The sequence below is a fragment of the Ornithinibacillus xuwenensis genome, assembly GCF_039614845.1.
Classification (GTDB): Bacteria; Bacillota; Bacilli; order Bacillales; family Amphibacillaceae; genus Ornithinibacillus; species Ornithinibacillus xuwenensis.
Genome location: NZ_JBDIML010000007.1, coordinates 1 through 56520, shown reverse-complemented (window position 1 = coordinate 56520; position 56520 = coordinate 1). Strand labels below are relative to the sequence as shown.

Here is a 56520-nt window from a genome sequence, read left to right as displayed (position 1 = left end):
GTTACTAAAACAAGGACGTGCGGATGTTACGGTAAATGATAAGTTAGCTGTATTAGAATACATGAAGCAGCAAGGTGAAGAGCAGGTTAAAATTGTTGCCCAATCTGACGAAGTATCTGAAATGGCATTTGCACTCAATAAAGGAAATAAGGAATTAATTGATGCGATTAACGAACAATTGACAGCAATGAAGGAAGACGGTACCTTAGCAGAGATTTCCGATGAGTGGTTTGGTGAAGATGTATCATCTAAATAGTATGATATATGCTACAATTTCTTATCAAAATATGGGAGCATGGGAATTGTTTTTAAATTCTCTCCTCCCAATGCTATTAGGTGCAATTCAATACACTATTCCTTTAACTATTATTTCATTCATTCTTGGACTAATCGTTGCTTTGCTTACTGCTATGATGCGGATATCCAAGTCTAAGCTAATACGAATTCCTGCTGTGGTCTACGTCTCGGCAATCCGGGGTACACCTCTGTTAGTTCAACTCTTTATTATATTTTTTGGGCTCCCATCAATTGGTATTACAATAGATCCTTTTCCGAGTGCAATTATTGCTTTCACTCTAAACGTGGGTGCCTATGCATCAGAGATTGTTCGAGCAGCTATTCTATCAATAGCAAAGGGTCAATGGGAGGCAGCTTATACGATAGGGATGACGAAAACGTTAGCTTTACGAAGAATTATTCTTCCACAAGCAACAAGAGTGTCTATTCCGCCACTTTCGAATAGCTTTATTAGCTTGGTGAAAGATACTTCGTTGGCCTCTTTAATACTCGTTGCAGAGTTATTCCGACAAGCACAGGAAATTGCAGCTAGAACCTTTGACTTTCTATTGTTATATACCGAGGCTGGGCTAATTTATTGGGCTATTTGTTTTATTCTATCTATTTTTCAAAATTCCTTAGAAAAACGCTATGATCGTTTTATTGCCAAATAGAAAGGGGAATGGCAAATGTTTTTATCTGTAAAAGGATTAGCAAAATCCTTTGGAGAAAATGAAGTGCTTAAAGATATAAATGTTGATATGGAAAAGGGGAGTGTTCTTTCCGTAATCGGACCTTCTGGTTCAGGTAAAACCACTTTTTTGAGGTGTTTAAATGCTCTGGAGCAGCCTAACAAGGGGTTGTTTGCATTTCATGATGGACTAACGCTAGACTTTGCCAATTCTATCTCCAAGAAGGAGCTATTAGAATTAAGGAAAAAATCCGGAATGGTATTTCAATCTTATAATTTATTTCCCCATAAAACAGCACTAGAAAATGTGACCGAAGGACCTACAATTGTCCAAAAACGAGATAAGGCGGTCGTACTAGATCTGGCGAAGGAACTATTAATAAAGGTTGGTTTAGCGGATAGAATGAATCTTTATCCACATCAGCTATCAGGGGGGCAACAGCAACGAGTAGGAATTGCAAGAGCGTTAGCGATGGAGCCAGAGCTTATGCTATTTGATGAGCCAACATCTGCACTGGATCCAGAACTGATTGGTGAAGTATTACGTGTAATCAAGGATTTAGCAAAAGAAAATTGGACAATGGTTATTGTGACACATGAGATTCAATTTGCAAGTGAGGTATCGGACTACGTTCTTTTTATGGATGGAGGCTATATTGTAGAGCAAGGCTCACCTGAAGAGGTACTAAAACACCCAAAAGAAATGAGAACGAAGCAATTCTTAGATAGAATCTTAAATCCAGCATAAAAAAAAGAGCCAGATTAAAAGCTTCTGGCTCTGTTGCTATTGTGTAATTCTTTCATCTAAATACTCTTCTAAAGTAATCCCTCGGTCCATTATTTCCTTTGCTGCAGTAACGCCAACATAGCGTAAGTGCCAAGGCTCATATTGGTAGCCAGTAATATCCTCTTTACCTTTTGGATAGCGGATAATAAACCCGTACTCCGCAGCATGCTCTGCAAGCCAAATCCCTTCCTCTGTTTCACCAAATTCAACTACTAAAGAATAGTTAACATGAGAGCTGGTTACATCCATTGTTAGTCCAGACTGATGCTCACTTTCGCCAGGCTTCGCACTAAATGTATTAGCTTGTTCTTCCCCATAGGTACTTGCATACTGAGCAAATAGTCCATTTTGTCTTTCGTAGGAGCGGTAGCCAGATTGAGCGAATAAATCAAGGCTTTCTAGATCTGATGCCGCAAACATTTCCTCTAGTGCAATTGCTGCAACCTCGCGCATTTGCTTTTTGGGTTTATCATCTACGAATGGAAAACGGACATCTGGAACTACGAGATCACTAGGTACATAGTCTTCGGGTAAGGCGTGGCTCTTATTAATTAATGCAAGCACCTCATATGGATTACCGATTTCGACGGTTTCCTCATCAAGTGATTGGTTCTCTTGATAGGTCAATCCCTCACCAGGGCTAATCGTAATTGTCTCTGCTAGAGCCTTCTCCAGGAAACCCCTTGTAGCTTCATCATAAATTCCCGTTACATAGAGCTCCTCATTTTGCAGTTGAACATCTGTGATGGCCCATACGAGCTCTTGATTATAGCTATCGGATTCCGTGATAGGATATCCAATTTGAACTAGAGCCTTTTGGAGAAGCTTTACTTCTTCACCGGAGTCACCTTTTTGTAATGCTATGGTAGGTAGAGCTAGCTCCTCCGCTTCATCAACTTCGGGCTGTTCTTCCTCTGTATTTATATCTTCATCAGGCTGTGAATTCCCTTCCGTCTGAGAGTCTGTATCAGTAGGATTGGACTGATTAATAGCATCATCATCCTGATTGGTTATATTACAAGCTGTTAGAAACATTAACATACTACCGATTAAAATGCTGTATATCGTCTTGTTGTTAAACATAGTAGCTTCTCTCCCTTTCGGAAATCTAACACGAACAATTCTATTATACTACGAACTGCTGACAATTTCTTGGAAACTATGAAAAATAGGTAATTTGTGCGATTCTCTCAATAGAATAGTTAGAAGTATGAAAATAGTTAATTAACTTATGCTACAATAATAGACGCAGGGATTAATTGTGCTTTTTTCAAGAAGGGAAGAAGCAATGATGAAAGAAATACTAGAACAACACATAACACAGGTTGTAGATCAGGTCGGTTTTTCTGGAGCTGTTCACATTCAATCTAATGGAGAACCTATTTTAGAATGTGCATTTGGCTACTCCAATCGTTCAGAGCAGTTAAAAAATACCCCGGATACGAGATTTGGAATTGCCTCTGGCTGTAAGCTCTTTACAGCTGTTGGGATTGGGATGCTTGTCGATGAAGGAAAGCTTACATTTCAAACCAAGCTGAACGATTGTTTAGAAATTTCCTTTCCGAATTTTTCAGAGGAGATTACCATTCATCATTTATTAACACATAGTTCGGGTATTCCGGATTATTTTGATGAATCTGTAATGGGTGATTTTGAAGAGCTTTGGGAAGAACTGCCGATGTATCGGATACAGAATTTGCATGATTTTCTTCCGATGTTCCAGAACCGAGAAATGCTATTTCAACCAGGTGAAAAATTTCATTATAATAACGCTGGTTATATTGTATTAGGGTTAATCATCGAAAATATTACTGGAATGAATTTTACAGACTTTATTGAAACAAAGGTATTCGCGAAGGTCGGGATGGAAGGCTCCGGATATTTTTCGTTAGATCAATTGCCGACAAATACAGCGTTTGGCTACTTGGATGATGAGCAGACAGGAAGCTGGAGAACCAATATGTATTCGATTCCGATAAAGGGTGGCGCAGATGGCGGTGCTTTCGTAACGGTAAAGGATATGACAAACTTCTGGAATGCGCTATTTGGAAATCAGATAGTAACAAAGGAAACATTGGAATTACTACGAACACCACATATGCAAAGTAGTCCTGGGAAGTATTATGGTTACGGTGTTTGGATAGACAAACCAGAAGAGACAATTTCGAAATATCATGTGATGGGCTATGATCCAGGTGTTAGCTTCCATGGAGCGGTATATCCAAATGGTACAACGATCGTAATTGCTTCGAATAAAAGCGATGGTGCATATAGCATAATCAAAGCAATGGAAGAAGTAATTTTGGCGTAGGCACAACTTCACCAAAATCCTCATATCTTTATAGAAGATGTTCTTGAGGGAGTGGGGGAAGATGATGGAAACAGTAGCAGTACCAAATGCAACGAAACGATTCCGTTACGGTGTTATCACGTTTATGTTGTTTTGGTGTGCGTTAATTGTTGTTTCGGGTGCATATGTTACAACACCGCTCTTTGGTGTGTTTGAGGATACATTTCAAGTATCGAAAACGATGTCTGCTTGGACTAGCAGCTCGTTTTCTTTTTTTTATGCAGTAGGATTTTTGCTTTTTGGTCCGCTAGCTGATCGGATTGGAAGAAAACAAATTATTCTCTTAGGTTTATTCTCCCTAACACTTGTAACGATATGGATTGGGATGGTAAGTAGCTTTGGCAGTCTCATAGCCCTTCGTGGGTTACAAGGGTTTGTCGCGGCTACCTTTGCTCCTTCTGCCTTGGCGTATGCATTTGAAATATTTCCAAAACAAAAGCTAGTTACAACAATAGGATTTATTAGCTTTGGATATGTGACGTCGGGGATTTTCGGGCAGGTAATTGCTGATTTAATCTATCAGTGGGCCAATTGGGAAATGGTATTTCTATTTTTGGGGGGGATGTATTGTATCACGTTCGTTGCGGTCATCTTTCTATTACCTAATACGGCAAGGGAACAGGGTAAGAAAGGGGTGCGGTTTTATCTCTATCATAGTAAGTTAATCCTTAAACAGCGGAATTTCTTGTTAACCTACTCCATAACCATCATGCTTCTATTAACCTTTATGGGAATGTATACATTGCTAGGTAGCTATCTTAGTGGGGAACCCTATAATTTGTCTGGTGAAGCTATTTTAGGAATTAGAGCGCTTGGTATAATTGGAATGGTTATTTCGCCTTTAACAGGTCGAATTGTTCAAAGGATTGGCCTACTTCTTACACTTAGAATTGGATTAGGAATGGCAGTCCTCGGCCTATTTCTACTTGGAATTGGTAGCCATATTGTGTTTCTTGTATTGATGAGTATTATTTATGTGATGGGAATATCGATGATATTTCCAGCGATAATGATGGTAATTGGTGAGCTCGGTGGAGAACGAAGGGCACTTGCGAATGCTTTCTATGCGTTCATATTATTTATTGGGGCTATGCTTGGTCCCATCATTGCAATTTGGCTATTAAGTATCGGCAGCTATAGGAGTACATTTTTTATTTTATCCCTATTATTAGTAATTGGATTTGTGCTTTCGATGTTCATTCAAGTAAAGAGTCAGGTTCAAGGAACCTGACTCTTTCTTGTTATTTTGTTGCAAATAATTTACTGATTTCAATAATAACATTTGTAGCTTTTTCCATGTTATCAACAGAAATATATTCGAATTTCCCATGGAAGTTCTCTCCACCAGTAAAGATGTTTGGTGTTGGTAAGCCCATATAAGATAATTGGGAACCGTCTGTTCCACCACGAACTGGTTCGATGACTGGTTCAATGTTTAGGTTTCGCATTGCTTGCTTCGCTACATCAACAATTTCCATAACAGGTTCAATCTTTTCGCGCATGTTATAGTATTGATCCTTCATTTCTAATACAACACTAGCTTCACCAAATTGATCCTTCATTTCTTGAACGTATTTTTCAATGGTAGCTTTACGGTTTTCAAAGCTATCGCGGTCAAAGTCACGAATGATATAGTAAACACGAGTTTTCTCTACATCGCCAGTAATGGAAATAAGATGGTAGAAGCCCTCGTACCCTTCTGTATGCTCAGGAGATTCTTGATCTGGGAATTTATTTACAAACGCTGCGGCCATTTTTCCTGAGTTGACCATTTTGTTTTTAGCGGTTCCAGGATGAACACTGTTTCCTTTAAAAGTTACTTTTGCAGCTGCTGCATTAAAGCTTTCGTACTGTAGTTCTCCTAATGGTCCACCATCGATCGTATAGGCAAAATCAGCATCAAAACGTTCTACATCAAATTTATGTGGTCCACGACCGATTTCTTCATCCGGTGTAAAAGCTACACGGATTTTCCCATGCTTGATTTCAGGATGCTTGATTAAGTAGTCCATCGCTGTCATAATTTCTGCAACTCCAGCTTTGTTATCAGCACCAAGTAAAGTGGTTCCATCTGTTGTAATTAATGTATGTCCTTTATAGCTTGGTAGCTCAGGAAATTCCTTTGCTGATAACACGACATTTAGTTCTTCATGTAAAACAAGGTCTTTTCCATCAAAGTTCTCTACGATTTGTGGGTTTACATTTTTACCTGTAAAGTCTGTAGCTGTGTCGACATGCGCAAGAAACCCAATGGTTGGAACATCTTTATCTGTATTGGAAGGTAAAGTTGCCATAACATAGCCATTTTCATCAATTGTGACATCTTCCATACCGATATCGTTTAATTCGTCAACAAGTATATTCGCTAGCTCAAGCTGTCCAGGTGTAGAAGGTGTTGAGTCACTTTCCTCATTGGATTGTGTATCTACCTTTACATACGTCGTAAATCGTTTAATGATATCTTCTTTCAACTTTACCTCTCTCCTTACAAGTAATTATTTATTCTGAACTTAATTATATCGTAACTCGAAATAAATGAAAACTTCAATGGTGTGTTCTCCCGCAAGATTTTTTGTGGTTTCTAACAGGATTTAATACAAGTGTAAAAAGGGATTCTATTCTCTTTGGCGAATTATTAATATAAAGTATTTAGTAGGAGGATTTGTTATGTCCTATTTAATAAGTGTAGAGAAAGCAAACGAAATAATCACACACAGTTCGGACAATGTTGTCGTGGTTGACGTCCGATATCAATTACAGGATAAGGAAGCAGGAAAGAGAGCATATGAAAAAGCACATATCCCTGGTGCAGTATATTTTGACCTAGAAAAGGATCTATCTAATGATGATGTAGGCAAGCATGGTGGAAATCATCCATTACCAGATATGACTATTCTCGCAAATAAACTCGGTGATGCAGGGATCGATCAGACTACTACTGTAGTCGTTTATGATCAGGCAAATGATATGTTTAGTTCAAGGTTTTGGTGGCTGCTTCATTATATGGGGCATGACAATGTGTATATTCTTGATGGTGGATATGAGGCTTGGGGCAAAGCGGGCAATTCAGTTACGGCAGCTATGCCAAATTATAAACCGAAAACGTTTAAGCCAAACCAACGTTATCAAGAAGTTGTTGATATGCAAAGAATACGAGATAATATAAAGGATAAAACGGCAATATTAATCGATTCTAGAAGTCCTGAAAGGTATCTTGGAAAAACAGAGCCTCTGTATAAAAAGGCCGGACATATCCCAGGTGCGAAAAACTATTTTTGGATGGATGTATTACATGAGGATGGAAGCTGGAAAACAAGCGAAGAACTAGAGCAGCATTTCGGCAAGCTAGATAAAAATGCTGAAATAATTGTATCCTGTGGTTCAGGTGTATCGGCCTGTCCAAATATTATCGGTTTAAAAATGGCTGGCTATCAACAGATAAAGCTTTACCCAGGTAGCTTCAGTGATTGGATATCCTATGATGACAATAAAGTAGAAACAAAGGATGAAAATGAATGACCAAAAGAAGATGTGGTTGGGTACCAGAAAATGATCAGCTTTATATCGATTATCATGATTATGAATGGGGCAAACCAGTTTATGACGATGGTAAGCTCTTTGAAATGCTAATTTTGGAAGGAGCCCAAGCGGGGCTAAGCTGGATTACAATTCTACGAAGACGGGAAGGCTACCGGAAGGCTTTTGATAATTTTGATCCAACTATTATCCAACATTATGATGAAGAAAAAATACAATCGCTAGTTAAAAATGAGGGGATTATCCGAAATGAAAGAAAAATCCGCTCGGTAGTTGCTAATGCAAAATCCTTTTTGAAAATACAAGAGGAATTCGGTAGCTTTCAGGAATATATTTGGCGTTTCGTTGGTGCTAGGCCAATGATGAATAGCTGGAATTCTATCGATGAAGTGCCTGCTGTGACGAAAGAATCACAAGCAATGAGCAAGGATTTAAAAAAACGAGGATTTAATTTTGTTGGACCAACAATATGCTATGCGTTTATGCAGGCTACTGGTATGGTAATGGATCATACGGTCGATTGCTTCCGCTATCATGAAAAATAAGAAAGAGCTACTTTCACCATTTGGAAAGTAGCTCTTTCTATTATCTTATTTATAATTTAAATACCTTTAGTTCCGTGTTTAGTTGTTCTGCTAGTTTTTCTAACTCTTCAGCACTACTAGATACTTCCTCCATGGAGCTAGAGGTTTGCTGTGCGGAAGCAGAAGCCTGCTCAACTCCTGCGGCTGATTCCTCAGATACAGCTGCAATATCTTCAATTAAGTTATTCATGTCATTACTACTATTTGCAATTTCTCTTAATTTAGAAGAAATCGTCGTGATTTTAGATGCCATGTCTGTTACAGAACCATGAATGGAAGCAAAGTTTTTACCAGTTTCCTCGATTTGTGCTGTTCCTTCCTTAACTTCTGTGTAACCACTATGTAATGATTTGACTACATGGCCAGTTTCACTTTGAATATTGGTAACAATTGTTGTAATTTCACCGACAGATGAAGCAACCTGTTCCGATAGCTTTCTAACTTCGTCTGCTACTACTGCAAATCCTTTTCCATGCTCACCAGCTCTTGCTGCCTCAATTGCTGCATTTAATGAGAGTAGATTTGTTTGGTCTGCAATATCCTTAATAACGAGAACAAGTTTTGAAATTTGAGTCGATTGTTTATCTAAACCTTGGACTTTCTCAACAGCTTCTGAGACGATGCTATCAATTTGCTTCATTTGTACAACAGATGTTTTCATGAGTTCTCTTCCTTCGTTTGTTAAGGAAAGAACATTTTCAGAAGTTCCTGCTATCTCAACGCCATTTTCTTCAGAAGTACGAACAATTTTGATAAAATCATTCATTCTTTCTGCTAAGTTCGAAGCACTATGTGCTTGGTTCTCTGAACCTGAAGACAACTCTTCCATTGTGGAGGCAATTTGTTCATTCCCTTCACGAACCTCAACAGCTGATTGCGTTAATTCTTCACTTCGGGTGGTCAGTGTATTTGCTGCAGATGCAACCTTGTATAGAATAGATTGAATATTATCCTTCATGAGATTAACTGCGCTCGCAAGCTGCCCAATTTCATCTTTTCCATTATAATCAACTGAATCTGCAAGTAAGTTTCCATTTGCTACTTCGTTTGTCATGTTGACAACTTTTTGTAGGTTTCCTGCAATACGTTTACTTACTAGAAGTAGTAGCGCAATACCAAGCGTAATGGCAACAACCGTAGCAATTACAAGCGTTATGATACCGGCTTGCATACTTGATTTTGAACTAGAAACAACTCCTTGTTGATCTTGTTTTACAATATCCATCAGTTGACTTACAAGATCGACAGTTTGTCCACGAAGCTCGGATGAACGGTTACGAATAGACGCAGCCATGTATGTTTGCTGATTCTTAACAGCATCACTTATTTCTCCGTAGAACATATCATTAATTTTTGTATCGTTCTCCATAATCTTGCTGAAAATCTCTTTTTGTTCTTCTGTTTCCATGGAAGGTTCAACTTTAGCAATAAGCCCATCTAATTCAGCTTTATGCTCTTCAAATGCATCTACATACCGGCTTTTTCCTGATAGCAGGTAATCAGCAATTTGAACGTCTTTTACTTGGATAATGGAAGCCATTTCTGACATATCATTAACACGAGCACTATATTGATCCATAGCTTCAACATCTTTTTGTCCCTTACTCATCTGTAAGAAGACAATGGTTCCTGCGAGTAAAAAGAGAACAGCAGTCACTAAGAACACATATAGATATTTACGACTTAGCTTTACATTTTGGAAGTCTAATAATGATTGTAAGTTCTTGGATTTCTTGGTTGTTTTAACGGGTTTAGACTTTGCTACCTTCTGTTTTTTCTCTTTTTTAACTTTCGGTACTTTTATCTTTTTCTTTTTCATATGTATCCCCCAATTGTCTGAAAAAAACGTTTTCTTTTATATATCGGCAGTTTTTTCAAATTTTAAAGTATTATTTGAAATTATTTGAAACCGAATTTTCTAACACTTGAAAGAGAAGCTAGTTTTCTAGTAAAATAGCAAACTGTATGCTTCTTTTCAGAAATGTATGGAGGTGGAACAATGACCAAATCAGTATTCTTACAGGAAGAAAAGAATAAAGAGGAGTTAAAACAAGAGCTAGATACATTAGAAATTCAACTTTACCGGATGCAAAATAATATAAAAGAAATTGCAAAAAAATCAGAGGTTATTAGTATTGATCAAACCCCAAATGAAGAGTGGGTTGTGGTATATGCAGATCGTGAAGAAGAGAGCTGGCAGATTATGCTGCATAGCTGTAAACGAACATTTCGCGGGAATTGGAATTCTGCTCTTCAAGCCGAAATGAAGGATGATAATACCATTCACATTTCTGCGATTAAGGGTGAAGAAAATAAGGGCTATGGTACGGTATTAATGCAGCATTTAAAGGAAATTGCAAGAGAAGAAAATGTACAGTATATTACTGGAGACCTTGTTAAGCGAGACTTTGATCATGTTGATCGCTTACAGCATTTTTATGAAAAACATAATTTCGATGTAACGGTTGATCATGAAGAAAAATGCGGTGAAATTGTTTGGAATGATGAATAAGCTGAGGCTGCTTTTAAATAGAAAAGCAGTCTTTTTTTTATACAGATTGCTGCGTAGTAGTTTACTTTTGAAAAGAATAGTCGTATGCTAGTAATTGAACAGTGGTTAATAAAGAGGGATGTCTGATGTCGGCTAGAAAAGCAGTGGATAAGGAATTATCACGTGAAATTATTATGAGCGCAGCACGAGACTTGTTTGTTGAAAAAGGTTATCAGCATGTTTCGATGAGGCAAATAGCAGCTAAGCTAGGTTATAGTCATGGCGCAATCTACTACCATTTTACAAATAAGGCTGAATTATTTTTTGCTTTAGTGGAGTCTCATTTCTCCATGCTAGACCAAAAGCTAGAAGAAATGATGGATGCAGATTTACCGAATACAACAAAGCTAAAACATATCTTTATTGGATATATAGAGTTTGGGCTAACCCATCAAAGTCACTATGAAATTATGTTTCTCGTCAAGGATAAAGAGGTCCGTAATTTTATGAACGAAGGCCCTATGAAAACCTATCAAACATTTGCCTCACATATCAGTGAATTAAGTGAAAAAAGGCTTTCGATTCGTGATATCTGGTCCATATTTATGGCACTACATGGGTTTGTAACGCATTATATTGGTCATGTTGTAGGGTTTGAAGAAGTTAGGCAAGCTGCTGAGCATCACGCTGAACTGCTGCTATTATGGACAAAAAAATAAAGAAATGTCTATTCTTTATTTTTTTGGTTATAATTGACCACTGGTTAATAAGGGAGGGATGGAAATGAAACGTGCATTGGTATTAGGAGCATCAGGAGGCATGGGATACGCTATTGTAAAGGAATTATCCAGTCGTAACATTCACGTGGTTGCATTTGCTAGAAACCTAGAAAGACTTCATAAAATGTTTGGGGGAGATGAGTTTGTTGAGGTGCGTTCAGGGGATGTCTTTCAAAAAAAGGATGTTTATGAGGCAGCGCAGCATGTAGATGTGATTTTTCATGCTATTAATCTTCCGTATCACGAATGGTCGGAGAAGTTATTGCACATGAATGAACAAATATTGAATGTTGCAAAAGAGACATCTGCTAAACTAGCGATTGTCGAGAATATCTATTCTTATGGAAGAGGAAATGGTGAAAAAATCAGGGAAGGATATCCGAAGGCACCACATACGAAGAAAGGAAAGATTAGGCTGGAGGTGGAACAGCTAGTAAAAAATTCAGAAGTTCCTTTTCTTATTGCACATTTCCCTGATTTTTATGGACCATATGCGGAAAATACTTATATGAACTATACCTTACGTCAATTAGTCACAAAGAAGAGAGCAAGCTTTGTTGGAAATCAACAGATAAAAAGAGAGTATATATATACCCCTGATGGTGCTAAAGCAATCGTGGAGCTTTCGATGCGCGAGGATGCATACTTTCAATCTTGGAATATTCCTGGATATGATTTGATTTCTGGTGAAGAAATTAATGACTTAGTAGACGAAATAGTTGGTACAAAGAAGTCTTTTATAACTGTTACGAAAGCGATGCTTTGGTTTATTGGGCTATTTCAAAAGCAGATGAAGGAAGCGCTAGAAATGTACTACTTAAATGAAGATCCTGTTGTGTTGGATGGAAATAAGTATGAAACGATAATTGGAGAACTACCGAAAACAAGTTATCGAAGAGGGATTGAGGAAACCTTAAATTCATATCAACATTAAATGGATAGAGCCTGGAACATTGTGTCCCAGGCTCATTTATATTAATTAATCTAACACCGGTGCTTTGCGATGCTTTGTAGCTTGTTCATAAGCAAAAGCTAGCTCAATCAGTTCAGGTTCTGAATAAGCTAATCCAGTGAGGGTAATCCCAACTGGCTTTCCTTCCTCTGTGTATCCAGCAGGAATGGTAATGGAGGGATAGCCTGCTTTTGCAGCTATCCCTGCACCATAATTATTAACGAATAACAGTGCATCTAATTGATGGGTGCTAAATGCTTTATCAATGCCTTCGGTTTGAGAGATTCTGATATCTTGTAGGCGATCCAGTAGATATTCGGTTTCCGTTAGGGTTCCGCTTTTGGATTCAGATTCTAACAGCAGTTTCTGACCATATTTTAAAGCAGTTGCTGCATGCATTTGATTAAACTGGATCACTTCTAGTAATGTGTGAACCGGTAAGCTCGGATTTGCATTCTTTAGATAGGCATTAACACCGTTTTTAAATTCATGAAACAAGACAGTCGGATTTGGAAGTTTTGTAGGTAATTCTACAGGATCAATGATTACTGCCCCCAATCTTTCCATATCCTCTAAAGCTTGTTCAACTAAACGAAGTTCATTGTCGGGTAAGCCTTCCAAATATTCGCGTGAGATACCAATTCGTTTGTTATTCAGGCCATTTATTGTAAGAAATGGTGTGTAATCCTGAATCCGTTTTGGATTAGTTTCCGTTGCCGGATCTTCTGGGTCTTTCGCTGTAAGTGCTCCGAGTAGTATTGCAGCATCTGAAACACTCCTTGTCATGGGACCAGCTGTATCTTGGCTACTTGAAATTGGAATAATACCAGTACGACTAATTAAGCCGACGGTAGGCTTAATTCCAACTAGAGAATTACTGCTTGCAGGACTAAGTATAGAGCCACTAGTCTCAGTGCCAATACCAAGCGTAGCGAAGTTAGCCGCAATAGCAGAACCTGGCCCAGAGCTAGAGCCTCCTACATCGAAGTTTCCGGGACCATATGGATTAAGAACCTGTCCGCCTCTTGAGCTATAGCCATTGGGCATTCCGGCAGTCATGAAGTTAGCCCATTCAGTTAAATTTGCCTTCCCGAGAATGATAGCTCCGGCATTCCTTAACTGCTTCACTATAAAAGCATCTTCATGAGCAATGTTATTAGCAAGTGCAATGGAACCAGCTGAAGTATGCATTTTATCATTTGTATCGATATTATCTTTTATGAGAACAGGGATACCATGTAAGGGACCTCGAGAGCCTATTTCTTTTCGTTCTAAATCTAATGCTTCTGCGATGAATAAGGCATCTGGGTTAACTTCAATCACTGCGTTAAGCATCGGACCGTCATGATTGTATTTTGCTATTTGCTCTAAGAAAAGCATGGTAAGTTTCTTAGCTGAGACCTTTCCTCGATCCATTGCTTCCTGTAATTCAACTACAGATGCTTCTATTAATTGCTTGGTCATGGATATCCCCCTAATATTCTAAATTCTAATAGTAGGATAACGATATAATGAATATTCAATAAAATCAAGAAATAAGGGTTCGATAGGATGGAGGCATAGTAGCCGCTAAGCTTTCTCAAATAGATGAAAGTTCAAACCATACGGGTCTTGTATCATCATGCTCTTTTCACTGAATTGTTTCGTAATTGTACAGCCGTTATCTAACAATTCCAGCCTCGATTTCTCGACGTCTTTGGTAGCAAACTCAAAGAACACATTAAGGTCATTGCCTTCTTCCACATAAAAATGATGACCACCAAATAGTAGCTTGGTTTCTTGTGTATTTTCCTGTACTTGTTTCATGCCTAGGATATTGGTATAGAAGTGAACCGCTTCTTGTTTGTTTTTGACTTGTACGGCAATGTTGTTGGTTAACTGATATTCGGAGTTCTTTGTCATCTCTCTTTTTGGATGAAATCCCTTTGAACCCGATGGAAGAAGATCAAACAGGTACCAGACGGAACAGAAATCATCACCTGGACCAAAAGGTGCATTCGCAACATGATACATTCTTCCTTCTTCATCACGTTGGAATGTCGAGACACCGGGATGTTGATTACCATTCCTCTCAAAGCCTAAATCTTCTTTAAAGGTTGTTCCATTGGTAGATATCATTGGGAATTGCCATCTTCGTTCTGCTGCAAATGCATCCTGTATAGCTGGACTATCAGGAGTCGCAACCACAAATGCTGCTTTTTCAATAATGTGATGGTACACACCATTGAAGCCATCAGCCCACATCGTACAATAAGAACACGACATTCCCATGTTTTGTATAACGATGAGTTCATTTTTATCCCCGAACAATTCTTGTAAACTTACTTCGTTATTGGAAGCGTCTCTAAATACGTAGTTGTTCACCTCATTTCTAGGGACTGATTTGCGTAACGTCATTAATCTATTCTTCTTTTCTGCTAATTCTTGCTCTAACGCGTCAATTTCAGATAATAGCTCGCTAGCTTTCATTATTATTCCTCCATTTCTTGGTCAACGTATTCAACAATTTCAAGTTGATTCCCAGAATAATCTTCAATTACGAAGTAAAACCCTGGCGGACATGGCAAAGGCTTGCTGGATAGAATAGATACACCTTTTTCTTGAAGCCTTTGAAAATCCCCCTGAATATTTTGTGATTGAATCCCAAGTAATACCTTAGTAGAAGTAGTAGTATCTTGTTTAGCTGTTTTTTCAAGAATGAGAGGTACACCATTATGCTCTAAGCGAATAATGGTGTCTCCATATCTTTGTGCAACCTTAAAGTCTAATATATTCGTGTAGAAATCGACTCCTTCCTCCATATCCTTTACTTTAATCGTTAGCACACATACTTGATTTAACATGATATTCCCTCCTAGCAATGAATAAATATACTGTAGCAAATAATATCGCCTTAATTTTCTTCTTGTTTGCGTTTTTCCGTATCGAATAGTAGTTTTGGTAAATTGATTAGGATTGGTGGGTCATAGGGCAATGGATCTCTTAATATCACGTCCATATAAGCGGTTGTATCTTGTTTTACATGGATTGGGTAATCTGCTTTTCCTCTTAATGAGCTTGATAAGTCAACATAACTTTTCGGGTTTAGGCTTCTTGGCAAGGCACAAGCGAGCACATAATACGTGCCAAGCGGAACATTGGAAAAGGTACAGCTTGTCTTTTGATGCGTTAGTGCATGACCAATAATAGGGTTTTGGTCAGGTATAGGCCTTGGAAATAACCCAATAAAAATGATTCCTTTAAATGCTTTAGGAGCTATAACCTGGCAAGTAATAGAAGGTGCGATAATCTCTAACGGCTGTAACTCTCTTGTGAAGTCATACGCATTTACATATTGGTGTAAAGAATCGATGCTTTTTTGAAATTGCCTTGGTGATAGACCAACAAACTGTTTAAATTTAGAGCTAAATGTACCAATGCTTCTAAAACCTATTCCTAGTAATGTTTTTAGGATGGAATTAGTTGGATTGACCAAGGTTTGTTTACCAGCCTCAATTCGTAATGCAGATAAATAATGGCGAGGAGAGACCCCTGTTACATCTTTAAATACTCTACTAAAATGATGAGGGTTGTATCCTACATGTTTTGCCAGAGCTTCTGAGGTTATCTCTTCATCTAAGTGTTCTTTCATGTAATTAATGGCTTGAATAATACTTTTCATTTTTTCGTTGGTCATCACAGTCACCTACATTAAATTTGAAAGCTACTACAGTATCAATTCGACATTCTTTGAAAAAAACCTACTAGCTTTCTCATTTAAGTCTTGGGAATTGGGCAGGATATTTTTTCTCTCGAAATGAATATGGTAAAATGTAGAATATTCTACATAGAAGGAGTGAAAATATGGAATACGTTACGTTAAATAATGGCTTAGAAATGCCAAAGCTTGGTTTTGGTGTTTGGAAGGTACCAGATGATGAAGCGGAAAAGGCTGTAAAGGAAGCACTTGAGGTGGGATATCGTTCCATTGATACTGCTATGATTTATGGTAATGAAGAAGGTGTCGGTCGAGCAATTGCTGCTTCTGGTTTGCCGAGAGAAGAACTATTTATTACAACGAAAGTGTGGAATAGTGATCAAGGCTATGAAAACACGTTAAAAGCATTTGATACGAGCCTTGAAAAGCTAGGTCTTGATTATGTAGATTTGTATCTAGTTCACTGGCCAACTCCTGAATTTGACCAATATGTGGAAACATATAAAGCGCTTGAGAAGCTTTATCATGATGGAAAAGTAAAGGCAATTGGTGTTTGTAATTTCCATATTGAACATTTGCAACGATTAATTGACGAATGTGAAATTGTGCCGGTATTAAACCAAGTAGAATGTCATCCACTTTTACAACAAGTAGAATTAAAGGCTTTCTGTAATCAGCATAATATTTATCTGGAAGCATGGAGCCCATTAATGAATGGTGGAGAAGTATTAAATAACGAAGTGATTCAAGAGATTGCTGCAGCTCACGATAAAACACCAGCACAAGTTATTCTTCGCTGGCATTTACAATACGACAATATTGTGATACCGAAATCGGTAACACCATCTCGTATCGAAGAAAACTTTAATCTGTTTGATTTTAAATTGAGTGCAGAAGATATAAAGAAAATTGAAGCATTAAATCAAAATAAACGAAATGGTCCAGATCCAAATGATATGAATGTAAGGTAAGGTAGTTAAAGATGCGCAGTGTCTACACACTCGCATCTTTTTTTGTACAATAAATGCGTGTTAGCGTAAAAGTTCCTTCATTTCTTGTTACTTTTATTAAAAAATGGAGAAAATTACAAATAACATAGTAGCTTTTTGTGAAAAATGTAGTAGACTAGAAAAGAAATATAATATGGTTCATCCATTTTAAAGGAGTGATGTATGATGACTGAAATGAAAAAAAGAGCAGGAAATCAAAATACAAGGATTAAAATGGAGGAACGTTCGGCATAAGATACGTTTCCTCCACAAAAAATAGGAGGAAATTAATTGAATAACTTAGAAAGTCTTGGATGGAAAACAGATAGCACTATTAATGAAGAATCAGTAGCACGTGTTCTTACGGTACAAAAAGGTATCTATCGCATATCGGATGGAGAGTTAGAATATCTGGCAACCTTGAGTGGGAAATTTATCAATAACGCTCAGAGTTCTTTGGATTTCCCCGCGGTTGGCGACTGGGTAGAAGTTCAGAAGCTAGTTGATGAAAAGAAAGCGATTATTAACGGTATACTACCTAGAAAAAGTCAATTTACAAGACAAGCAGCAGGTAATAAAACAGAGGCACAAATTGTAGCCGCAAATATTGATATTGTTTTCATTGTCAATTCGCTAAATCATGATTTGAATCTGCGAAGAATTGAACGGTATGTTCTGCTTGCTTATGAAAGTGGTGCGACCCCTGTTGTCGTTCTAACCAAAAAAGATGAGGCTTCAACTGAAGTCATAGAAGAGGCAATTGCTAGTGTTCATGAGGTTGCCATTGGGATTCCGGTGGTTGCAATTAGTAGTATTACGAGAGAAGGCATAGATGAACTACTTACCTATTTACCTGCATTTAAAACAGGTGCCTTACTAGGCTCTTCTGGTGTTGGCAAGTCAACACTTATCAATGCTTTATTTGAACGAGAGGTTCAAGAAACAAAGTCAATTCGTGAAGATGACAGTAAAGGACGTCATACGACAACTCATCGAGAAATGTTTTTATTACCAACCGGTGCGATGTTAATTGATACACCAGGTATGCGGGAATTACAGCTTTGGGAAGGCGAGTCTGCAATGGAAGCGACTTTTCAGGATATTGAGCAGCTAGAGGATGGATGCCGATTTTCTGATTGTAAGCATTCCACTGAGCCCGGCTGTCGCGTGCAAGAAGCACTAGCTGAAGGAGAACTATCAGAAGAAAGATTCCAAAGCTATCGTAAACTACAAAGAGAGCTAGCATTTGAAAGGCGAAAGCAAGATATGAAGGCCAAGCTAGAAGAAAAAAGTAAGTGGAAAAAAATAAGTAAACATCAAAAGAAACATTATAAGTATAAATAGGAAGAGCAGCACACCGTTCATGAACGGTGTGCTGCTTTCGTTTCCCCTTATAAAATCATTAATAACAATCTGTATACAAAATAGAAGCCAGCAACAAAAATAAATGCTGTTTTCATGTTGTTCCGTGAAACATATAAATACGAAGTCATAAACACGCCAATATATAAGAAAGTAGTTGCAAGTGAGCTGAACCAAGAACTAACAGTTATTCCAAGTGCTTCTAACGGCAGGGATACGAGCAGTAAAATACTAGGTAGGATAAAGAAAGCTCCAAATTTTTCTAAAAAGTAGTTCATATGAAATTTGCTGCCATTAGATGCAGCTACCTTCACAAAAACTGGGATTACGATTACAATAGCGATTGCAAAGGAAAGTGTACGACCAAGATAGTTAAAGTAATCGCCAAAGCCAAACCATTCTAGTGCATCTAAATAATCAAGTAAACCGATAAAAGAGCTTAGTAAAATCAATCCTAAAAATATAATCATATTGATGAGGCCAAACTGATGGTACCCTTTAAAATCATGGGATAGGATTGTATTTGGATCCTTTATGCTTTGAATAATGTAATGAAAGTAATTAGGTTGTTGTTCATTGCTTATTACTTTCTTTTCCATTGCTAAATTACTATTATTTTCATTTTCCATAGACGATGCCTCCATAAAATAGATTTCCGATATATTATATATAATAATTAGATATATTTGTATAAGCTGGAAGAATATTCATACTTTTGTCCTATGGAAAAAGCGTTTATTGAAATACACGGAGAACTAATTGTTCATATTCCGAAAAGTATGCTGGTATCTCGTGACTTTTCAAACCTTTGTACATATTGGCTACTAACGATTCATTGTACCATTTTTGCATGTCAACTCCAGCATTGAAGTTTTTCCATATACGATTACCTTGTGCTTTTAAATCCTTCTCTAATCCTATTAGGTTATCTAGCTTATCGGCAATAATTAGATATTTTACTTCTTTATCAGCATCTTTCATAATTTGGATTGTATGTTGTTTTCTTTCTTTCTTTCCATGACTTTGATTTATCTTCTGTATGGGCAGCAACTAACATAGCAACCTTTGTTCCAAATTCCCTCTCAATATCTTCTATTTCATAGATGGTATCTTCCACAACATCATGTAAGTATCCTGCACAAATCAGTTCTTCTGAAAAACCTTCCTTCTCAAGTCGGTTGGCTACACGAATCGGATGTGTAATATAGTCGTCATCAGAGTTTTTTCGTTTCTGACCGGCATGCGCTTTCGTAGCAAATTCCTTGGCTTGCTCTTTCAATTGGCATTACTCCTTTCAAGTATCTTCCACACAGAGTGATTGGAGGTGATAGGTAAGTGTATGAACCATCTCTTCTTTTGTTAATACCTTTGGGTAAAGGATGTGATGCATTGCTAACCCATCAATTAACGCATGTAAACGTAATACTTCCATTTCCTTATTAATCGTACTTCTTAATAGTTGTAGCTGTTCCATGGAATGGATGACACGTTCAATGCCGGTTTTCATTTGGATAAACACCTTTTGGCTCAGCTCTTCTAATTTTTGGTCAACGAGCGTTTTTGCAGAAAAAATTAACCAAACCTCCATTTCTATTGATCTTTCCTCATCAATTGGAAGAACTTCGCTTAGAGCCTGTTGAATTATCTCGATTGGTTGACCGTTGTATTCGGTGTTTTCAATTCGTTTTTGCACCCTGTCGGATACAAGCTCCATTGAAAATAAGAATAAATCCGATTGGGACGGAAAGTAATGGCGTAGAGATCCAACTGAAAGACCAGCTTCCAATGCAATTTTACGTACAGAAGCATTTTCAAGGCCTTCACGAACAATAACATTCCAAGTAGACTCTGCTATTTTTATTTTTCGTTCTTTGTGATTTACGATTTTTGGCATAGTTTTATTATAACACAGTTGTGCTACTATAATAAGTTTGGTACATTTATAATACAGTCGTACTATTAAGGGGGATGAGATTAGTGATAGGCTGGTTAATCATAGCCTGTGAGATAGGCTTTTGGGTGTTTGTTCTTGCGGGTCTTGTGTCACGATATATATGGAAGCGAAAGAAGCTAAGTAATGTATTACTTATATGCACACCTATTGTTGATTTAGTGCTACTTATTGCCACGGTCATTGATTTGCATAATGGTGCAGTTGCTTCCACCGTTCATGGAATTGCAGCTGTCTATATAGGAGTTAGTGTTGCGTTTGGACATCAGATGATCAGTTGGGCGGATAAGCAATTCGCTTTTCGATTTGCTGGAGGAGAAAAACCACCAAAGAAGAAAAAGTATGGAAGGGAATATGCGAAAGTAGAGCGATTAGGCTGGTATCGTCATTTACTTGCATGGATTATAGGGGCTGCTATATTACTTGGAATTATTCTTTTCATTAATAACTCGAGTCAAACAGAAGCGCTACTAGGAACGCTTAGAATTTGGTCACTCGTACTAGTGATTGACTTTGTCATAAGTTTTAGTTACACCATTTTTCCGAAGAAAGAAGAATAGTTATTCTAGTGGATTTTGTGGAGCATGCAGCGGTTTTATGTTGCATGCTCCTTTTATTATCACTTTACTTCCATTCGCGGTATGAAACAAGTAAACTAGGGATAGAGATAAAGTGGATAGGAAGTGTGGACATGGCTGAACAAGGGATTAATAAACGCAAGACGGAACATATTCGCTTATGCTTAACCGATCAAGTAGAAGGTGTCAATAAATCAACGGGACTTGAAGGGATTTCCTTTATACATAATGCATTACCTGAAATAGATTTTTCGTCTATCGATATCACGACTCGTTTTCTTAATAGACCACTTCAAGCTCCATTCCTAGTTAGCTCCATGACAGGTGGGTCAGAGCTAGCAACTGAAATTAATCAGAACCTTGCTATAGCGGCGGAAGAAAGAGGCTGGGCTATTGCGCTTGGTTCTACGAGGGCATTACTGGAAAGTGATAAGCACCAAGAATCCTTCTTAATCCGTAAACAGGCACCAACTGTTCCACTAATAGCAAATCTAGGAGCTGTACAATTAAACTATGGCTACGGATCAGATGCAGCGCAAAGAATTGTGGATTTAACGGAAGCAGATGCCCTATATCTGCATTTAAATTCATTACAGGAAGTTATCCAAGATGAAGGAGATTTAAACTTCGACAGCTTACTTCCGAAAATTGAAGAAGTCTGTAACGTGCTATCTGTACCAGTTGGCGTGAAGGAAGTAGGATTTGGGATTGATGGAAAGGTTGCCAAGCAGCTATATGATGCAGGGATATCCTTTATCGATGTTGCCGGTGCAGGTGGAACCTCATGGAGTCAGGTGGAAAAATTGCGTTCGAAAGATCCTTTAAGGAAGGCGGCAGCGGAGGCTTTTAATAGCTGGGGAATTCCAACGAAGGATTGCATCGTATCCGTGAGAAGTGAGTTAGAAGAAATACCGTTAGTGGCAAGTGGTGGTATGAAAACAGGGCTAGATGCAGCAAAGGCTATCACAATAGGTGCGGATGTAATAGGTTTTGCAAGAACATTACTGCAAGCAGCAACAGATTCTGTTGAAGCTGTTCTAGCGGTAATGGAACAAATAGAATTTGAATTGAAAATTACGATGTTTGGTATCGGAGTTAAAAATTTATCAGAATTAAAAAATACAAATAGGGTTACCATTATGGGTAGGTCTTTGTTAGATGAACAGGGCTAATCGCATGTGAATTGCGATTTGCCTTGTTTTTTTATTGTATATCAATAATTTATTACCATCATTCCAATAATAGAGATAAAAGGAGTGGTGAAGATGGATAAACAGATACATGAAGGTAGTGACATGAAATTTATTCCGATGACTTCTCTTCAAAGTAAAATGGGGCAAGCGATAGCAGAGGATGTCTACTATTATACGGACCAAATTGTCAATATTATATTTATCGGTGAACCGAATTCGAAGAAATGGTTTTTGGTTGATGCGGGTATGCCCAAATCTGCACCTGAGATTGTAAGTGCTGCAGAAGAACGATTTGGGGAGGGTGCAAAGCCGGAAGCTATCATTTTGACACATGGACACTTTGATCATGTAGGAGGATTAGTTGCGTTATTAAGAAAATGGGATGTCCCGGTATACGCACATGAAGCAGAGTTTCCGTATTTAACAGGTGAAAAAAGTTATCCTGAACCTGATACAACGGTTGAGGGTGGAATGCTTGCGAAAATCTCTGCTATTTATCCGAATGAGCCAATCGATATTGGTTTTCACTTAAAAGCTTTGCCACATGATTTTCAAATTCCAGGACTAAATGAATGGAAATGGATTCATACCCCTGGTCATAGTCCTGGCCATGTTTCGTTTTATCGAGAAAAGGATGGTTTGTTAATTTCTGGTGATGCCTTTATAACGGTAAGGCAGGATTCTTTCTATAAGGTATTGCTGCAAAAAGCCGAAGTAAACGGACCTCCTAGATACTTAACAACGGATTGGATTGCTGCCAAAAATTCTGTTGTAGAATTACAACGACTTCAACCGAGCCGAGTAATCCCGGGACATGGTATGTATTTAGAAGGGAAGGATTTTAAAAATGGGCTTGCGCACCTTGTAGAAAATTTCGAGGAAATAGCTGTTCCAGACTACGGAAAATATATATAATGTAACGATTGTATGAAGCACAAAATTATCGATAAAAATGTCTGGTGTGCTAAAATACTTGTATGAAAAGAGAGGTGCACGACATGAAAATCGAAGTATGGTCCGACTTTGTTTGTCCATTTTGTTATATTGGTAAGCGAAGGCTTGAGCTGGCATTAAGTGAATTTAAACAGAAGGACAACGTAAAAGTTGAATATAAAAGCTATCAATTGGACCCTGGTTCTGAAGCAAAACCCAATCAAACTATTCATGAGTACCTTGCGGAAAGAAAAGGAATCTCTGTAGATTATGCAAAACAAATGAATGAAAGTGTTAGCAAGCAAGCTGCAACTGTAGGTTTGACGTATAATTTTGATACAATGCAGCATACCAATACATTTGACGCTCATCGAGTTGCGAAATACGCAGAAACAAAAGCTCTGGGTAAAGAGTTGACAGAGAAACTACTGCATGCATATTTTACTGACTCAGCATTAATTAGTGAGCATGCCACCTTAACCAGGTTAGCAGTGGAGACTGGACTTGATGAGGAAGAAGTATCCGATCTTTTAGCCACGGATCGATATGCAAGTCGCGTACGGGCAGATGAAGAGCTCGCAAGACAAATTGGTGTTCAAGGAGTACCTTTCTTTGTATTTAATGAGAAATATGCTGTTTCAGGTGCGCAACCCAAAGAGGTATTTGTGGAAGTATTGGAAAAGGTATGGGAAGAAGAAAACAAACAGCCGACGCTAACATCTCTTGATCCCAAAGGAAATAAAACTTCCTATTGTACCGATGAAGGCTGTGAAGTAAACGAATAATATGAATTGGTGGGCTTGCTAATATGGTTAGTAAGCTCTTTTTATTATAGGTTTTATTGTTTGAAGGATATTTCATAGAGATGATACCGAAATTGTTCACTCATCTGGAATGTCTTCTATGATTGGTTTGTAAAGGGATTCATGGTTAGGCGAAAACAGATTACTACTTCGAGTATTTGAACAACATGTCGGTCTTAGATAGAGTTAGTATATGGATTACCCTTTTGTAAATGTGGAATGAATTAGTAAAATTCGAGTGTAATTGTAATGTAGTTGTTATTAGCTTGGTGAATCGTTGGTGGGACAGTGTTTATTCAATAATTGCTATCATGTGCTTAACCTTGCTTTACGGGTGTTAAGTGTGATTGAATAGTAATACAACGCTTAGAAATGAGGTAATGAAATGAAGAAATTACTTAGCATAGTTATGATAATGGGTTTGTTTTTGATATTAGCAGCATGTGGAGACGATGATGAAAAGACAAATGAAGAAGAAAAAGCAGCAAAAGAGATAACGCTGGAAGAGGATGAAAAAGTAGACGATGATAAAGTTGTTATCCGAATAAATGACACGGAAGTAAAAGGTGCACAATATAATACGGTGTATTTGCAAACTAAAATGCGTGTGTATCAATTTGGACAAGACATTGAAGATAAAGAGAATATTAAGGAAATAACGTTGAATGAAATTACTGCACAAGAGCTCATTAAACAAGAGGCTGCACGACAAGGTATTGATGTAACAGAAGAGGAAGTTCAGAATGAATTTGACACCCTTAAATCTGAAAATGAAGATTCATTTACTGCCTATTTAGAGCAATATAAATTAACTGAGGAATCCTTAAAGGAACAAATTCGATTTACGTTCACGCTTGATAAATATATGCAAGAGAAAGTTCAAGTTGATGAGGTTACAGAGGATGACATTAAGGAAGCATATGATCAGTTAAAAAAAGAAAATGAAGAGATGATGGAATACGAAGAAGCAAAGTCCATTATCAAAGAGCAATTAGTACAGCAGCGTGAAGCAGAAGCGCTTCAAGTAAAAGTAGAAGAATTGATGGAAGCAGCAGAGATAGAAAAGCTTATTTAATCCCTAATAAGAGCACATAGCCCATTGGCTATGTGCTTTTTGTATGAAGAAATATCATACAAGCTAAAGATGTAGCTGGAAAGGCTAAAGATGTGTATTCTTCCTTAAGATGCGCTTAAGTCTTTCCATGAATAGTTTCATTTCCGTGTTTGATCCAATTGTAATGCGTAAGTAGTTATCAATGGGCTCTTGATTAAAATGTCTAACTAAAATTCCATTTTGCTTTAGCAACGTATATAGGTTTATGGCAGTAACCTTTTTGTGGGAAGCAAACACGAAATTTGCTTGTGAAGGTAATACGTGAAATCCAAGCTGTGTTAATTCTTTAGAAATCCATTCTCTAGTTTGAATTATCTTTCGTGTTATCGCTTCATAGTAGCTTTTGTCAAGGAGTGCGGCGTTTGCTCCTACAATGGCTAATCGATCTAAGGTATAGGAGTTAAATGAATTTTTAATTCGATTTAGCCCTTCGATTAAATCTGGATGACCAATTGCATAACCAACTCGAAGTCCTGCTAAGGAACGTGATTTTGAAGTGGTCTGAATGACAAGTAGGTTAGGGTATTTCGCAACCAGTGGCACAGCTGTTTCACGAGCGAAATCAATATACGCCTCATCTATAATTACTACTTGATTACGGTTTTGAACAATAATGCTTTCAACGGCTGATAACGATAATAAGATGCCGGTTGGTGCATTTGGATTCGGGAAAATGACACCTCCATCCGACTCAAAAAAGGCTGATGGGTCTAGTGAAAAATCTGAATTAACATTTACCTCATCAAAAGGGATATTAAACAGCTTTGCATATACGGGATAAAAGCTATAGGATATGTTGGGAAAGCGTATCGTTTTTCCAGGCTCAAAAAAAGCCATGAATGAAAAGCCTAATATTTCATCAGATCCATTCCCAACAAAAATAGATTCTTTCCCTACATGATAGTTTTCTGCTATTGTTTCTCGCAAGCTATCAACAGTTGGAGAAGGGTAGCGTTTTAAATTTCCCCCTAGTTCATCTTTAATTGCATTTTCGACAGAATCAGAAGGGGGATATGGGTTTTCATTCGTATTCAGTTTGATAATGCTTGGATCATTAATTTGTTCTCCTGGAATATATGGTTCAGTCCGAGTTACGATGGAACTCCAAAATTTACTCATCTTATTTCACCGCTTTATAGAGATGTCTTTTAACTAATTCTCTTTTAATATCATCTGGAGATACATCCATTATTTCCATTAATACGAGGAGATGGTAAGTCAAATCCGCAATTTCCCAAATGGTTTCTTGCTTATCTTGATTTTTGGCTCCGATGATAACCTCACTTGTTTCCTCTCCGACTTTTTTGAGGACTTTATCAATGCCTTCTCGAAATAAATAGGATGTATAAGAATTCTTCGTTGCTTCTTTTTTTCGTTTTTTAATGGTCGATACAACTTGTTCAATAATCGATACTTGTGAAATTTCCTCTCCGAAAATGTGATAATGGAAACAGGTTTCTTCCCCTGTGTGGCAGGCTGGGCCTTGCGGTTCAACATGAATTAATAGGCTATCAGCATCACAATCGTATTGTATTTGCTTTACAACTTGTTTATTTCCAGAGGTTGCTCCTTTATTCCATAGTTCTTTTCTACTTCTGGAGTAAAACCATGTTTCTTTTGTTTCCAATGTTTTTTGTAAGGATTCTTCATTCATATAGGCTAACATTAAGACTTTTCCAGTTGTCTGCTCTTGAATAATGGCAGGTATTAGTCCGTTCTCCTGGAATTTTAGTTGATTCATAATCCCTTCCATTTATGAGACACTCCTTATTGGTGTATTGTGTTGTGTTAAATAGCTCTTGAGCTCAGGAATTCTAATCGTATTATAATGAAATACGGAAGCGGCTAGAGCAGCATCTGCTATATCATTGCTGAGGACGGATAAAAAATGTTCATTTGTCCCTGCGCCACCACTAGCCACAATAGGAATATTCACAGACTCAGCAATTGCTTTTGTCAGACTGAGATTATAGCCATTTTGTACACCATCTACATCAATGGCGTTCATAACAAGCTCGCCAGCGCCTAATTTTTCCCCTATAATTGCCCACTCAATGGCATCGATGCCGGTGTCATGTCTACCGCCGTTTTGAAATACATTCCATCTACTAGGGGAAACTTCTTTTGCGTCAATGGAAAGGACAATGCATTGTGATCCAAATTTCTTTGCTGCTGTCTCGATAAGCTTGGGATTGGTAATAGCTGCACTATTGATTGATACCTTATCAGCACCTGAATGTAGTACACGATAAACATCATCAACACTTCGAATACCGCCACCAACCATGAATGGGATACTAATTTCTGCAGCAACCCTTTCTACCATATCGACAAATATGTCGCGTTTTTCGTTGGAGGCAGTTATATCATAAAAAACAAGCTCATCTGCTCCCTCGTTGTTATAACGAATAGCTAATTCTACAGGGTCAGAAACGTCTTGGATATTTTGAAATTTCCTCCCCTTGACGACACGCCCTTTATCTACGTCCAGACAAGGGATGATTCGTTTCGCTAACATGGCTAATCCTCCATTACTTCTCTGAAATTGATTGTCCCATCATATAAGGCTTTTCCAATAATGGCACCATAGAGATTCATTTCTTTAAGTCCTCTGATGTCAGATGAGCTGGATATGCCACCTGAAGCAATTACTTGAATACTAGATGCACGGTTGATAGCTTCCAGTTCTTTCATATTGGGGCCCTCAAGCATGCCGTCTTTTGCAATATCAGTATAGATAATCGTTTCCACTCCAATTTGTTCTAGTTGCTTTAATAGATCTAGCGCGTGAATATTACTAGTCTGGCGCCATCCTTCAGTGGCTACAAGACCATTACGAGCGTCAATCGAAACGGCGATTTTATTACCGTACGTACGCACAGCGCGCTGGATGAGCGGGAGATTGTCAATTGCTGCCGTACCGAGAATGATCCTACTTACTCCTATCGATAAATAAGCTTCCATTTGCTCCATTGTTCGAATTCCACCACCAACCTGAATGGGGATGGATGTATGCATAACAATATCTTGGATAACGGACTGATTGAATGCTTTACCTGTCTTTGCACCGTCTAAATCAACGATGTGCAGGGCACTTGCCCCTAATGAAATCCATCTTTTTGCCATATCGGTAGGGGAGTCACTATATACCTTTTCTTGATTGTAATCTCCCTGTACTAATCGAACACATTTGCCGTCTAATATATCAATTGCTGGAAATAGAATCATAACATCATCTCCCGGAAGTTTTTCAGTAGCTGTATACCTATTTCACCACTTTTTTCTGGATGAAATTGCATACCAATAATATTGTCTTTTTGAACAATGACAGGAAGTTCTTCACCATATGTACTGCTACAAATTACCTCTTTTGGGTGAACATGATTTGCATAGTAGGAATGCACAAAATAGACATAAGGATTATTCGGTAAATTCGTCATAATAGCAGATGGGATTTTTACTTGAAGCGTGTTCCATCCCATATGCGGAACTTTAACAGAAGAAGGAATTCGTTGTATATGCCCTTTGAGAACACCTAGGCCATTTGTAATTCCTCCCTCATTACTTGTTTCATAGAATAATTGCATACCAAGACAGATTCCTAATAGCGGCTTTCCCTTTAGAGCTTCGGATCGTATTATGTTATCTAGATTCGCTTTATTCAGTTCATTCATCGCATCCTGGAAGGAACCAACTCCTGGTAAGATGATGGCTTCACTTTTTCGGATAGTTGCTTCATCTTTGGTTAAACAGCTTTCCATGTTTAGTTTTGCTAAAGCAAATTGAAGGCTTTTAATATTTCCAGCACCATAATCAATAATTGCGATCATTGTTTGCGGTCTCCTTTGTTTAAGTTAGAGCGATCCCTTTGTAGAAGGGATTCCTTCAATTCTTGGATTTTTACAGGTTGCTTTATCTAATGCTCGGCCAAAGCCTTTAAATATGGATTCAATAATATGATGGCTATTATGGCCATATACAAGATTGATATGTAGGTTAATGTGAGCTTGATTGACAAACGCTTGGAAAAACTCAGCTACAAGCTCGGTATCGAAGTCACCAACCTTTTCCTTCAACCCGTCTACATGGAAGATGAGGTATGGTCTACCACTTATGTCCACGGTGACGGTTGAGAGCGATTCATCCATTGGAGTCGTTACAGATGCATAACGATTAATACCCTCCTTCGTCCCGACACAGGATGCGAAAGCCTGCCCTAACACGATGCCAATATCTTCAACAGTATGATGCTGATCAACATGTAAATCACCATTACAAGTAACCGAAAGATTGAAAAGCCCGTGCTTGGTAAAAAGCGTCAACATATGGTCGAGAAATCCGACACCAGTATCAATAGCTGCATTTCCATTTCCATCTAATTCAAGACTAAGGTCTATAGTTGTTTCATTGGTTGTTCTTGTTAGCGTTCTATTTCGCATATTCATTTTCCTTTCGTATTCGGATTGAATTGGCATGACCGTGTAAGCCTTCTGTTTCTGCTAGACAGGCGATGGATTCTGAAGCATCCATAAGTGCTTTTTTTGAATAGTGAATAATGCTAGAACGCTTCACAAAATCATAAACACCAAGTGGTGAAGAGAATCTTGCGGTTCCATTTGTTGGTAAAGTATGATTTGGCCCTGCAAAATAATCACCTAATGGTTCTGGGGAATAGTTACCGATAAAAATGGCACCTGCATGATGGATGTTCATTACTTTATCCGTCGGATTGTTTATCATGAGCTGAAGGTGTTCAGGTGCAATCATATTTACGATTTCAAAAGCTTCCTGTTCGTTTTTTACTACGATGATTCTGCCCTTATTCCTAATGGAGGCTTGTGCGATATCCTTGCGTTCGAATTCTTTCAATTGATGTTGAACTTCAAATGCTATATTTTTCGCTATGGTTGGGCTTGCTGTTATGCAATATGTACTTGCTTCTTCATCGTGTTCAGCCTGAGATAGCAGGTCAGCCGCAACAAATTTCGGGTTTGCAGTTTCATCAGCAACGATACAGATTTCACTTGGTCCAGCAATCATATCAATTGCAACATCCCCATATACCCATTTCTTCGCTCTGGCAACATAGGCATTGCCAGGGCCGACAATCTTATCCACTTTTTCTACAGTTTCCGTTCCGTAGGCAAGTGCAGCAATTGCTTGTGCGCCGCCAATTTTATAAATACGATTAATTCCGAGCATGGATGCAGCTACTAAGACATAGGGACTTACGCTTCCATCTGGACCAGGTGGAGTTGAGATGCTTATTGATTTTACACCTGCTAGCTTGGCTGGAATAGCATTCATCAAGACGGTGGATGGATAGCTAGCTTTTCCTCCCGGGACATAAATTCCAACCTTTTCGATTGGTGTAACCTTTTGTCCAAGCACAATACCAGGTTGTGACTCAGTGAACCAAGATTGTTCCACTTGGCATCTATGAAAGGCGGTAATATTTTCTTCAGCTTGGCGAATCGCCTTCACGAAGTCTTGTTCAACCTGTTGACTTGCAACTGCAAATTCTTCCATTGTTACAGTAAGCTCTGCTACATCAACACCATCAAATTGTTGGGTAAGCTGCCTTATTCCGGAATCACCCTCTTTACGAACAGTATCAATTATTTCTAGTACTGACTTGTCAAAGTGAGGTTCATCTGCATTTGTGTGGAAAGTAGCTCGCTCCAATCTAAATTGTTCTGCAGAAATAATCTTCAATTCTATCACTCCAATACTTGTTGTAATTTATGGATAAAACCCTCAATTTGCTCTGTTTTTGTGGCAAAGCTCGCTTTATTGGTAATTAATCTAGTGCTAATCTCCTCTAACTCTTCTAGTATCACGAGGCCATTTTCACGTAACGTTCTACCAGTCTCGACAATATCAACGATGACATCTGCCATTCCTATAAGTGGTGCTAACTCGACTGAACCATTCAACTTAATTGTTTCCGTATTAATACCTTGCTTCTGAAAAAAATTAGCCGCAACAGAAGGATATTTCGAAGCTACGGTAAGATTCTTTAATGCAAATGTCTCCCTGTTTTTCCCAGCAACAACAAACTTACATTTCCCTTCATGCAAATCTAGCATTTCATAGACATCTGCACCGGACTCCAAAATATTATCCTTCCCAACGATACCAATATCAGCGGCTCCTTTTTCAACATAGGTTGGGACATCCACGGCTTTAACAAAAAGTAATTTAATCTCTTGATTTACATCAAAGAATACAAGCTTTCTACTATTCTCATCAAAGTCTTCAAAAAAGTAGCCGACTTTATTTAGCAGGCGAAGGGTACTATCAGTTGTACGCCCTTTCGCTAATGCAAGTGTTATTGGATGCATTATCTTCCCTCCATGATTTCTTGAAGTAAGCTTGATACGTCTTCCTTTGCGTTGAAGCAGTAATTGATAGCTTTGTAGGAAATCTCATTTCCTATGTCCGTTAGCTTTATGGAAATCCCATCTGTTTCCTTTGATTTGTTAGATATTATCGTGCGATGATTCATTTCTCTTAGGGTTTTCGCAAGCTCAAATGCTTCAACCTGTCTATTGTGTGCATAGTAGATGGCGATTTCTATAGAAGGTTCTATGAGATTGATAGGTAAAGTGGATAAGAGTGTATCGATATCAAATGCAAACCCAACAGCTGGAATAGATGAAGTAAATTGATTTGCAAGTTGGTCATATCGACCTCCAAACAATATGGGTTTTCCAATGTTTTCGATGAATCCCTGAAAGATAATTCCAGAGTAATATCCCATATGATTGATTAATCCTAGATCGATAACGATATGATTACCAAATCCATATGAATCTAACTGTTCATATACCGTTCTTAATCGCTTAAGTTCTTCTGTCATTTTTTTCGTAAATGACAGTGGTAATGCCTTCTCAAGTACTTCATTTGGATTACCATATAAGAGTGATATGGTCTGAATCGCTCTTCTTTTCTCGTCTTCAAGTGGAAGATCCTTTAAAAAGTGCTCCAATCCTGAGAAATTCTTGGATTGGATGAATTGCTTGAATTCATCCTCTTGTTCCTTTTTAAGTGATAGGTAGGTAAGGATTTCTTTCATTACTCCCGAGTGACCTAGCTCTAGCTTGAAGTTCGTAAGCTTTAAGTCAACTAAACAATGAATCGCTAAAGCAATTACTTCTGAGTCAGCCTCTGGGCGACCGTTGCCAAATAATTCAACCCCTGCTTGTGTTCGTACAAATCCTTGTGTTTGACGAAAGGATGAACGAAAGATATCTAGTACATAGCCATAACGTGTTGTTTCTTTTGAGGTATTAAGCTGTGTAGCTACCTGCTGAGTAATTGGAATCGTTACATCAGGTCTAAGCACTAGGACTTTTCCATCCGGAGAAATGACCTTAATCATTTCATCACGATTGATCGTACCGTTAACCGTTGTGTATAAGTCATAATTTTCAAAGACAGATGTTGAAATTTGATCGTAGCCATATGTATGAATGCGGCTTTTTAATTGATTAATTAATTGTTCCTTATACTTGAAATCTCTAACGTTTACATTTGGGTTTAAATAGGATTCCATAAGAAGCTCCTTTAAATAGTTTACTACTTTATTGCTTTATTGCTTTAATTAAGTAAAGTTATATAGTATTCTATAAGGTAAGATGAGAATTGTCAACCGTAGGGGGAGTAAACGATATGTTAGATTACCATGTTCACAGTAATTTTTCTGCTGATTGTGAAACACCAATGGATAGAACGATAAAGAAAGCAATTGAAATAGGGCTGTCTGAAATCTGTTTTACAGACCATATTGATTATGATTATCCAGATGAATCCATTGTTTTTGAGTTCAATCTATTAGAATATGATGATCAAATTAGACAGATGCAAGCCAAGTACGGGAATAGGATCAACATAAAAAAGGGGATTGAAATTGGAGTTGAACCGTATTTACTTGATCGTTATGAAGCATTAATGAGAAAGAATCGCTTTGATTTTATTATTTGTTCCATGCATACATCTGATCGAAAGGATTTGCATTCTGGCAAATTCTTTGAGGATAAAACTATAAATGAGGCTTACGCTAAGTATTATGAGGAACTACTATTCTGTACGAAGAATTTTGATTCCTTTTCTGTATTAGGGCATCTTGATTTGGTGAAGCGATATAAACAAGGAAGTACAAGGGATTTTCATGAGCTAATCACAGAAATCTTTAAGGTTATCATTCCGATGGGAAAGGGAATTGAATTAAATACTTCTGGCTTTCGTTATGGCTTAAATACTGGAATGCCGAGTGAGGATATATTAAGACTGTATTATTCTTTAGGGGGAGAAATAATAACAATAGGATCTGATTCTCATAGGGAGGACACATTGGCGTATGAGTTCAATACGGCCTACAATCTGTTACAAAGGGTTGGATTTCAGTATATTACTAGTTTTGAGGACAATAAACCATCCTTTCAAAGAATTGCAAGCTTGATAAGGTAAATACGATGAGAATCACAAGTTAGTTACAAAGCCCATATATATATTATGCAATCATGCTTTCCGCAGACTCTACTATTTAGGAGGGCTAAGTTACATAGTACTCGCTTATTTGTCATACATCATCATCAATAAGTTCGTATTCCTTAATAAGTGGCGAGAATACGTAAAATGCCTTACAATAGAACAGATGGTGAATAGAAATAAGGAAACTGACTAAAGGAATGATTTTCGTGATAAATCATCATGTGTATGAAAAACTGATTAGCATAACATCTGAGAATAATGTGATGGTTAATGAACCTTTAAAGAATCATACGTATACACGTCTAGGTGGAGCGGCTGATCTATTTGTTACACCAGAAACATATCAAGAGGTACAACAGATTATAAAGCTTGCAAATCAGGAAGATATGCCATTTACCTTACTTGGAAACGGCTCAAATTTAATTGTAAAAGATGGCGGTATTCGTGGAATCGTCATGAATTTAAATAAATTAACTGAAATAAGAAGAGAAGGCAATAAACTAATTGCGCAAAGTGGTGCAAGGATTATTGATGTATCACGCGAGGCATTAAGTCAAAAATTATCGGGATTAGAATTTGCTTGTGGTATTCCTGGTTCTGTAGGTGGTGCACTTTATATGAATGCAGGTGCCTATGGTGGGGAAATAAAAGACGTCCTTGAGAGCACTATCGTGATAGATCCAAATGGTGATTTGCTAACTTTAGATGCTTCAGAACTTGATTTAGAATACAGAAGAAGTAATATACCTGATAAAGGCTATATTGTATTAGAAGGTACCTTTACATTAAAAGTAGGGGATCATGAGGCGATTAAAGCAGTTATGGATGACTTGACGTACAAACGTGAATCAAAGCAGCCTCTAGAATACCCTTCTTGTGGGAGTGTGTTTAAACGACCTCCAGGATATTTTGCTGGGAAGTTAATCCAGGACAGCGGGTTGCAAGGTACACAAATTGGCGGAGCACAAGTATCCCTAAAGCATGCAGGCTTTATTGTGAATAAAGATAATGCAACTGCTGAAGAGTATATTCGTTTAATAAGACATGTGCAAGCTACTGTAAAGGAAAAGTTTGATGTGTCATTAGAGCGAGAGGTTCGAATCATAGGGGAAGATTTAAATTAGAAGAAGCTGAGCGTTTATGCGCTCAGCTTCTTTTCATTAATTTCTAAAACGATGGAGGAATTGCTGTAACCGCTCATTGTCTGATTTCTCAAGAACCTCCGTCGGGCTACCTTGTTCGGCAATTACACCATTATCTAAGAATATGACACGGTCAGCGATATCAAGGGCAAAGTCCATTTCGTGTGTGACAAGAACCATTGCCATTTCGCCTTCCCTTGCTATGTCGCGAATCACTTCTAACACTTCTCCTACTAATTCAGGGTCAAGTGCAGAAGTAACCTCATCGAATAACATAATTTTTGGACGCATAACTAATGCACGGGCCATAGCAACACGTTGCTTTTGACCACCAGATAGTTGACTTGGATAGTTATCTATTTTATCACCTAAGCCAACCTTTTCAAGCATTTCAATAGAACGTTTTTTTGCACTTTCTTTATCTTCCTTTTGCACGTGAATTGGTGCAGTCATACAGTTTTGTAGAATCGTCATATGCGGAAATAAATTGAAATGCTGAAAGACCATTCCGATATTTCCACGTACTTCACGTAAATGCTTTTCATTAGCAGGAACTAGCTTCCCGTTCTTCTCCATGTGCCAGAGGTTCTGACCATCTACAATAATCTCTCCAGATGTAGGCTGTTCAAGTGTCATAAGCATCCGAATGATGGTGGTTTTTCCGGAGCCACTCGGACCAATCAATGCTACTTTCTCACCTGGCATAATATCTAAATTTATCCCATTTAGAACATTCACATCACCAAAGGACTTATGCACATTGTTGTATTCAACAATTGGTTTCGTGTCATGATTCGTTTGATGCTGATGTGATTTTTCTTTTACAGATTCAGTCATTAGATTACCGCTCCTTTACTTTCTTGAAGCGCTGCTTTTTTATGAAAGCGGCGGTTCATTTTCTTTTCTAATTTATTTATTAAAATTGCCGAAGGATAGCTTAGCACTAAGAAAATAATTGCAACGATTGTATAAGCTTCTAGATAACGGAAATTATTTGCACCGTAGGTCTCCGCCAAGCTTAGGATTCCGACTACACCAATTGTAGAAGCAAGTGGTACTTCTTTAAACATGATAATTAAATAGTTCCCTAACATTGGAATAGTAGGAGGAATTGCTTGTGGGAGAATGATTTTTGTCCATTTTTGTGTTGTTGAAAAATTCAAGGCTGTTGATGCTTCCCACTGACCTTTTTCTACGCCTTCGATCCCTGAGCGATATACTTCTCCAATATAGGTACTGAAGTGTATCCCGAGGCCTAAAATTGCACTTGTAAATGGTGACAAGGTTACGCCGATCCCGGGAACCATTGGCCACGCATAAAAAATAAAAAACAGCTGAACAAGTGGAGGAGTAGAACGAATGAACTCCATAATCCAGGTGACGAGCCAATTAACAGGTTTAAATTTAATTCTTCTTAATAGTGTCCAAACAAATCCAAATAATAATGCAAAAAGATAACAGGCAAATGTTAATCCTATTGTAACACCAATACCCTCTAAGATAATAGGGAAGGCTTCAAAGAACATATCCCATTTCCAATTCATGAGTTAGCCACCCCTCTCTTCGATATTTCCTCACCTTTTCGTGTTAGGTAGATTAATGGTAAAGCCATAATAAAGTAGAATACTAGTAAGAGTAGATAAACGGTAGGTGCGGCCGATAAGTCTGTACTTCTTAGGATATTACCATGATAAAGGATATCGGTCATACCAATTAATGAGACGAGTGATGTTGCCTTTAGCATTTGGATTGTGTAGTTTCCAAATTCAGGGAGCATCATTCGTAATGCTTGTGGAAAAATGATGAGTCGCATTCGCTTGAAGCGAGATAGATTTAAGGCAATGGAAGCTTCCGTTTGCCCTCTATCAACTGCTAGAATGGAACCACGTACAATTTCAGACATATATGCTCCATAGTTTAATGAAATTGCTAATACACCCGCAAATAATCTATTATCGATATTTAAATCAAACAGCATTGGAATAGCATAATAAAGCCAAAATAGTTGTACGATTAAAGAAGTTCCACGGAAAACTTCTACATAAAATCCAGTTAATCCACGAACTATTAGATTATTTGAAAGTCGGCAAAGCCCAGCAATAAATGCGAATAGATAGCTAAATATTGCTGATAAAATTAGAACAGTAATGGTAATGTTAATACCTTTCATTAGTACGGGAAATACTTCTAATACTGCATTAATCGTAATCACTCCTTAAAAAAACCATAGGGTTAGACCCCCTAACTGGGGTGAACCCTATGGAGTCTTGTTTTGTGTTTCCACTAAAAAGCTGACTTATAATTCACCATTACATACTTTTTCAGTTGTAATTTCATCTGGCACCACGTTCATTTGTGCGCTGAAGCCATTTTTCTCTAATAATTCAGCTACTGTTCCATCTTCTTTTAATTCGGCAAGAACTTCATTGTATGCTTGAACAAGCTCTTCATCTTCAAGATTGAAAGCAGCTGCACCATAGCTTGGAACTCCTTCAACGTCTGGTTGCTCAAATGTCTCAACAAACTCTAAATCATCTGAGTTTGCTGAAGCCATAGCGCCTTTAATGGTCATCTCTGTGCCAGTTGTTGCATCCGCACGACCGGATTGTACCGCTGCGATGGAAGCAGGGATATCTGGTACGGACAGAATTTGATCGGGATCTACGCCCGCATCAACTAGAAAGTCGTTTTCTGTAGCACCAGTCATAACTGCTACAACAGCATCTGGATTGTTGGCAATATCTTCATAGCTTTCTAGACTAAGAGGATTACCGCTTTGGACAACTAGTCCTTCCCCATACTTCATTTCAGGATCACCAAATGCTACGTTTTCACAACGGTCAGGCTTTATAGCCATTCCAGCAGTTATAACATCAAATTGCCCTGCATTTAACCCAGAAATTAACTGACCGAATTCTAGTAACTCAGAATCCATTTCCTCAACGCCCAGTTCAGCAAATACAGCCTTTGCAATATCTACTGCTGCACCTTTTAATTCGCCGTCTTCTTCATATGCATAAGGCTTTTCGTTAGCAAATCCAATGGTTACTTTACCTTCCTCTTTAAGCTTGGCAAGTTTGCCTTCATCACTATCTCCACTTGTTTCATCAGACCCACAAGCAGCTAAAATTATGGTTAAGCATAAGACCGAAGCTAGTAATAACTTCTTCATAAAATTGTTAGACCTCCTATTATTTTCAATACACTTATTTATCTTGTGTATGATTAAACCTTCTGTGAAACTGTTTGGTAGCAATTAGAATTCTAATAATATGTATCTCTCAATCTCTTAAGCGCTTAAAGAAATTGTACCTGTAAACAGTTATAGTTAAATGGTATCGATTTAATTAATTGGATACAAACGCAGTATTTTTAGATAATTATAAATTAACTATTATATAAGCGGTTCAAGCTACAAAAGCTCATGTATTCAAAAAGATGCTAGTATATTGTTGCAAATCCTACAAAATCCTTATATTTTGACAAGTTATTTTGTTTTTTTCTTACATTACTACTTTTGAATGTTAAAATAGTTACAAGCTAAAAAGTTATCTATAAAGGAGAAATACATATGATATGGTTTATCATAATAGGTATTGTCATAGTGATTGGGGTTCTTGTATTATCCGTTCTGACAACCTCGAAAGGATATGCTTATAAACATACAATTGACCCACTTCCACCTCAGGAAGAAGAAAATCAAAGCAACGAGAATGACAGAAGGGAGTAATAATGTTGAAGTACTCAGTAATTGGAACTAGCTGGATCACGGAAATGTTTATAAATGCTGCAAAAAAATCTAAAGAGGCAGAGTTATTATCGATCTATTCTAGAAGAGAAGAATCAGCAAGGGCCTTTGCAGCTAAAAATGGAGCTGTGAAAGGATACACAAATCTTGATGAGATGTTAGCGGATGATTCCGATTTCATATATATTGCCTCTCCGAATAATCTTCATTTTGAACATGTCATGAAATGCATTGACCATCATAAGCATGTGTTTTGTGAGAAGCCAATGGCTTTTACAGAATTTCAAGTTCAGGAAATCTATAGAGCAGCAAATGAAAAGAATGTATTTGTATTTGAGGGATATCGTCATTTATATTCTCCCAACTATCGAAAACTACAAGCTAGCCTAAAAGAGGTTGGTAAGATTCGAAGTGTACTATTCCCATATTTACAGTATTCATCGAGATACGATCAATTTAAGGATGGAAGCATTCCAAATGTGTTTTCCAAGGATTTTGCAGGTGGTGTTTTAATGGATTTAGGAGTTTATCCATTAAGCATGACGATAGATTTATTTGGCAATCCTAATGATCTCGATTATATTCCATTGTTACTGCCAAATGGAGTTGATGGTAACGGAACACTAGTATTACGATATGATGAGTTTACCGTTACAATATTAATCTCAAAAATAACGGATTCTAAGCTCACTGCTGAAATACAAGGTGAGGATGGGGTATTAACAATCAATCATATTGCTCCTATCACCAATATGACCTTAACAACTCGTAAACAGAAAGAAGTGACTGAATTAGCAGGTCCACAAGAAGAACTAGATATGGTTTATGAAATACAGGCTTTTAGTGAAATGGTTAAGACGAACGATCGTGCAAGTTTTGAGAAATGGATGATGCGCAGTGCTCAAGTTGCAAAGTGTCTGGAGAAGGCAAGGCATCAAAATAATATATTATTTCCTGGAGAGTAAACAAAAAGATCGCATTATGAATGCGATCTTTTTGTTTCGAGTGGTTTTAAATTTGCTTCAATTTCCTCTCGTTGGTCCTCGAAGAAAGGTGGTAGTGCAAGCGATTCACCTAAGTGTTCCGTGTCTTCATCAGTAGCAAAGCCTGGGCCATCTGTAGATAGCTCGAATAAAATTCGATTTGGTTCACGGAAATATAACGCCTTAAAGTAGTAACGATCAACGACACCCGAATTAGGTAAACGTGCCTCCATTAAGCGTTCGCGCCATTTCTCTAGTTCTTCATCGTTATCCACACGAAACGCAACGTGATGAACACTTCCTCTACCAGGTTTTTCTCTTGGCAAATCATTTCGTGTTTCTAGGTGAATTTCAGCACCGGTTCCGCCTTCTCCAGTAGAAAATACTAAGATATCTTCTTGTCCATCGATTGGGGAAGGGTAACTGCCAACCTGTTTGAATGATAATACTTCCGTAAGAATAGCAATAGTTGGTTCTGAATCTGGAACAGTTAATTTTACTGGGCCAAGACCGATAATGCCATGAGTCAGAGACGCATTACTGTGCTTCCAAGGCTTGCCTCCAGAAACCCCATGATTATTTTCATCTGAAACAATGGTAAGGCGTTGGTTTTCATGATCACGGAAATGGATAACCTTTCTACCATTTTCTGTTGTTATCCCGTCATGACTAACCTTGAATTTATCAAAACGATTGATCCAATAGTCAAGTGATATATCATTCGGTACACGCAAGGATGTACCGGAGATACTATGATTACCAGGATAGGTGTTGCCAGCATTCGGTATTTCAAAAAAGGTGAGGTCAGTGCCGGGATGACCAACTTCATCCGCATAAAATAAATGATAAACCGAAGGGTCGTCTTGGTTTATGGATTTTTTGACAAGTCTCATACCTAATATCTTTGTATAAAATTCATAATTCTTTTTAGCATTTGCTGTGATTGCAGAGACATGATGAATTCCTTTTAATTTCATAATATAGCCTCCTTTAAAATATCTCGAATTCGAGATATTTTTATCTTACTAGAAAACTGTGATTATGTCTAGCGTTACTAGTTGTTATTCTGCTATTTCTGTTTTCGGTCGAAGTCCTCGTTGAAGCTGTTTAATGGATAAACCAAATGTCATCTGTAGGTGAGGGTAATCTTTAAAGCTTCTCCAATCACCACCCCATTCAAAACCCAATTCTTTTGCAATAATGACAATCTCATCCCAGTCAGCGATATGATTACCGTTACCGTCATATGCTGTATCCCATATATAATTCCCTTCCTCATCCTCTAAAGCAAAATCAATGGCTAACCCATAATTGTGGTAGGATTCACCACCTTGGGCATGCGTAACAATATTCCCTTCTGTTTTTCGTCCTTGTGCATAGAGCTTGTCTTGTCTTTCCGTTGAGCGAAAAGACTCTGTAATAACCATTGAGATATTCTTTTGATTAGCTTTTTCAACAAGCTCCTTACTTTTTGCAGATACAATTGGATGTAATTCCGTTATGATTGGTGCATCTTTGCCGTAATAGATGTACTTATTGTAGCCAAAGTATTGGTAAATAAATAAAAAAATAAATAATAGCACTAGTCCAAACAGAATTATAGTGATGATGGTACCTCGATATCTTTTCATGCCAATCTCCTTTTATTCCCATCGATTAATCAAATAAATATATGCCGAATCCATCGCTTATAATAGCATATAGGTAACATCTAAAAAATGGGGCGATGCTATGTATATCCTTATTAGTATGTTAATTGGTTATCTGTTTGGTTGTCTACATGGATATCAATTGGTTGGAAAATATAAGAAAATAGATATTAAGAAATCAGGTGTTAAATGCTGAGGCATCCAATACAACCATTCTCTTAGGATGGAAGTACGGAATACTTGTAGCATTAACCTATTACTATTTTGGAATAGAACCGACAATGATTGTTTTGTTACTCTCATTCTTAAGTATTATGAAACATTTGGAGAACGTGAAACGTATTATGAGCAAAGAGGAGCGAAAGCTGTCGAGTATGTTTCTGAAACAATAAAATAAGATAGAGCAGTATATGGAGGTTCTTATGGTAGATATTATAATCTGGGTAATTATTGTCGCGCTATTCATTCTAAGCTTTGTAGGAGTTATATACCCAATTATCCCATCGGTAGTGTTAATTTGGGTTGGGTTTTTATTATATCAGTTTGGGATAAATGGTGATGAGCTAGGCTTTATTTTCTGGACCATTATGATTGTCTTCACGATTGTGTTATTCGTCGCTGATATATTAGCCAACAGCTATTTTGTAAGGAAATTTGGCGGTAGCAAGTGGGGAGAACGTGGCGCTGCCATCGCAGTAATTATTGGCTCGTTTATTATTCCACCTTTTGGAATAATTGTTATTCCGTTCATTGCTGTTCTAGTAATTGAAGTGCTACAGAAGAGAACCTTCCAAGAAGCCTTTAAGGCCTCGATTGGGTCGTTACTAGGCTTTTTAAGTGGGACATTTGCGAAAATATTTGTTCAAATCGTTATGATTATCCTCTTTGTGATTACTATTATTTTTTAATCTGAAGGCAGCAGCTATTAATGACTATTAGCTGCTGCTGAATTATTTCTCCTCTTTTGAATTGCATGAACCCCCATCACTACAGCAACCCATTCCATCGCAGGCACAATATCACTATAGTTTGTTAATCGATATGCAGGCGATTGAAAGAAACCATCAACTCTCCTGAATTCACAAATTAAACGTTTGTTTGAGTCGGTGACGGTAAACTGTTTTGAAAAAGCCTCTGATTCTATCAGATAACCCTCACCATTCCGGGTCACATATTCAAACAGCTTTTTGAAAAGAGCGAAACGAGTTTTTAATATCCCCTTTGATACTTCATTTACATCCACTATGCTCCATTTATTTGAAAGAAACGGAAAAAAGCCCCTTAACGTAAGATTACCGTCAACATCTAGGATATCCACACTTGTAGAAAAAGCACTTTTTAGATCGAGTTCCCCAATCTTTTCTTTATCTGTATTGTAAATAACGGTTCTTCCACTCGAGAAAAAGTTGTCGTTAAAATAAATGATTCTACTCATATCATCCCTCCTGTTTTATATACGTGCATTTGAAGTTATTTGTTTCATCATCTCCTAGTTTATCGTGTAAATAATGTCTTGAATTTTGGGGAAGATAGGACTACTAATAGGAAGAGGTAGGAGAGTTATATGATGAACCATTTGAAAATAGTAGGGGTTAAATTCCTTGCAGTATTCTTTACTATCTTAGCTTTTTTTTGGTGTGTTTCATGATATGAATTTGGTTGAAATATCCGTGATCAGTATTCTGACTACTATTGTTTCTTATGTAATTGGTGACTTACTAATTCTGAGAATGGCTGGAAATGTGAAAGCGACGATTGCAGATTTTGGATTGAGCTTTATTCTTGTTCTTATTATTAGTTATTTATTAGTTGGATATGATCTTCCGTTAATAACACTTTCTTTGTTGTCTTCTTTCTTTATTACTTGCTGTGAACCATTTCTCCATGGCTTTATTGTAAATGAAATACCGCCCATCAGGAGACATGACAATCGTACGTTAAATCAGCTTCAGACTGAAGTTGCTGAAGAAATGGATGTATACGACATTAAGAAATAGTCTACTAGGTTGAATCGTATCAAGCTATTTTGCGCAATACAGGAATCTGCTTGACTTTCCGTTGCTCCAACTATATATTTAAACTTAAATATGGAAACGTTGATAAGGATTAGTACAATTTAGGCTGTCTAACTCAGAGAGGAAATGGTTGGTGAGAATTTCCATAGACGTAAATTGGAACCTGCCTTGGAGTTCGCCTTCGGATGGTTTTGAACCTTGAAGATGTGCGCGGTCCTTGACCGTTATCAAGTCAAGTGTACTACTTACAAGTAAGGTGTAAGTTGTAAACAAGGGTGGTACCACCAATCCTCGGTCCCTTTTAAGGATGGAGGTTTTTTGTTGTTCTCAAAAAAATTAGATAAAGAGGTGCTATTAATGGGCAAAAAAAATAAGCAGTTCGTGGAAAAAATAACTGCAATGGAAGAAGACTTTGCACAGTGGTATACCGATGTGGTAAAGCAAGCAGAGTTAGTTGAATATGGTCAGGTAAGAGGAACTATGATTATTAAACCTTATGGATATGCGATTTGGGAGAATATTAAAGACGAACTAGATCGTATGATTAAGGCAACTGGTCACTCAAATGTTGCATTTCCTTTATTTATTCCGGAAAGCCTTCTTCAAAAGGAAAAGGATCATGTAGAAGGGTTCGCACCGGAAGTAGCTTGGGTAACCCATGGGGGAGACGAAGAATTAGTAGAAAAAATTGCGGTAAGACCAACCTCTGAAGTGTTATTCTGTGATTATTATGCAAAAAACATACACTCTTATCGTGACCTTCCGAAGCTTTATAATCAATGGGGAAATGTTGTTCGTTGGGAGAAAACAACTCGTCCATTCCTACGTTCATCTGAATTCCATTGGCAAGAGGGTCATACTGCCCATGCAACAGATGAAGATGCTTCAAAAGAAACTGACAGAATGCTTGAAGTATATGCGGATTTAGTAGAAAACTATTTAGCAATTCCAGTTATTCGTGGTCGTAAAACGGATAAAGAGAAATTTGCTGGTGCGAAATACACCTTAACGATAGAGGCATTAATGCATGATGGAAAAGCACTTCAATCTGGTACATCCCATCATTTCGGATCAGGCTTTGCAGAAGCATTTAATATTACGTATTTAGATGAAAATGGTAAGAGTCAATTTGCACATCAAACATCTTGGGGATTATCAACACGTATTATGGGTGCGTTAATCATGGTTCATGGTGATAATCGCGGGTTAGTGGTCCCACCACGAATTGCACCAACACAAGCAATGATTGTCCCAATTGCGCAGCATAAAGAAGGTGTATTAGATAAAGCTTATGAGCTTCGAGATAAGCTAAAAGAAATTGTTCGAGTTGATATTGATGCAAGTGATAAGATGCCTGGCTGGAAGTTCAATGAATATGAAATGAAAGGTATTCCAGTTCGAATTGAAATGGGACCGAAAGATATTGAGAATGAGCAAGTCGTACTAGTTCGTCGTGATACAGGGGAAAAAGAATTTGTAGCATTAAGCGAATTAACCGACCGATTACCTTTATTGCTTGAAGAAATTCATCAAAATCTTTATCAAAGTGCTCTTTCACATCGAAATGAAATGACTACAGTTGCAACGAATATGGATGAATTCAAACAAACGATTGATGAAAAAGGTGGATTCATTAAAGCGATGTGGTGTGGTGATTTAGCTTGTGAAGAGAAAATTAAAGAAGATACGACGGCAACTTCACGTTGTATCCCAAATTCAGATGAAAAAGTGTCCGATACTTGTGTATGCTGTGGAAAAGAGGCAAAAGAATTGGTGTTTTGGGCAAAAGCCTACTAAGGTTACAGAAAAACGAGCTTGGTGTATGTTCCCAAGCTCGTTTTTTTATTTAATATGTTGATATGTTTCATTATTACAAATGACGTATAGCTCTGCATCATCTGGTATAGGATCGTTTAAACGTCTATTAATATCTAAATGCTTTCGGTCTGCAATTAATGTTGCACCATGATTTAACAGGTCATCAAAAGCATCTTTATACGTGATCCAATTGGCTTTCTTCTCTATTTGGTATAAGTCTTCCCCGTGCTGTCTACTTAATAACTGTGCGTATATTTGGCTAACTCCTTTATACATGGCTGCACGAACTGCTAAGTTAGAAATTGTTTCTTGAGATAGAATAAACTCATCCACTTTTACATGTGAGAAATTAGAGATATGCTCTTCCATCAATATTTCAACTGTTGTATGTACAGAAGGTGCAAGTCGTTCCACAATAATAGCTACCGTTAATGTCTTGGCATCCCGTAATGAAAGATCCTGAATGGAATCGTCTGCAAAGATAATAACAGACTTGGCATTAGCGATATTGGCATTATGGAAGGTGGTTTCTTCAGTGGATTCTCCTTGAATATAATGAACTCGTTCAATACTAATATCAACAGGAGATTTAGGAAGTGTATCAATCACGACAACCTCAATATCGGTATTCGACTTAAGTATCTCGTCTATTGCAGATTTCGCTTTTGTACTCCAGCCAATAATGATGATGTGATTCTCTTTTTTATACGTCAATTTTCCTTCCTCCTTTTTCCTTCTGAAGATTGTCAGTGCATCAATTACTTTCCCAATAACGATACTTAAAAGACCAATTCCTACTAAATACATAAATATGGTAAATAATTTTCCAGCTAGTGTTACTGGTGAGTAGTCACCATAGCCTACGGTGGTAAAGGTTGTCATCACAAAATAAAATGAATTAAATAAATCACCAAATGTATCCGGTTCAATAAAATAAATCACCATTGTACAAAGCAGTACAAAGAATACCGTGAAGAATAGAAGTGTAAGGTTTCTCATTTTGATTAAGTGAAGTCCTATCTTAATAAAAAAATGCACGTTCTTCCTCCTTTCTTGAATGATGATGATTACTTGTATTCATCTATCTACCTGTAGATACTATTATGAAATTCGGGACTATCGTAACACAATAATCCTTTTAAGCGTAATATTTTTATTAAATTTTATGAAAAAAGTATTGTATTTTTATAAAAATGTTGTTATAAATATACATATGAATTAATAAATATACATAAAAGGTGAATGCAAACATGAAAGAATTAGTAAAAAAACAGTTAACTGAAGTGGAAAAAGAGCTATGGGAGATTTGTAACAAATTATATGAAAATCCTGAGCTAGGTGATCAGGAATTTGAATCTATGAAACTATTGGTTCATTTGCTCGAGAAGCATGAATTTAAAGTGGAATTAGGAATTGTAGATCGTCCCACTGCTTTTAAGGCAGAGTATCGTAGTGAAAAACCAGGTCCGAAAATAGCTTACTTAGCTGAATATGATGCTTTACCTGGGGTTGGCCATGGCTGTGGACATAACTTAATTGGAACGATGAGTGCCGGAGCGGGTATTGCTCTTCGAAACATTGTCGATGAGATTGGTGGAAGTGTCGTCGTATTGGGGACACCTGCTGAAGAGACCAATGGTGCAAAGGTTCCAATGTGTGAACAAGGAATATTTGACGATATTGATGTTGCCATGATTCTACACCCAAGTGATCAGTCTTATGTTAGTGGTGATTCCCTGGCAATGGACGCTATACAATTTGCATATACAGGAAAAGCGTCTCATGCTGCTGCTTCTCCTGAAAAAGGAATTAATGCCTTAGATAGTGTCATTCAGCTGTTTAATGGGATTAATGCACTGCGTGAACACCTACCATCTGATGTCCGAATTCATGGCGTTATTTCAGAGGGTGGAAAGGCAGCGAATGTTGTACCCGACTTTGCGGTAGGTCAATTTTATATTCGAGCAAAGCAACGTTCCTATTTGGATGAAGTGGTGATGCGGGTGAAGAATATCGCAGAAGGTGCTTCCTTAATGACAGGTGCATCATTGGAAATGACGAATTATGAATTGAGCTATGATGATATGATTACGAATAACACGTTGTCTGACGCATTTACAAAGAATCTGGAACAAACTAGTAAACTACCGGTATATCCAGCTAAGAATTCCTATGGATCAATAGATATGGGTAATGTTAGTCAAGTCGTTCCCGCGATACATCCTTACATAGGATTAAACAAGCCCGGGTTGATTGCTCATACGAAAGAGTTTGCAAATCAAACGATTACGAAGGATGGTTATGAAGCGCTTCTAGCAGGTGCTTTAGCGCTGGCTTATACGGGCTATGATATATTATCAGATCATTACTTGTTTCAAGCAATCCAAGCAGAGTTTCAGAATAAGTAAAAAATCGTCGGAGCATATTCCCGTAAAGTGAAATTAGCAAGAATACGAGGGGCTGCTCCAAAAATCGACAAGTGTTATGATGCAAGATAATGTATAAATATTAGTATTTATTTATGAATATAAGGGAGAGAATACAATGAAAAAAACAATCATAACTGGATTTATATGTTTCTTTTTTATTAGTTTGCTAGCTGCTTGTGGTGCACAAAAGGAAAGCTCCTCAGGAGAAAGTGATACAGCTAAGGATAAAACGATTCTAAAAATGGCTACATCGGCGGATTTTCCACCGTTTGAATCCTATGATACAGATGGGAGTTTTATTGGCTTTGATGTTGAATTGGCACAGGCGATTGCAGATGAATTAGGCTACGAATTACAAATAGAGGATATGGACTTTGATGGTTTAATTGGAGCATTACAAGCTAACCGTGTGGATATGGTCTTAGCTGGTATGAGTGCAACAGAGGATAGACAGAAGAATGTTAATTTCTCAACAGAATACCATCGTTCAGGCGAGATGTTTATTTCCAAACCGGATGATGAAATAAAGGATATAGAAGATTTATCTGGCAAGGTTGTTGGTGTTCAACTTGGAACGATACAAGAGGAAGGCGCTGAAGCACTAGCAGCGGAGTATGGGTTTGAAGTTAAAAAAGTAGATGATGCAAGTATATTAATTCAAGAATTAAACTCTAACCGAATTGATGTTGCTTATATGGATAAGACAGTTGCTACTGGCTACATTGACTCGCAAGGCTTTGTTGGTTTTGATGATCCAACAACCAGCTCACCAGGCATGGCAATTGCATTTCCCAAATATAGCGAGATTGTAGAAGAGGTAAATGCAGCTTTAGCGAAATTTGAAGAGGACGGAACAATGGAGAAATTAAAAGAAGAATGGCTATCAGAAATTGAATAATTTGTACAACTAGAAGGTGAGGTGAGAAGGCGTGAATTTGGACTTTAGCCAAATCGTGCCTTCTATTCCTTTTATATTAGAAGGAATTGGAGCGACATTAAAATTTGTAAGTGTATCTATTATCTTAGGGTTAGTACTAGGCACAGTGTTAGCTCTTTTCAAAATTAGCAATAAACGACTATTAAAATGGCCAGCAGATGTGTATACATCAATTTTTCGGGGAACACCACTTATTCTGCAATTAATGATCATTCACTATGCAGTCCCACAGTTAACAGGCTATGATATCGAGGTGTTTCTAAGCGCTGTGCTAGCATTTGGCTTAAATTCTGGAGCATACGTGTCGGAAATCATTCGTGCAGGTATTCTTGCTGTAGATAAAGGACAAGTTGAGGCAGCGGACGCATTAGGAGTTCCTTATAGGCCCATGATGTTGAACATCATTCTACCACAAGCACTAAAAAATATTTTGCCAGCTTTAATGAATGAATTTATCACCCTAACGAAAGAATCGGCGCTAGTCTCTACCATTGGCTATATGGATTTAATGCGAAGAGCGGAAATTGTAGGTGCACAGTTATATCGGAATTTTGAACCATTATTGGTTGCAGGTGTCATTTATTGGTTAATGATTTTTATTCTAACCAATATAGGTAGCTGGGTTGAACGGAGGATGCGACAAAGTGATTAAAACAATGGAGTTAACGAAGGTTTTTGGAGAAAACACAGTCTTAAAGAACATTACAACAACAATTAATAAAGGAGAAGTTGTCGCTGTAATTGGTCCTTCAGGTTCTGGGAAATCGACCTTTTTACGTTGTTTGAATTTATTGGAGGAGCCATCAAGTGGTTATATTTGGGTAAAGGATAAAGAGATTACAAATCCCAAAATAAATAAGCTTGAGATAAGGAAAAATATTGGGATGGTATTTCAGCACTTTCATCTCTTTCCTCATATGACAGTTTTGGAAAATGTAATGTATGCTCCTATTAAAGTAAAAAAAGTGAAAAAGGAATTGGCTGAAAAAATAGCGAGCGAACTTCTCGCTAAGGTAGGATTAACGGATAAAATCGACTCTTATCCGAACCGATTGTCAGGGGGACAAAAACAGCGGGTAGCAATTGCAAGAGCATTGGCAATGGATCCTGAGATCATGCTATTTGATGAGCCTACTTCAGCGCTTGATCCGGAGATGGTAAAGGAGGTACTGGATGTCATGAAGGACCTAGCTCATACCGGAATGACAATGATCGTTGTCACGCATGAAATGAATTTTGCCAAGGAAGTGGCAGATCGGATTCTGTTTATGGATGATGGAACGTTAATTGAGGAAGGAGAACCACAAACCTTTTTTTTACATCCTCAAACAAAGCGTGCAGAGGACTTCCTAGCAAAAGTATTGTAACAAAAGAACTCGATGAGGTGATACTCATCGAGTTTTTGTTTTTGTAAGTAAGCTTTCTATATCTGCTTTTATATTTTCTGGGGCAGTTTGTGGAGCATACCGTTTCACAACATTACCTTCCTGATCGATTAAGAACTTTGTAAAATTCCATTTGATTTCTTTTGTTAGAAACCCCTTCGCTTCAGTTGTTAGATAGCGAAACAGTGGGTGGGCATTAGAGCCTTTTACATCAATTTTTTGAAACATTTGAAAGGTAACACCGTAATTCTTCTTGCAAAAGCTTGCAATTTCATCATTTGAACCTGGATCTTGATTTCCAAACTGATTGCATGGAAATCCTAACACTTCAAATCCATCATGTTGATATGTCTCATATAGCTCTTGAAGACCATCGAATTGAGGTGAAAATCCGCATTCACTTGCAGTATTCACAATTAGGAGCACGTTCCCTTTATATGCTTCCATGCTTTTGTGCTCTCCTTGAATGGTTTCTGCTGAATATTCATAAATACTCAATCGGAATACCTCCCTTTTTATAGAAGAATAGCAGAGATATAAAAAAATATAAACTATAATGTACCTGTGGTTAATTAAGGAAAGTTGTCCATTTACTATATAAATAGATAAAAAAGACGGCTATTTGATGTATAGGTATCAAATGGCCGTCTTTGTAACTTATGCGTTTTGAGCTACTTTTTCTTCTTCAGCAATAATATCCAATCTATGCTGAACCTCTTCAGGAGATAGGCTATGCTCTTCAACATATAGATTTCGTGGGCTTACACGACATTCGTGTGTGCATCCACGCATATATTTATGCTCATTTTCTTCTGAGCAGAGTATTTGTTTATTACATTCAGGGTTTGCACAATTAACGTAACGCTCACAATCTTTGCCATCGAAGTAGTCTTTACCAACAACAACATGTTCCTTTTGGTTAATCGGAACAGCGATACGCTCATCGAATACATAGCATTGTCCGTCCCATAGCTCACCTTGAACCTCTGGATCTTTCCCATACGTAACAATACCACCGTGTAATTGTGCTACATCCTCGAAACCTTCCTTTATCATCCAACCAGTGAATTTCTCACAACGAATACCGCCTGTACAATACATGAGGATCTTTTTACCTTCAATCAAATGTTTGTTTTGACGTACCCATTCTGGTAGATCACGGAAATTATCAATATCTGGATTAAGTGCGCCTCGGAAATGTCCGAGCTCATATTCATAGTCATTACGGGTATCGAAAATAACAACATCATCACGTTGCATCGCTTCATACCACTCTTTAGGATTTAAAAATTCACCAGTAAGTTCTTTTGGATCAATATTTTCTTCGCCATCCAAACGAAGTGTAACCAACTCTTTACGAGGTCGCACATGCATTTTTTTAAAGGCATGACCATCATGGTTATCCACTTTAAATGTTAAGTCAGCAAAACGAGGATCGTTATGCATCATTTCCATGTACTTATTCGTGCTTTCAATGGTGCCGGAAACAGTTCCGTTAATGCCTTCTTTGGCTACGAGTATTCTACCCTTTAAATCCATTTCCTTACATTTTTGCAAGTGCTCTTTAGCAAAGACTTCAGGATCATCAATCTCTACATACTTGTAGTACAATAATACTCGATAATCTTTCTTTTCCATTTTTATTACCACCTATTCATTCATATTTGCAAGATATAAATGCTGGTAGTGGATAGATACTTTTTATAATCTTGCAAGAGAATAGTCTAACAAAACTCCAATAAAAAATCAATACCCCATAATCGGTAGAAACCTTGTTCAAGCCTAGAGCTTTATAATTGTAAAAGTTATGAGGATTTTTTCCTAAAAAGTTTTGATTTACTTGATTTTTTTTCTTCAAAAAGGTAAAGTTAATAATAGCAAAAGGAAATTGAAGTTTGTAATACTTTACGTTCTCTTTATCAGAGTAGGTGTAAAAGTATTAATGATTCAATTATACTTTGCAAGCTATTTGAGATAAGGAGGTCATATAAATGACTGGTAAAGTAAAATGGTTTAACGCAGAAAAAGGTTTCGGTTTCATCGAGCGTGAAGACGGAGACGACGTATTCGTACACTTCTCAGCTATTCAAACTGAAGGTTTCAAAACTCTTGAAGAAGGTCAAGATGTTGAATTTGAAATCGTTGAAGGTAACCGTGGACCACAAGCAGCTAACGTTACAAAACTATAATAATGTAAACCACAGGGCTTATCTCATCTGAGATAAGCCTTTTTATATGATTAACTTTCGTGATATGTCAACTGGAGGTGAATAAATGGATACGTTTAATTGGTCGAAAGAAGCGAAGAATCAATGGGATAATCGCGCGATGTTCTGGAGTGAACGGAGTAAAAATATGTGGGATCACGGAAGTAGAAAAGATATTATTCCGTTTTTTAATGATTTCGTCGAAACAGGAAATCGTGTTTTAGATGTTGGCTGTGGAGATGGGTATGGTACATATAAGCTAAACGAATTGGGATATAAAGCGGTTGGAGCTGATCTTTCTGTAGAGATGATTACAAAAGCAAAAGAGCGGCTATTCGATATTCCTTTTTTTCAAGCGGATATTGGAAATTTACCTTTTCAGTCCAATTCTTTTGATGCTATTTTATGTATTAATGTATTAGAATGGACAGAGATACCTGCGTTAGCATTGAAAGAACTCCGCAGGGTTCTAAAGCCTGGGGGATTCCTTTGTACTGGTATTCTTGGACCTACTGCTGGACCAAGAAATAATGGCTATCGGAGAGTGTATGGTGAGAAGACCATTAGTAATTCCATGATGCCCTGGGAATTTGATAAACTGGCCAAGGAAATGGATTTCGTTGCCTTAAATGGATTTGGTGTCTATAAAGAGGGTGTCAAAGCGGAGCATTACCAACAACTCCCAATAACACTTAAGCAAGCACTCACCTTTATGTGGGTATCTATATATCAGAAATTAGGTGAATAATATGGATAGAAAAGCAATGGAAGAACAAGTTATTAAAAGCTATCAACAGGATGAGAAAATGATGATTTTGATTTTTGGGCAGTGGTGTATTAATAACGATTTAGACCCAGAACAGTTGTACAGCGAAGCCTATCCGAACCAGCTAAAGAATCAGGCTTTAGTAGAAGCTATGGAATTAACCGTTCCCAAAAAGGAATCAGAAGAAATTCCTGATCATACAGTACTGCATGTATTACAGCTTTTTGGGAACGATGATCTAGCCTTTATTGTTCAACGTGAAATTGATAAAAGAGAGGCTTAATTTGTTTGATCAAATAGCTTAATTAATGCTTGGGTCCCACTGTCAGCTTCCCCTTTTTCTTCGAGCTCCTTATAGAGCTTTAATGAAAGGGAAAGTCCTGGAGTGGATAGCCCTAATTCTGCAGCGGATTCAATTGCAATCGTCATATCTTTAATAAAATGCTTCACATAGAATCCTGGCGCAAAATCACCTTGAATCATTCTAGGTGCGAGCTTGGATAATGAAAAGCTTCCTGCAGCACCTGTAGTAATGCTGTCCAGAACCCGTGATGGGTCAAGCCCTGCCTTTTTAGCGTATACAATTGCTTCACAAACGCCTATCATATTTGTTGCAATTGCAATTTGATTGCTTAATTTCGTGTGCTGGCCTGCACCAGCCTTCCCTTGTAGAATGATATTCTGTCCCATTACTTCAAATATTGGTAAGACGTTATCGAATGCTTCTTGCTCGCCTCCGACCATAATGGCAAGCTTTCCACTTCGGGCACCAATGTCCCCACCAGATACAGGAGCATCAAGCGCAAACATACCTTTTTCTTTCGCTTGAAGATAAATTTCAACTGCAAGTGATGGCTTAGAAGTAGTCATATCAATTAGATAAGAGCCTGGCTTTGCGTTTGCAATTATTCCATTTCGACCTAGGTAGACTTCTTCAACATCGTCTGGATAGCCTACTATCGTTATAATAACATCTGACTCCTGTGCTAATTCTGCAACGGAATCCTTCCATGTTGCTCCTTGCTTGATTAAGGTTTGTGCTTTTTCTTTTGTACGCGTAAATACTACAACTGGATATCCAGCTTGAATTAGGTTGGAAGCCATACTACTTCCCATGACCCCTGTACCAATAAATCCGATTTTTGATTCTTTTGTAAGCATATGATGCGCTCCTTTATACAAATTTACTTTATAATATTTTTCGACACTACATATAGAAAACCCTTTATAGGAGTGAATACAGATGGAATGGCATGTGAAAAAATTTAATGAGCTACTACCGCAAGATATGTATGCCTTGTTGAAGGCGAGAGTAGATGTATTTGTCGTTGAACAAAATTGTCCCTACCATGAATTGGATGATCTTGATCAAGCTTCCATTCACTATTATTTAACAATAAATGATGAGATAGCTGCAAATGTAAGACTGCTTCCAGAAGGATTGAAGTATGAAAAGGCAGCATCAATTGGACGAGTATTAGTTGTAAAAGATTTTCGGGGAAATGGCTATGCGCGGACGATTATGCTTAAAGCGATTGATTATATATGGAAGAATTGGCATGTAAATCAAATTAAGATTCAGGCACAAACATATTTAAATGAATTCTACAGTTCCTTAGGCTTTTGTCAGCAGTCAGAGCCCTATTTAGAGGATGGCATTCCACATATTGACATGCTACTTGAACGGAAATAAAGAATCATTATAGTGCTTTTACACATAGTATTATTAGCAACCTTTTTCAGAGTAATAATAGATGATTGGTTTTCTTAAGGAGGCTAATACATGGTATCGAACGAACAACTGAATCAGTGTAAGCAAGGACTATTAGCTAGACAACATGAATTAATAGAACAGGTTCAAGATCATTTTGGAAAGTCCTTTGAGTTAGTAAAGGAATCCATGGGTGAATTGTCTAATTATGATAATCACCCAGCTGATATGGGAACGGAGTTATTTGAGCGTGAGAAAGATATAGCTTTGAATGAGCATGCTGAAAAGGAGCTTGAGGATATTAATTCAGCCCTACACGCGATTGAAGAGGGTACGTATGGAATTTGCACGGAATGTGGTGCGGATATACCATTTGAACGATTACAAGCGATTCCAACTACTGACCGATGTGTAAACCATGCTAGTAACACGACATTTGAACGTGAACGTACTGTTGAAGAGGAAGTGTTCAGTCCAAATATTAATCCAGATGAAGTTACAGATGAGGAGCAGGTTGGCTATGATGCAGAGGATACATGGCAAGAACTAAGTCGCTACGGTACGTCCGAAACAGCATCGGATTTTTATGGTGATCAAGATAATTATGATGAGATGTATCCTAATAGCGATGAGAATGTTGGAAGTACAGAGGATATTGAAGAATTTATAGCAGCGGATGAACATGGTAAGTTTACAGGCGTTACTCCGAACCATAATAAATATGAGAACCAATTAGACCGTGATTAATCTTTATGTGCACAGCATTTCCATTGGTAATGATTGTGCACATTTTTTGGTTTGAAACTTTCCTTGTTCTAATTCGTATAATTAATAAGGAGAGTGATAAGAGTGAGTGAACATAAAGGTTGTATAAAATGTGGTAGCATGGATGCTGCAAAAAAAGAAGTTGCGATGACAGGAACGGGTTTATCCAAAATGTTTGATATACAGCATAATCAATTTATTGTAGTTTCCTGTAAAAACTGTGGATATTCCGAGTTTTATAATAAGCATAGTTCCTCCGGTATGAATGTATTGGATTTCTTTTTTGGATAATAAAAAATCCTGCTTTTATTCCATTTGGAAAAAAGCAGGATTTTTCATTATCTAAGGAAAAAAGGAAGACTGCCAATCATATCCTCAATTAATGATTCAATAATGGATTGTGTAACGATTCCAACTACTAAAGTAACGATGAAATAAAGTCCTAATAGTATATAAATACGGTCAAATCCAGTAGCACTTCTTTCAAATAGAATGAGTGCAGGAATTACAAACATCAATCCAGTCAGCCCAATACCAAGTAGGATACCTGGAAGTGTAGGTAGTTGTCCGACAAATAGTAATGTTCCAGCAAGATAGACAAGTGTAAATGGTAGTAAATACGCTCCAAATTTTCCGATAACATCAGCATAAGTATAGTCCATCTTAGCAAGTTTAGTACCGGCAAAAGTAAGGGAAGCAACACCTGCAATTAGGATTAAGAATAATAGCAATGGCACCATAAAATTAGCAAAGAATGTCGGTTCCGGGAAGATTCTAGTTTCATTTGCGATAATTGCAACTGGAATAAACATGCTCATTGCAAAGAACAATCCGAATGCAACCATTGTAATGATCGCAGAGAATAAATCGTTGTGATTTGCTTTCTTTGCTGCACTTGGTTGTTTGATTAAGGTCATGAAAAAGTGACCAAAGTTTGTAAATACACGTGCAATCTGGTCAGCGAAGTCATTTTGCTTCACTTGAGCTGGCTGCTCCTGCTGTGGTGTAGCTGGCTGTTGTTGATTCTCAACCACTTTTGTTTCGTTTACAGGTTCAGCAGCAGCTGTCTCTTCTGTTGCCGTTGGCTGTGTGTTTTCAACAGCTGGTTGGGTGGATTCTAATGGAGTACCACAATTGGTACAGAATTTTCCGCCTCCCATTTCATGGCCGCAATTTTGGCATTTCATAGGTAACACTCCTTTTAAATTTTTTTGAGATAATAAGTTAATCATACTACAAACGATTTCGACAAAAAAGAATAATTTTAACAAACACAAAGAGGCTGGGACAAAACCCCAGTAAAATAAAAAGTGGTGTTCACCAAAACCGGTGAATACCACTTTTTTTGCACACAAAAAGGACACCTTTTGATAAAATTAAAGTAACCACACAATAATTTACG

General features: G+C 37.6%; 64 protein-coding genes, 2 pseudogenes and 1 other annotated feature (1 of these 67 only partly in view). Of the genes and pseudogenes, 35 read left to right on the top strand and 31 right to left on the bottom strand.

Going from position 1 to position 56520, the window contains the following annotated elements; all coding sequences use genetic code 11:
- The 3 genes in view from ABC228_RS16630 to ABC228_RS16620 are tightly spaced (at most 15 nt apart) and all read left to right on the top strand, a layout consistent with a single transcriptional unit that may run on beyond the window.
- Positions 1-256, top strand: the end of a protein-coding gene (locus tag ABC228_RS16630) for an amino acid ABC transporter substrate-binding protein (RefSeq protein ID WP_345826303.1). 566 nt of this gene lie to the left of the window's left edge; the window shows 256 of its 822 coding nt (coding positions 567-822); the start codon falls outside the window, past its left edge; the stop codon is at positions 254-256.
- A gap of 1 nt (position 257) precedes the next feature.
- The gene (locus ABC228_RS16625) at positions 258-950 is read left to right on the top strand and encodes an amino acid ABC transporter permease (protein ID WP_345826363.1); all 693 of its coding nucleotides are present in this window, start codon (positions 258-260) and stop codon (positions 948-950) included.
- A gap of 15 nt (positions 951-965) precedes the next feature.
- On the top strand, positions 966-1715 hold the full coding sequence (locus tag ABC228_RS16620) for an amino acid ABC transporter ATP-binding protein (protein ID WP_345826302.1): 750 nt from the start codon (positions 966-968) through the stop codon (positions 1713-1715).
- Positions 1716-1751: 36 nt separating this feature from the next.
- On the opposite strand, the gene ABC228_RS16615 is transcribed toward ABC228_RS16620, so the two are convergent.
- The gene (locus ABC228_RS16615) at positions 1752-2837 is read right to left on the bottom strand and encodes a D-alanyl-D-alanine carboxypeptidase family protein (RefSeq protein ID WP_345826301.1); all 1086 of its coding nucleotides are present in this window, start codon (positions 2835-2837) and stop codon (positions 1752-1754) included.
- Positions 2838-3042: 205 nt separating this feature from the next.
- On the opposite strand from ABC228_RS16615, the gene ABC228_RS16610 reads away from it, so the two are divergent.
- The gene (locus ABC228_RS16610; protein ID WP_427902238.1) at positions 3043-4065 is read left to right on the top strand and encodes a serine hydrolase domain-containing protein; all 1023 of its coding nucleotides are present in this window, start codon (positions 3043-3045) and stop codon (positions 4063-4065) included.
- Between the two features lie 61 nt (positions 4066-4126).
- Complete coding sequence (locus ABC228_RS16605; protein WP_345826300.1) at positions 4127-5335, top strand: MFS transporter; 1209 nt, start codon at positions 4127-4129, stop codon at positions 5333-5335.
- A gap of 10 nt (positions 5336-5345) precedes the next feature.
- Here ABC228_RS16605 and pepT read toward each other — a convergent pair whose 3' ends face one another.
- On the bottom strand, positions 5346-6575 hold the full coding sequence (pepT, locus tag ABC228_RS16600) for a peptidase T (RefSeq protein WP_345826299.1): 1230 nt from the start codon (positions 6573-6575) through the stop codon (positions 5346-5348).
- A 196-nt stretch (positions 6576-6771) separates the two neighbouring features.
- On the opposite strand from pepT, the gene ABC228_RS16595 reads away from it, so the two are divergent.
- Positions 6772-7623 (top strand): sulfurtransferase, encoded by an 852-nt coding sequence (locus ABC228_RS16595; RefSeq protein ID WP_345826298.1) that lies wholly within the window; start codon positions 6772-6774, stop codon positions 7621-7623.
- Entirely contained in the window at positions 7620-8186 is a 567-nt protein-coding gene (locus ABC228_RS16590) for a DNA-3-methyladenine glycosylase I (protein ID WP_345826297.1), read from the top strand. The genes ABC228_RS16595 and ABC228_RS16590 overlap by 4 nt, the downstream gene beginning before the upstream one ends.
- Positions 8187-8235: 49 nt before the next feature.
- Here the strand turns inward: ABC228_RS16590 and ABC228_RS16585 are convergent, their stop codons facing one another.
- On the bottom strand, positions 8236-10044 hold the full coding sequence (locus tag ABC228_RS16585; protein WP_345826296.1) for a methyl-accepting chemotaxis protein: 1809 nt from the start codon (positions 10042-10044) through the stop codon (positions 8236-8238).
- Positions 10045-10224: 180 nt separating this feature from the next.
- On the opposite strand from ABC228_RS16585, the gene ABC228_RS16580 reads away from it, so the two are divergent.
- The 3 genes from ABC228_RS16580 (at position 10225) to ABC228_RS16570 (ending at position 12429) form a co-directional block, all read left to right on the top strand.
- Positions 10225-10737 carry a GNAT family N-acetyltransferase gene (locus tag ABC228_RS16580; protein WP_345826295.1) on the top strand — a complete coding sequence of 171 codons (513 nt, stop codon included), beginning with the start codon at positions 10225-10227 and terminating at the stop codon, positions 10735-10737.
- Positions 10738-10862: 125 nt separating this feature from the next.
- A complete protein-coding gene (locus ABC228_RS16575) occupies positions 10863-11435 on the top strand; it encodes a TetR/AcrR family transcriptional regulator (protein ID WP_345826294.1) in 573 nt (190 codons plus the stop codon).
- Between the two features lie 64 nt (positions 11436-11499).
- Complete coding sequence (locus ABC228_RS16570) at positions 11500-12429, top strand: SDR family NAD(P)-dependent oxidoreductase (RefSeq protein ID WP_345826293.1); 930 nt, start codon at positions 11500-11502, stop codon at positions 12427-12429.
- Positions 12430-12474: 45 nt separating this feature from the next.
- Here the strand turns inward: ABC228_RS16570 and ABC228_RS16565 are convergent, their stop codons facing one another.
- The 4 genes from ABC228_RS16565 to ABC228_RS16550 form a co-directional block, all read right to left on the bottom strand.
- Positions 12475-13911 (bottom strand): amidase family protein, encoded by a 1437-nt coding sequence (locus tag ABC228_RS16565; protein WP_345826292.1) that lies wholly within the window; start codon positions 13909-13911, stop codon positions 12475-12477.
- Positions 13912-14016: 105 nt separating this feature from the next.
- Entirely contained in the window at positions 14017-14916 is a 900-nt protein-coding gene (locus ABC228_RS16560) for a DUF899 family protein (RefSeq protein ID WP_345826291.1), read from the bottom strand.
- Between the two features lie 2 nt (positions 14917-14918).
- The gene (locus ABC228_RS16555; protein ID WP_345826290.1) at positions 14919-15290 is read right to left on the bottom strand and encodes a VOC family protein; all 372 of its coding nucleotides are present in this window, start codon (positions 15288-15290) and stop codon (positions 14919-14921) included.
- A gap of 50 nt (positions 15291-15340) precedes the next feature.
- A complete protein-coding gene (locus ABC228_RS16550) occupies positions 15341-16123 on the bottom strand; it encodes a helix-turn-helix domain-containing protein (RefSeq protein ID WP_345826289.1) in 783 nt (260 codons plus the stop codon).
- Between the two features lie 167 nt (positions 16124-16290).
- Here ABC228_RS16550 and ABC228_RS16545 point away from each other — a divergent pair, with 167 nt between their 5' ends.
- Both ABC228_RS16545 and rsgA read left to right on the top strand, forming a co-directional pair.
- Entirely contained in the window at positions 16291-17115 is an 825-nt protein-coding gene (locus ABC228_RS16545) for an aldo/keto reductase (protein WP_345826288.1), read from the top strand.
- 309 nt (positions 17116-17424) lie between these two features.
- Complete coding sequence (gene rsgA / locus ABC228_RS16540; RefSeq protein ID WP_345826287.1) at positions 17425-18477, top strand: ribosome small subunit-dependent GTPase A; 1053 nt, start codon at positions 17425-17427, stop codon at positions 18475-18477.
- Positions 18478-18524: 47 nt separating this feature from the next.
- On the opposite strand, the gene ABC228_RS16535 is transcribed toward rsgA, so the two are convergent.
- The 3 genes and pseudogenes from ABC228_RS16535 to ABC228_RS16525 form a co-directional block, all read right to left on the bottom strand.
- A complete protein-coding gene (locus ABC228_RS16535; protein ID WP_345826286.1) occupies positions 18525-19124 on the bottom strand; it encodes a hypothetical protein in 600 nt (199 codons plus the stop codon).
- 106 nt (positions 19125-19230) lie between these two features.
- Positions 19231-19774, bottom strand: a pseudogene (locus ABC228_RS16530) (HD domain-containing protein).
- Between the two features lie 15 nt (positions 19775-19789).
- The gene (locus ABC228_RS16525; protein ID WP_345826285.1) at positions 19790-20389 is read right to left on the bottom strand and encodes a TetR/AcrR family transcriptional regulator; all 600 of its coding nucleotides are present in this window, start codon (positions 20387-20389) and stop codon (positions 19790-19792) included.
- Between the two features lie 83 nt (positions 20390-20472).
- Here ABC228_RS16525 and ABC228_RS16520 point away from each other — a divergent pair, with 83 nt between their 5' ends.
- The 5 genes from ABC228_RS16520 (at position 20473) to ABC228_RS16500 (ending at position 25028) form a co-directional block, all read left to right on the top strand.
- Complete coding sequence (locus ABC228_RS16520) at positions 20473-21006, top strand: hypothetical protein (RefSeq protein WP_345826361.1); 534 nt, start codon at positions 20473-20475, stop codon at positions 21004-21006.
- 131 nt (positions 21007-21137) lie between these two features.
- Positions 21138-22196, top strand: coding sequence for a type 2 isopentenyl-diphosphate Delta-isomerase (gene fni, locus ABC228_RS16515; protein ID WP_345826284.1), 1059 nt, complete (start codon positions 21138-21140; stop codon positions 22194-22196).
- A gap of 93 nt (positions 22197-22289) precedes the next feature.
- Positions 22290-23132, top strand: a complete 843-nt coding sequence (locus ABC228_RS16510) for an MBL fold metallo-hydrolase (protein WP_345826283.1) — start codon at positions 22290-22292, stop codon at positions 23130-23132.
- 83 nt (positions 23133-23215) lie between these two features.
- Entirely contained in the window at positions 23216-23935 is a 720-nt protein-coding gene (locus tag ABC228_RS16505) for a DsbA family oxidoreductase (protein ID WP_345826282.1), read from the top strand.
- A 403-nt stretch (positions 23936-24338) separates the two neighbouring features.
- Entirely contained in the window at positions 24339-25028 is a 690-nt protein-coding gene (locus tag ABC228_RS16500; RefSeq protein WP_345826281.1) for a SurA N-terminal domain-containing protein, read from the top strand.
- Between the two features lie 84 nt (positions 25029-25112).
- Here the strand turns inward: ABC228_RS16500 and hisC are convergent, their stop codons facing one another.
- The 9 genes from hisC to hisZ are packed head-to-tail and all read right to left on the bottom strand — an operon-like array spanning position 25113 to position 32625.
- Complete coding sequence (gene hisC / locus ABC228_RS16495; protein ID WP_345826280.1) at positions 25113-26186, bottom strand: histidinol-phosphate transaminase; 1074 nt, start codon at positions 26184-26186, stop codon at positions 25113-25115.
- A gap of 1 nt (position 26187) precedes the next feature.
- Positions 26188-26820 carry a bifunctional phosphoribosyl-AMP cyclohydrolase/phosphoribosyl-ATP diphosphatase HisIE gene (gene hisIE / locus ABC228_RS16490; protein WP_345826279.1) on the bottom strand — a complete coding sequence of 211 codons (633 nt, stop codon included), beginning with the start codon at positions 26818-26820 and terminating at the stop codon, positions 26188-26190.
- Positions 26821-27585, bottom strand: a complete 765-nt coding sequence (gene hisF / locus ABC228_RS16485) for an imidazole glycerol phosphate synthase subunit HisF (protein ID WP_345826278.1) — start codon at positions 27583-27585, stop codon at positions 26821-26823.
- Positions 27586-27587: 2 nt separating this feature from the next.
- The gene (hisA, locus tag ABC228_RS16480) at positions 27588-28295 is read right to left on the bottom strand and encodes a 1-(5-phosphoribosyl)-5-[(5-phosphoribosylamino)methylideneamino]imidazole-4-carboxamide isomerase (protein ID WP_345826277.1); all 708 of its coding nucleotides are present in this window, start codon (positions 28293-28295) and stop codon (positions 27588-27590) included.
- Entirely contained in the window at positions 28292-28897 is a 606-nt protein-coding gene (gene hisH / locus ABC228_RS16475) for an imidazole glycerol phosphate synthase subunit HisH (protein ID WP_345826276.1), read from the bottom strand. Before hisH ends, hisA begins: the two co-directional genes overlap by 4 nt.
- 24 nt (positions 28898-28921) lie before the next feature.
- Entirely contained in the window at positions 28922-29506 is a 585-nt protein-coding gene (gene hisB, locus ABC228_RS16470; RefSeq protein WP_345826275.1) for an imidazoleglycerol-phosphate dehydratase HisB, read from the bottom strand.
- Positions 29496-30788, bottom strand: coding sequence for a histidinol dehydrogenase (gene hisD / locus ABC228_RS16465; protein ID WP_345826360.1), 1293 nt, complete (start codon positions 30786-30788; stop codon positions 29496-29498). Before hisD ends, hisB begins: the two co-directional genes overlap by 11 nt.
- Positions 30788-31411 (bottom strand): ATP phosphoribosyltransferase, encoded by a 624-nt coding sequence (hisG, locus tag ABC228_RS16460; protein WP_345826274.1) that lies wholly within the window; start codon positions 31409-31411, stop codon positions 30788-30790. The genes hisD and hisG overlap by 1 nt, the downstream gene beginning before the upstream one ends.
- Positions 31411-32625 carry an ATP phosphoribosyltransferase regulatory subunit gene (gene hisZ / locus ABC228_RS16455; protein WP_345826273.1) on the bottom strand — a complete coding sequence of 405 codons (1215 nt, stop codon included), beginning with the start codon at positions 32623-32625 and terminating at the stop codon, positions 31411-31413. The genes hisG and hisZ overlap by 1 nt, the downstream gene beginning before the upstream one ends.
- A 116-nt stretch (positions 32626-32741) precedes the next feature.
- Here hisZ and ABC228_RS16450 point away from each other — a divergent pair, with 116 nt between their 5' ends.
- Positions 32742-33539: a histidinol-phosphatase HisJ family protein gene (locus tag ABC228_RS16450; protein ID WP_345826272.1), complete on the top strand. Its 798-nt coding sequence runs from the start codon at positions 32742-32744 to the stop codon at positions 33537-33539.
- A gap of 221 nt (positions 33540-33760) precedes the next feature.
- Positions 33761-34687, top strand: a complete 927-nt coding sequence (gene murB / locus ABC228_RS16445) for a UDP-N-acetylmuramate dehydrogenase (protein ID WP_345826271.1) — start codon at positions 33761-33763, stop codon at positions 34685-34687.
- Positions 34688-34723: 36 nt separating this feature from the next.
- On the opposite strand, the gene ehuA is transcribed toward murB, so the two are convergent.
- The 4 genes from ehuA to ehuB form a co-directional block, all read right to left on the bottom strand.
- A complete protein-coding gene (gene ehuA, locus ABC228_RS16440) occupies positions 34724-35542 on the bottom strand; it encodes an ectoine/hydroxyectoine ABC transporter ATP-binding protein EhuA (protein ID WP_345826270.1) in 819 nt (272 codons plus the stop codon).
- Positions 35542-36249 carry an ectoine/hydroxyectoine ABC transporter permease subunit EhuD gene (gene ehuD / locus ABC228_RS16435; protein WP_345826269.1) on the bottom strand — a complete coding sequence of 236 codons (708 nt, stop codon included), beginning with the start codon at positions 36247-36249 and terminating at the stop codon, positions 35542-35544. Before ehuD ends, ehuA begins: the two co-directional genes overlap by 1 nt.
- Positions 36246-36875 carry an amino acid ABC transporter permease gene (locus tag ABC228_RS16430; RefSeq protein WP_345826359.1) on the bottom strand — a complete coding sequence of 210 codons (630 nt, stop codon included), beginning with the start codon at positions 36873-36875 and terminating at the stop codon, positions 36246-36248. The genes ehuD and ABC228_RS16430 overlap by 4 nt, the downstream gene beginning before the upstream one ends.
- A gap of 126 nt (positions 36876-37001) precedes the next feature.
- Positions 37002-37877 carry an ectoine/hydroxyectoine ABC transporter substrate-binding protein EhuB gene (gene ehuB, locus ABC228_RS16425; RefSeq protein ID WP_345826268.1) on the bottom strand — a complete coding sequence of 292 codons (876 nt, stop codon included), beginning with the start codon at positions 37875-37877 and terminating at the stop codon, positions 37002-37004.
- Between the two features lie 399 nt (positions 37878-38276).
- Here ehuB and ytzI point away from each other — a divergent pair, with 399 nt between their 5' ends.
- Both ytzI and ABC228_RS16415 read left to right on the top strand, forming a co-directional pair.
- The gene (gene ytzI / locus ABC228_RS16420; RefSeq protein WP_345826267.1) at positions 38277-38435 is read left to right on the top strand and encodes a YtzI protein; all 159 of its coding nucleotides are present in this window, start codon (positions 38277-38279) and stop codon (positions 38433-38435) included.
- A 2-nt stretch (positions 38436-38437) separates the two neighbouring features.
- A complete protein-coding gene (locus ABC228_RS16415; protein ID WP_345826266.1) occupies positions 38438-39418 on the top strand; it encodes a Gfo/Idh/MocA family protein in 981 nt (326 codons plus the stop codon).
- 14 nt (positions 39419-39432) lie between these two features.
- Here the strand turns inward: ABC228_RS16415 and ABC228_RS16410 are convergent, their stop codons facing one another.
- Together ABC228_RS16410 and ABC228_RS16405 are read right to left on the bottom strand one after the other, a co-directional pair.
- Positions 39433-40413 (bottom strand): ring-cleaving dioxygenase, encoded by a 981-nt coding sequence (locus ABC228_RS16410; RefSeq protein ID WP_345826265.1) that lies wholly within the window; start codon positions 40411-40413, stop codon positions 39433-39435.
- Positions 40414-40497: 84 nt separating this feature from the next.
- On the bottom strand, positions 40498-41067 hold the full coding sequence (locus ABC228_RS16405; protein ID WP_345826264.1) for a M15 family metallopeptidase: 570 nt from the start codon (positions 41065-41067) through the stop codon (positions 40498-40500).
- Between the two features lie 100 nt (positions 41068-41167).
- On the opposite strand from ABC228_RS16405, the pseudogene ABC228_RS16400 reads away from it, so the two are divergent.
- Both ABC228_RS16400 and ABC228_RS16395 read left to right on the top strand, forming a co-directional pair.
- Positions 41168-41477 (top strand): annotated as a pseudogene (locus ABC228_RS16400) (glycerol-3-phosphate acyltransferase).
- Positions 41478-41507: 30 nt separating this feature from the next.
- Positions 41508-41993, top strand: a complete 486-nt coding sequence (locus ABC228_RS16395) for a DUF456 domain-containing protein (RefSeq protein WP_345826263.1) — start codon at positions 41508-41510, stop codon at positions 41991-41993.
- A gap of 17 nt (positions 41994-42010) precedes the next feature.
- Here the strand turns inward: ABC228_RS16395 and ABC228_RS16390 are convergent, their stop codons facing one another.
- A complete protein-coding gene (locus tag ABC228_RS16390) occupies positions 42011-42520 on the bottom strand; it encodes an LURP-one-related/scramblase family protein (RefSeq protein ID WP_345826262.1) in 510 nt (169 codons plus the stop codon).
- A gap of 202 nt (positions 42521-42722) precedes the next feature.
- Between ABC228_RS16390 and ABC228_RS16385 the strand changes: the two genes are divergently transcribed.
- Both ABC228_RS16385 and proS read left to right on the top strand, forming a co-directional pair.
- A complete protein-coding gene (locus tag ABC228_RS16385) occupies positions 42723-43082 on the top strand; it encodes a DUF2512 family protein (RefSeq protein WP_345826261.1) in 360 nt (119 codons plus the stop codon).
- A gap of 90 nt (positions 43083-43172) precedes the next feature.
- Positions 43173-43403 (top strand) — a binding site (T-box leader).
- A 54-nt stretch (positions 43404-43457) separates the two neighbouring features.
- On the top strand, positions 43458-44897 hold the full coding sequence (gene proS / locus ABC228_RS16380; RefSeq protein ID WP_345826358.1) for a proline--tRNA ligase: 1440 nt from the start codon (positions 43458-43460) through the stop codon (positions 44895-44897).
- Positions 44898-44942: 45 nt separating this feature from the next.
- Here the strand turns inward: proS and ABC228_RS16375 are convergent, their stop codons facing one another.
- The gene (locus ABC228_RS16375; protein ID WP_345826260.1) at positions 44943-45956 is read right to left on the bottom strand and encodes a potassium channel family protein; all 1014 of its coding nucleotides are present in this window, start codon (positions 45954-45956) and stop codon (positions 44943-44945) included.
- Between the two features lie 212 nt (positions 45957-46168).
- On the opposite strand from ABC228_RS16375, the gene ABC228_RS16370 reads away from it, so the two are divergent.
- From ABC228_RS16370 to ABC228_RS16355, 4 genes are all read left to right on the top strand, one after another.
- Positions 46169-47326: a M20 family metallopeptidase gene (locus ABC228_RS16370; protein ID WP_345826259.1), complete on the top strand. Its 1158-nt coding sequence runs from the start codon at positions 46169-46171 to the stop codon at positions 47324-47326.
- Positions 47327-47462: 136 nt separating this feature from the next.
- Complete coding sequence (locus ABC228_RS16365) at positions 47463-48245, top strand: substrate-binding periplasmic protein (protein WP_345826258.1); 783 nt, start codon at positions 47463-47465, stop codon at positions 48243-48245.
- 31 nt (positions 48246-48276) lie between these two features.
- Positions 48277-48936 carry an amino acid ABC transporter permease gene (locus ABC228_RS16360; protein ID WP_345826257.1) on the top strand — a complete coding sequence of 220 codons (660 nt, stop codon included), beginning with the start codon at positions 48277-48279 and terminating at the stop codon, positions 48934-48936.
- Positions 48929-49651, top strand: a complete 723-nt coding sequence (locus ABC228_RS16355) for an amino acid ABC transporter ATP-binding protein (protein WP_345826256.1) — start codon at positions 48929-48931, stop codon at positions 49649-49651. Before ABC228_RS16360 ends, ABC228_RS16355 begins: the two co-directional genes overlap by 8 nt.
- Before the next feature lie 24 nt (positions 49652-49675).
- Here the strand turns inward: ABC228_RS16355 and ABC228_RS16350 are convergent, their stop codons facing one another.
- Both ABC228_RS16350 and trhO read right to left on the bottom strand, forming a co-directional pair.
- The gene (locus ABC228_RS16350; RefSeq protein WP_345826255.1) at positions 49676-50167 is read right to left on the bottom strand and encodes a glutathione peroxidase; all 492 of its coding nucleotides are present in this window, start codon (positions 50165-50167) and stop codon (positions 49676-49678) included.
- A 159-nt stretch (positions 50168-50326) separates the two neighbouring features.
- On the bottom strand, positions 50327-51307 hold the full coding sequence (gene trhO, locus ABC228_RS16345) for an oxygen-dependent tRNA uridine(34) hydroxylase TrhO (RefSeq protein WP_345826254.1): 981 nt from the start codon (positions 51305-51307) through the stop codon (positions 50327-50329).
- Between the two features lie 353 nt (positions 51308-51660).
- Here trhO and ABC228_RS16340 point away from each other — a divergent pair, with 353 nt between their 5' ends.
- The 3 genes from ABC228_RS16340 (at position 51661) to ABC228_RS16330 (ending at position 52925) form a co-directional block, all read left to right on the top strand.
- Positions 51661-51858: a cold shock domain-containing protein gene (locus ABC228_RS16340; RefSeq protein WP_345826253.1), complete on the top strand. Its 198-nt coding sequence runs from the start codon at positions 51661-51663 to the stop codon at positions 51856-51858.
- Between the two features lie 85 nt (positions 51859-51943).
- Complete coding sequence (locus ABC228_RS16335) at positions 51944-52624, top strand: class I SAM-dependent methyltransferase (RefSeq protein ID WP_345826252.1); 681 nt, start codon at positions 51944-51946, stop codon at positions 52622-52624.
- A 1-nt stretch (position 52625) separates the two neighbouring features.
- A complete protein-coding gene (locus ABC228_RS16330) occupies positions 52626-52925 on the top strand; it encodes a hypothetical protein (protein WP_345826251.1) in 300 nt (99 codons plus the stop codon).
- Here the strand turns inward: ABC228_RS16330 and ABC228_RS16325 are convergent.
- Positions 52922-53803 carry an NAD(P)-dependent oxidoreductase gene (locus ABC228_RS16325; RefSeq protein WP_345826250.1) on the bottom strand — a complete coding sequence of 294 codons (882 nt, stop codon included), beginning with the start codon at positions 53801-53803 and terminating at the stop codon, positions 52922-52924. The two genes, ABC228_RS16330 and ABC228_RS16325, sit on opposite strands and share 4 nt — an antisense overlap.
- Before the next feature lie 82 nt (positions 53804-53885).
- On the opposite strand from ABC228_RS16325, the gene ABC228_RS16320 reads away from it, so the two are divergent.
- The 3 genes from ABC228_RS16320 (at position 53886) to ABC228_RS16310 (ending at position 55409) form a co-directional block, all read left to right on the top strand.
- Entirely contained in the window at positions 53886-54335 is a 450-nt protein-coding gene (locus ABC228_RS16320; protein ID WP_345826249.1) for a GNAT family N-acetyltransferase, read from the top strand.
- 90 nt (positions 54336-54425) lie between these two features.
- Complete coding sequence (locus ABC228_RS16315) at positions 54426-55100, top strand: TraR/DksA C4-type zinc finger protein (protein WP_345826248.1); 675 nt, start codon at positions 54426-54428, stop codon at positions 55098-55100.
- A 102-nt stretch (positions 55101-55202) separates the two neighbouring features.
- On the top strand, positions 55203-55409 hold the full coding sequence (locus tag ABC228_RS16310; RefSeq protein WP_345826247.1) for a zinc ribbon domain-containing protein: 207 nt from the start codon (positions 55203-55205) through the stop codon (positions 55407-55409).
- A 47-nt stretch (positions 55410-55456) separates the two neighbouring features.
- Here ABC228_RS16310 and ABC228_RS16305 read toward each other — a convergent pair whose 3' ends face one another.
- Positions 55457-56305: a zinc ribbon domain-containing protein gene (locus ABC228_RS16305; protein ID WP_345826246.1), complete on the bottom strand. Its 849-nt coding sequence runs from the start codon at positions 56303-56305 to the stop codon at positions 55457-55459.
- Positions 56306-56520 lie beyond the last annotated feature (215 nt).

Bases quoted from the DNA above. Each gene is read 5' to 3' on its own strand.
- ABC228_RS16625 (WP_345826363.1), top strand. From the start codon at position 258: ATGATATATGCTACAATTTCTTATCAAAATATGGGAGCATGGGAATTG.
- ABC228_RS16620 (WP_345826302.1), top strand. From the start codon at position 966: ATGTTTTTATCTGTAAAAGGATTAGCAAAATCCTTTGGAGAAAATGAA.
- ABC228_RS16615 (WP_345826301.1), bottom strand. From the start codon at position 2,837: ATGTTTAACAACAAGACGATATACAGCATTTTAATCGGTAGTATGTTA.
- ABC228_RS16610 (WP_427902238.1), top strand. From the start codon at position 3,043: ATGATGAAAGAAATACTAGAACAACACATAACACAGGTTGTAGATCAG.
- ABC228_RS16605 (WP_345826300.1), top strand. From the start codon at position 4,127: ATGATGGAAACAGTAGCAGTACCAAATGCAACGAAACGATTCCGTTAC.
- ABC228_RS16595 (WP_345826298.1), top strand. From the start codon at position 6,772: ATGTCCTATTTAATAAGTGTAGAGAAAGCAAACGAAATAATCACACAC.
- ABC228_RS16590 (WP_345826297.1), top strand. From the start codon at position 7,620: ATGACCAAAAGAAGATGTGGTTGGGTACCAGAAAATGATCAGCTTTAT.
- ABC228_RS16585 (WP_345826296.1), bottom strand. From the start codon at position 10,044: ATGAAAAAGAAAAAGATAAAAGTACCGAAAGTTAAAAAAGAGAAAAAA.
- ABC228_RS16580 (WP_345826295.1), top strand. From the start codon at position 10,225: ATGACCAAATCAGTATTCTTACAGGAAGAAAAGAATAAAGAGGAGTTA.
- ABC228_RS16575 (WP_345826294.1), top strand. From the start codon at position 10,863: ATGTCGGCTAGAAAAGCAGTGGATAAGGAATTATCACGTGAAATTATT.
- ABC228_RS16570 (WP_345826293.1), top strand. From the start codon at position 11,500: ATGAAACGTGCATTGGTATTAGGAGCATCAGGAGGCATGGGATACGCT.
- ABC228_RS16565 (WP_345826292.1), bottom strand. From the start codon at position 13,911: ATGACCAAGCAATTAATAGAAGCATCTGTAGTTGAATTACAGGAAGCA.
- ABC228_RS16560 (WP_345826291.1), bottom strand. From the start codon at position 14,916: ATGAAAGCTAGCGAGCTATTATCTGAAATTGACGCGTTAGAGCAAGAA.
- ABC228_RS16555 (WP_345826290.1), bottom strand. From the start codon at position 15,290: ATGTTAAATCAAGTATGTGTGCTAACGATTAAAGTAAAGGATATGGAG.
- ABC228_RS16550 (WP_345826289.1), bottom strand. From the start codon at position 16,123: ATGACCAACGAAAAAATGAAAAGTATTATTCAAGCCATTAATTACATG.
- ABC228_RS16545 (WP_345826288.1), top strand. From the start codon at position 16,291: ATGGAATACGTTACGTTAAATAATGGCTTAGAAATGCCAAAGCTTGGT.
- ABC228_RS16535 (WP_345826286.1), bottom strand. From the start codon at position 19,124: ATGGAAAATGAAAATAATAGTAATTTAGCAATGGAAAAGAAAGTAATA.
- ABC228_RS16525 (WP_345826285.1), bottom strand. From the start codon at position 20,389: ATGCCAAAAATCGTAAATCACAAAGAACGAAAAATAAAAATAGCAGAG.
- fni (WP_345826284.1), top strand. From the start codon at position 21,138: ATGGCTGAACAAGGGATTAATAAACGCAAGACGGAACATATTCGCTTA.
- ABC228_RS16510 (WP_345826283.1), top strand. From the start codon at position 22,290: ATGGATAAACAGATACATGAAGGTAGTGACATGAAATTTATTCCGATG.
- ABC228_RS16505 (WP_345826282.1), top strand. From the start codon at position 23,216: ATGAAAATCGAAGTATGGTCCGACTTTGTTTGTCCATTTTGTTATATT.
- ABC228_RS16500 (WP_345826281.1), top strand. From the start codon at position 24,339: ATGAAGAAATTACTTAGCATAGTTATGATAATGGGTTTGTTTTTGATA.
- hisC (WP_345826280.1), bottom strand. From the start codon at position 26,186: ATGAGTAAATTTTGGAGTTCCATCGTAACTCGGACTGAACCATATATT.
- hisIE (WP_345826279.1), bottom strand. From the start codon at position 26,820: ATGGAAGGGATTATGAATCAACTAAAATTCCAGGAGAACGGACTAATA.
- hisF (WP_345826278.1), bottom strand. From the start codon at position 27,585: ATGTTAGCGAAACGAATCATCCCTTGTCTGGACGTAGATAAAGGGCGT.
- hisA (WP_345826277.1), bottom strand. From the start codon at position 28,295: ATGATTCTATTTCCAGCAATTGATATATTAGACGGCAAATGTGTTCGA.
- hisH (WP_345826276.1), bottom strand. From the start codon at position 28,897: ATGATCGCAATTATTGATTATGGTGCTGGAAATATTAAAAGCCTTCAA.
- hisB (WP_345826275.1), bottom strand. From the start codon at position 29,506: ATGCGAAATAGAACGCTAACAAGAACAACCAATGAAACAACTATAGAC.
- hisG (WP_345826274.1), bottom strand. From the start codon at position 31,411: ATGCATCCAATAACACTTGCATTAGCGAAAGGGCGTACAACTGATAGT.
- hisZ (WP_345826273.1), bottom strand. From the start codon at position 32,625: ATGGAATCCTATTTAAACCCAAATGTAAACGTTAGAGATTTCAAGTAT.
- ABC228_RS16450 (WP_345826272.1), top strand. From the start codon at position 32,742: ATGTTAGATTACCATGTTCACAGTAATTTTTCTGCTGATTGTGAAACA.
- murB (WP_345826271.1), top strand. From the start codon at position 33,761: ATGATTTTCGTGATAAATCATCATGTGTATGAAAAACTGATTAGCATA.
- ehuA (WP_345826270.1), bottom strand. From the start codon at position 35,542: ATGACTGAATCTGTAAAAGAAAAATCACATCAGCATCAAACGAATCAT.
- ehuD (WP_345826269.1), bottom strand. From the start codon at position 36,249: ATGAATTGGAAATGGGATATGTTCTTTGAAGCCTTCCCTATTATCTTA.
- ABC228_RS16430 (WP_345826359.1), bottom strand. From the start codon at position 36,875: ATGAAAGGTATTAACATTACCATTACTGTTCTAATTTTATCAGCAATA.
- ehuB (WP_345826268.1), bottom strand. From the start codon at position 37,877: ATGAAGAAGTTATTACTAGCTTCGGTCTTATGCTTAACCATAATTTTA.
- ytzI (WP_345826267.1), top strand. From the start codon at position 38,277: ATGATATGGTTTATCATAATAGGTATTGTCATAGTGATTGGGGTTCTT.
- ABC228_RS16415 (WP_345826266.1), top strand. From the start codon at position 38,438: ATGTTGAAGTACTCAGTAATTGGAACTAGCTGGATCACGGAAATGTTT.
- ABC228_RS16410 (WP_345826265.1), bottom strand. From the start codon at position 40,413: ATGAAATTAAAAGGAATTCATCATGTCTCTGCAATCACAGCAAATGCT.
- ABC228_RS16405 (WP_345826264.1), bottom strand. From the start codon at position 41,067: ATGAAAAGATATCGAGGTACCATCATCACTATAATTCTGTTTGGACTA.
- ABC228_RS16395 (WP_345826263.1), top strand. From the start codon at position 41,508: ATGGTAGATATTATAATCTGGGTAATTATTGTCGCGCTATTCATTCTA.
- ABC228_RS16390 (WP_345826262.1), bottom strand. From the start codon at position 42,520: ATGAGTAGAATCATTTATTTTAACGACAACTTTTTCTCGAGTGGAAGA.
- proS (WP_345826358.1), top strand. From the start codon at position 43,458: ATGGGCAAAAAAAATAAGCAGTTCGTGGAAAAAATAACTGCAATGGAA.
- ABC228_RS16370 (WP_345826259.1), top strand. From the start codon at position 46,169: ATGAAAGAATTAGTAAAAAAACAGTTAACTGAAGTGGAAAAAGAGCTA.
- ABC228_RS16365 (WP_345826258.1), top strand. From the start codon at position 47,463: ATGAAAAAAACAATCATAACTGGATTTATATGTTTCTTTTTTATTAGT.
- trhO (WP_345826254.1), bottom strand. From the start codon at position 51,307: ATGGAAAAGAAAGATTATCGAGTATTATTGTACTACAAGTATGTAGAG.
- ABC228_RS16340 (WP_345826253.1), top strand. From the start codon at position 51,661: ATGACTGGTAAAGTAAAATGGTTTAACGCAGAAAAAGGTTTCGGTTTC.
- ABC228_RS16335 (WP_345826252.1), top strand. From the start codon at position 51,944: ATGGATACGTTTAATTGGTCGAAAGAAGCGAAGAATCAATGGGATAAT.
- ABC228_RS16330 (WP_345826251.1), top strand. From the start codon at position 52,626: ATGGATAGAAAAGCAATGGAAGAACAAGTTATTAAAAGCTATCAACAG.
- ABC228_RS16325 (WP_345826250.1), bottom strand. From the start codon at position 53,803: ATGCTTACAAAAGAATCAAAAATCGGATTTATTGGTACAGGGGTCATG.
- ABC228_RS16320 (WP_345826249.1), top strand. From the start codon at position 53,886: ATGGAATGGCATGTGAAAAAATTTAATGAGCTACTACCGCAAGATATG.
- ABC228_RS16315 (WP_345826248.1), top strand. From the start codon at position 54,426: ATGGTATCGAACGAACAACTGAATCAGTGTAAGCAAGGACTATTAGCT.
- ABC228_RS16305 (WP_345826246.1), bottom strand. From the start codon at position 56,305: ATGAAATGCCAAAATTGCGGCCATGAAATGGGAGGCGGAAAATTCTGT.